52 protein-coding genes (2 of these 52 only partly in view) are annotated in these 57,079 nt (G+C 68.4%); 29 read left to right on the top strand and 23 right to left on the bottom strand.

The features are described from left to right. From HUA78_RS29085 to HUA78_RS29110, 6 genes are all read right to left on the bottom strand, one after another. On the bottom strand, positions 1-256 hold the start of the coding sequence (locus HUA78_RS29085) for a uracil-DNA glycosylase (RefSeq protein WP_174467947.1). The gene continues 431 nt to the left of window position 1, outside the view; 256 of the gene's 687 nt are visible here — the first part of the coding sequence; its start codon is at positions 254-256; its stop codon lies off the left edge, out of view. Beyond that, positions 253-1,038, bottom strand: coding sequence for a hypothetical protein (locus HUA78_RS29090; protein ID WP_174477631.1), 786 nt, complete (start codon positions 1,036-1,038; stop codon positions 253-255). The genes HUA78_RS29085 and HUA78_RS29090 overlap by 4 nt, the downstream gene beginning before the upstream one ends. Before the next feature lie 5 nt (positions 1,039-1,043). Continuing rightward, positions 1,044-2,201 carry an AI-2E family transporter gene (locus HUA78_RS29095; protein WP_174455555.1) on the bottom strand — a complete coding sequence of 386 codons (1,158 nt, stop codon included), beginning with the start codon at positions 2,199-2,201 and terminating at the stop codon, positions 1,044-1,046. A gap of 293 nt (positions 2,202-2,494) precedes the next feature. Further along, positions 2,495-2,908: a PEGA domain-containing protein gene (locus HUA78_RS29100; protein WP_371745685.1), complete on the bottom strand. Its 414-nt coding sequence runs from the start codon at positions 2,906-2,908 to the stop codon at positions 2,495-2,497. A gap of 48 nt (positions 2,909-2,956) precedes the next feature. Next, positions 2,957-3,763 carry a hypothetical protein gene (locus HUA78_RS29105; protein ID WP_141640615.1) on the bottom strand — a complete coding sequence of 269 codons (807 nt, stop codon included), beginning with the start codon at positions 3,761-3,763 and terminating at the stop codon, positions 2,957-2,959. A 116-nt stretch (positions 3,764-3,879) separates the two neighbouring features. Beyond that, entirely contained in the window at positions 3,880-4,230 is a 351-nt protein-coding gene (locus tag HUA78_RS29110) for a PilZ domain-containing protein (RefSeq protein WP_141640614.1), read from the bottom strand. A gap of 164 nt (positions 4,231-4,394) precedes the next feature. Here HUA78_RS29110 and HUA78_RS29115 point away from each other — a divergent pair, with 164 nt between their 5' ends. Continuing rightward, on the top strand, positions 4,395-5,123 hold the full coding sequence (locus HUA78_RS29115) for an FKBP-type peptidyl-prolyl cis-trans isomerase (protein ID WP_174467813.1): 729 nt from the start codon (positions 4,395-4,397) through the stop codon (positions 5,121-5,123). A gap of 10 nt (positions 5,124-5,133) precedes the next feature. Here the strand turns inward: HUA78_RS29115 and HUA78_RS29120 are convergent, their stop codons facing one another. From HUA78_RS29120 to HUA78_RS29135, 4 genes are all read right to left on the bottom strand, one after another. Further along, on the bottom strand, positions 5,134-6,084 hold the full coding sequence (locus HUA78_RS29120) for a class I SAM-dependent methyltransferase (protein ID WP_174477632.1): 951 nt from the start codon (positions 6,082-6,084) through the stop codon (positions 5,134-5,136). Between the two features lie 30 nt (positions 6,085-6,114). Next, the gene (locus tag HUA78_RS29125) at positions 6,115-8,100 is read right to left on the bottom strand and encodes a hypothetical protein (RefSeq protein ID WP_254623955.1); all 1,986 of its coding nucleotides are present in this window, start codon (positions 8,098-8,100) and stop codon (positions 6,115-6,117) included. A 207-nt stretch (positions 8,101-8,307) separates the two neighbouring features. After that, positions 8,308-8,511 (bottom strand): cold-shock protein, encoded by a 204-nt coding sequence (locus HUA78_RS29130; protein WP_141640610.1) that lies wholly within the window; start codon positions 8,509-8,511, stop codon positions 8,308-8,310. 117 nt (positions 8,512-8,628) lie between these two features. Beyond that, the gene (locus HUA78_RS29135) at positions 8,629-10,461 is read right to left on the bottom strand and encodes a M2 family metallopeptidase (protein WP_141640609.1); all 1,833 of its coding nucleotides are present in this window, start codon (positions 10,459-10,461) and stop codon (positions 8,629-8,631) included. Positions 10,462-10,699: 238 nt separating this feature from the next. Here HUA78_RS29135 and HUA78_RS29140 point away from each other — a divergent pair, with 238 nt between their 5' ends. The 9 genes from HUA78_RS29140 (at position 10,700) to HUA78_RS29180 (ending at position 21,458) form a co-directional block, all read left to right on the top strand. Beyond that, positions 10,700-11,794, top strand: a complete 1,095-nt coding sequence (locus tag HUA78_RS29140) for a hypothetical protein (protein ID WP_174467816.1) — start codon at positions 10,700-10,702, stop codon at positions 11,792-11,794. A 54-nt stretch (positions 11,795-11,848) separates the two neighbouring features. Then, complete coding sequence (locus tag HUA78_RS29145; protein WP_254614449.1) at positions 11,849-12,364, top strand: DUF3105 domain-containing protein; 516 nt, start codon at positions 11,849-11,851, stop codon at positions 12,362-12,364. A 175-nt stretch (positions 12,365-12,539) separates the two neighbouring features. Beyond that, positions 12,540-14,483 (top strand): hypothetical protein, encoded by a 1,944-nt coding sequence (locus HUA78_RS29150; RefSeq protein ID WP_174477634.1) that lies wholly within the window; start codon positions 12,540-12,542, stop codon positions 14,481-14,483. Positions 14,484-14,631: 148 nt separating this feature from the next. Next, positions 14,632-16,302 (top strand): DUF1800 family protein, encoded by a 1,671-nt coding sequence (locus tag HUA78_RS29155; RefSeq protein WP_174477635.1) that lies wholly within the window; start codon positions 14,632-14,634, stop codon positions 16,300-16,302. A 3-nt stretch (positions 16,303-16,305) separates the two neighbouring features. Beyond that, positions 16,306-17,847, top strand: coding sequence for a DUF1501 domain-containing protein (locus HUA78_RS29160; protein ID WP_174477636.1), 1,542 nt, complete (start codon positions 16,306-16,308; stop codon positions 17,845-17,847). A 237-nt stretch (positions 17,848-18,084) separates the two neighbouring features. Further along, positions 18,085-18,591: a hypothetical protein gene (locus HUA78_RS29165; protein WP_141640603.1), complete on the top strand. Its 507-nt coding sequence runs from the start codon at positions 18,085-18,087 to the stop codon at positions 18,589-18,591. Positions 18,592-18,920: 329 nt separating this feature from the next. Next, positions 18,921-20,189, top strand: coding sequence for a phage tail sheath C-terminal domain-containing protein (locus HUA78_RS29170; RefSeq protein WP_246136933.1), 1,269 nt, complete (start codon positions 18,921-18,923; stop codon positions 20,187-20,189). A gap of 15 nt (positions 20,190-20,204) precedes the next feature. Further along, positions 20,205-20,594, top strand: a complete 390-nt coding sequence (locus tag HUA78_RS29175; protein ID WP_141640601.1) for a hypothetical protein — start codon at positions 20,205-20,207, stop codon at positions 20,592-20,594. 3 nt (positions 20,595-20,597) lie between these two features. Then, the gene (locus tag HUA78_RS29180; RefSeq protein ID WP_174477637.1) at positions 20,598-21,458 is read left to right on the top strand and encodes a hypothetical protein; all 861 of its coding nucleotides are present in this window, start codon (positions 20,598-20,600) and stop codon (positions 21,456-21,458) included. 439 nt (positions 21,459-21,897) lie between these two features. Here the strand turns inward: HUA78_RS29180 and HUA78_RS29185 are convergent, their stop codons facing one another. Continuing rightward, the gene (locus HUA78_RS29185; RefSeq protein ID WP_174477638.1) at positions 21,898-22,317 is read right to left on the bottom strand and encodes a hypothetical protein; all 420 of its coding nucleotides are present in this window, start codon (positions 22,315-22,317) and stop codon (positions 21,898-21,900) included. Between the two features lie 235 nt (positions 22,318-22,552). Between HUA78_RS29185 and HUA78_RS29190 the strand changes: the two genes are divergently transcribed. Genes HUA78_RS29190 through HUA78_RS29255 form a run of 14 tightly spaced genes read left to right on the top strand, consistent with a single transcriptional unit; the run spans position 22,553 to position 35,170 of the window. Continuing rightward, a complete protein-coding gene (locus HUA78_RS29190) occupies positions 22,553-23,032 on the top strand; it encodes a hypothetical protein (protein WP_174477639.1) in 480 nt (159 codons plus the stop codon). Positions 23,033-23,036: 4 nt separating this feature from the next. Beyond that, positions 23,037-24,065, top strand: coding sequence for a hypothetical protein (locus HUA78_RS29195; protein WP_174477640.1), 1,029 nt, complete (start codon positions 23,037-23,039; stop codon positions 24,063-24,065). Position 24,066: 1 nt separating this feature from the next. Next, entirely contained in the window at positions 24,067-24,951 is an 885-nt protein-coding gene (locus tag HUA78_RS29200) for a hypothetical protein (RefSeq protein WP_141640597.1), read from the top strand. Next, positions 24,948-25,502, top strand: a complete 555-nt coding sequence (locus HUA78_RS29205; protein WP_174462133.1) for a hypothetical protein — start codon at positions 24,948-24,950, stop codon at positions 25,500-25,502. The genes HUA78_RS29200 and HUA78_RS29205 overlap by 4 nt, the downstream gene beginning before the upstream one ends. Further along, positions 25,499-26,131: a phage baseplate assembly protein V gene (locus HUA78_RS29210; RefSeq protein WP_141640595.1), complete on the top strand. Its 633-nt coding sequence runs from the start codon at positions 25,499-25,501 to the stop codon at positions 26,129-26,131. Before HUA78_RS29205 ends, HUA78_RS29210 begins: the two co-directional genes overlap by 4 nt. A 2-nt stretch (positions 26,132-26,133) precedes the next feature. Then, complete coding sequence (locus HUA78_RS29215) at positions 26,134-26,784, top strand: hypothetical protein (RefSeq protein ID WP_141640594.1); 651 nt, start codon at positions 26,134-26,136, stop codon at positions 26,782-26,784. Further along, positions 26,784-27,194, top strand: coding sequence for a GPW/gp25 family protein (locus tag HUA78_RS29220; protein ID WP_141640593.1), 411 nt, complete (start codon positions 26,784-26,786; stop codon positions 27,192-27,194). Before HUA78_RS29215 ends, HUA78_RS29220 begins: the two co-directional genes overlap by 1 nt. A gap of 48 nt (positions 27,195-27,242) precedes the next feature. Beyond that, positions 27,243-27,728 carry a hypothetical protein gene (locus tag HUA78_RS29225; protein ID WP_141640592.1) on the top strand — a complete coding sequence of 162 codons (486 nt, stop codon included), beginning with the start codon at positions 27,243-27,245 and terminating at the stop codon, positions 27,726-27,728. After that, positions 27,725-29,290: a baseplate J/gp47 family protein gene (locus HUA78_RS29230; protein ID WP_141640591.1), complete on the top strand. Its 1,566-nt coding sequence runs from the start codon at positions 27,725-27,727 to the stop codon at positions 29,288-29,290. Before HUA78_RS29225 ends, HUA78_RS29230 begins: the two co-directional genes overlap by 4 nt. Next, positions 29,287-30,690, top strand: a complete 1,404-nt coding sequence (locus HUA78_RS29235; protein WP_174462132.1) for a hypothetical protein — start codon at positions 29,287-29,289, stop codon at positions 30,688-30,690. Before HUA78_RS29230 ends, HUA78_RS29235 begins: the two co-directional genes overlap by 4 nt. Beyond that, positions 30,687-32,441 (top strand): tail fiber domain-containing protein, encoded by a 1,755-nt coding sequence (locus HUA78_RS29240; RefSeq protein WP_174477641.1) that lies wholly within the window; start codon positions 30,687-30,689, stop codon positions 32,439-32,441. The genes HUA78_RS29235 and HUA78_RS29240 overlap by 4 nt, the downstream gene beginning before the upstream one ends. Continuing rightward, positions 32,438-32,650 carry a hypothetical protein gene (locus HUA78_RS29245; protein ID WP_141640590.1) on the top strand — a complete coding sequence of 71 codons (213 nt, stop codon included), beginning with the start codon at positions 32,438-32,440 and terminating at the stop codon, positions 32,648-32,650. The genes HUA78_RS29240 and HUA78_RS29245 overlap by 4 nt, the downstream gene beginning before the upstream one ends. Positions 32,651-32,677: 27 nt before the next feature. Next, complete coding sequence (locus HUA78_RS29250) at positions 32,678-34,387, top strand: hypothetical protein (RefSeq protein ID WP_174477642.1); 1,710 nt, start codon at positions 32,678-32,680, stop codon at positions 34,385-34,387. Positions 34,388-34,402: 15 nt separating this feature from the next. Continuing rightward, positions 34,403-35,170, top strand: a complete 768-nt coding sequence (locus tag HUA78_RS29255) for a hypothetical protein (protein ID WP_174477643.1) — start codon at positions 34,403-34,405, stop codon at positions 35,168-35,170. Between the two features lie 87 nt (positions 35,171-35,257). Here HUA78_RS29255 and HUA78_RS29260 read toward each other — a convergent pair whose 3' ends face one another. From HUA78_RS29260 to HUA78_RS29270, 3 genes are all read right to left on the bottom strand, one after another. Then, positions 35,258-35,497 (bottom strand): hypothetical protein, encoded by a 240-nt coding sequence (locus tag HUA78_RS29260; protein ID WP_174455369.1) that lies wholly within the window; start codon positions 35,495-35,497, stop codon positions 35,258-35,260. Between the two features lie 336 nt (positions 35,498-35,833). Next, complete coding sequence (locus HUA78_RS29265; RefSeq protein WP_174477644.1) at positions 35,834-36,286, bottom strand: GNAT family N-acetyltransferase; 453 nt, start codon at positions 36,284-36,286, stop codon at positions 35,834-35,836. 188 nt (positions 36,287-36,474) lie between these two features. Continuing rightward, on the bottom strand, positions 36,475-36,882 hold the full coding sequence (locus HUA78_RS29270; protein ID WP_174477645.1) for a DUF1801 domain-containing protein: 408 nt from the start codon (positions 36,880-36,882) through the stop codon (positions 36,475-36,477). Positions 36,883-37,001: 119 nt separating this feature from the next. Between HUA78_RS29270 and HUA78_RS29275 the strand changes: the two genes are divergently transcribed. Then, positions 37,002-37,232: a hypothetical protein gene (locus HUA78_RS29275; protein ID WP_174477646.1), complete on the top strand. Its 231-nt coding sequence runs from the start codon at positions 37,002-37,004 to the stop codon at positions 37,230-37,232. A gap of 131 nt (positions 37,233-37,363) precedes the next feature. On the opposite strand, the gene HUA78_RS29280 is transcribed toward HUA78_RS29275, so the two are convergent. Next, positions 37,364-37,696, bottom strand: a complete 333-nt coding sequence (locus HUA78_RS29280) for a hypothetical protein (RefSeq protein ID WP_141640583.1) — start codon at positions 37,694-37,696, stop codon at positions 37,364-37,366. Between the two features lie 454 nt (positions 37,697-38,150). On the opposite strand from HUA78_RS29280, the gene HUA78_RS29285 reads away from it, so the two are divergent. Continuing rightward, entirely contained in the window at positions 38,151-39,341 is a 1,191-nt protein-coding gene (locus HUA78_RS29285) for a hypothetical protein (RefSeq protein ID WP_174466983.1), read from the top strand. Between the two features lie 62 nt (positions 39,342-39,403). On the opposite strand, the gene HUA78_RS29290 is transcribed toward HUA78_RS29285, so the two are convergent. Further along, on the bottom strand, positions 39,404-40,759 hold the full coding sequence (locus tag HUA78_RS29290; protein WP_371745686.1) for an MFS transporter: 1,356 nt from the start codon (positions 40,757-40,759) through the stop codon (positions 39,404-39,406). A 192-nt stretch (positions 40,760-40,951) separates the two neighbouring features. Continuing rightward, a complete protein-coding gene (locus HUA78_RS29295; RefSeq protein ID WP_174477647.1) occupies positions 40,952-41,992 on the bottom strand; it encodes a pirin family protein in 1,041 nt (346 codons plus the stop codon). Positions 41,993-42,244: 252 nt separating this feature from the next. Between HUA78_RS29295 and HUA78_RS29300 the strand changes: the two genes are divergently transcribed. Then, positions 42,245-43,345, top strand: a complete 1,101-nt coding sequence (locus HUA78_RS29300; protein ID WP_174477648.1) for a heparan-alpha-glucosaminide N-acetyltransferase domain-containing protein — start codon at positions 42,245-42,247, stop codon at positions 43,343-43,345. On the opposite strand, the gene HUA78_RS29305 is transcribed toward HUA78_RS29300, so the two are convergent. Further along, the gene (locus tag HUA78_RS29305) at positions 43,339-43,827 is read right to left on the bottom strand and encodes a VOC family protein (RefSeq protein WP_174477649.1); all 489 of its coding nucleotides are present in this window, start codon (positions 43,825-43,827) and stop codon (positions 43,339-43,341) included. The genes HUA78_RS29300 and HUA78_RS29305 overlap by 7 nt on opposite strands. A gap of 98 nt (positions 43,828-43,925) precedes the next feature. On the opposite strand from HUA78_RS29305, the gene HUA78_RS29310 reads away from it, so the two are divergent. Beyond that, on the top strand, positions 43,926-45,779 hold the full coding sequence (locus HUA78_RS29310) for a von Willebrand factor type A domain-containing protein (RefSeq protein WP_174477650.1): 1,854 nt from the start codon (positions 43,926-43,928) through the stop codon (positions 45,777-45,779). Positions 45,780-45,872: 93 nt separating this feature from the next. On the opposite strand, the gene HUA78_RS29315 is transcribed toward HUA78_RS29310, so the two are convergent. Next, positions 45,873-46,478, bottom strand: coding sequence for a hypothetical protein (locus HUA78_RS29315; protein WP_217440069.1), 606 nt, complete (start codon positions 46,476-46,478; stop codon positions 45,873-45,875). 127 nt (positions 46,479-46,605) lie between these two features. Here HUA78_RS29315 and HUA78_RS29320 point away from each other — a divergent pair, with 127 nt between their 5' ends. Beyond that, positions 46,606-47,304: an expansin EXLX1 family cellulose-binding protein gene (locus tag HUA78_RS29320; RefSeq protein ID WP_174477651.1), complete on the top strand. Its 699-nt coding sequence runs from the start codon at positions 46,606-46,608 to the stop codon at positions 47,302-47,304. A 70-nt stretch (positions 47,305-47,374) separates the two neighbouring features. On the opposite strand, the gene HUA78_RS29325 is transcribed toward HUA78_RS29320, so the two are convergent. From HUA78_RS29325 to HUA78_RS29340, 4 genes are all read right to left on the bottom strand, one after another. Continuing rightward, positions 47,375-52,882 carry a DNA repair ATPase gene (locus tag HUA78_RS29325; protein ID WP_174477652.1) on the bottom strand — a complete coding sequence of 1,836 codons (5,508 nt, stop codon included), beginning with the start codon at positions 52,880-52,882 and terminating at the stop codon, positions 47,375-47,377. A gap of 147 nt (positions 52,883-53,029) precedes the next feature. After that, the gene (locus HUA78_RS29330) at positions 53,030-55,189 is read right to left on the bottom strand and encodes a flotillin family protein (RefSeq protein WP_174462116.1); all 2,160 of its coding nucleotides are present in this window, start codon (positions 55,187-55,189) and stop codon (positions 53,030-53,032) included. Between the two features lie 126 nt (positions 55,190-55,315). After that, positions 55,316-56,140, bottom strand: a complete 825-nt coding sequence (locus HUA78_RS29335; protein ID WP_141647543.1) for a hypothetical protein — start codon at positions 56,138-56,140, stop codon at positions 55,316-55,318. 229 nt (positions 56,141-56,369) lie between these two features. Next, positions 56,370-57,079 carry the 3' portion of a methyltransferase gene (locus HUA78_RS29340; protein ID WP_254623956.1) on the bottom strand. 346 nt of this gene lie beyond the right edge of the window, so the window shows 710 of its 1,056 coding nt (coding positions 347-1,056); its start codon lies off the right edge, out of view; it ends in the stop codon at positions 56,370-56,372.

The raw sequence follows: 57,079 nt of genomic DNA on the forward strand, positions 1-57,079 counted from the left end.
CCGCGAAAAGGAAGTCCCCGGACCTGTCTCCGGTGAACATGCGCCCCGTCCGGTTGGCCCCATGCGCCGCCGGCGCCAGGCCGACGATGACGAGCCTCGCCCGCGGATCTCCGAAGCCCGGCACCGGCCGCCCCCAGTAGGTCCACTCGCGGTACGCGCGGCGCTTCACCCGGGCGACTTCCTCGCGCCACTCCACCAGCCGGGGACAGCTCCGGCACGACGAAATCTCCTGATGCAGTTGCTCCAGCTTCGTCACCGCGCGCTCCCGCTCACCGCGGCCTCCAGCCGCTCGACCCAGGCCCGGGCATAACCCAGGGACTCCGGGTCCGCGCCCACTTCAAGCTCCAGCTCCGTGGCCGGCTCCTGGACGAACAGCGCGACGAGGGTCACCTCATCCAAGGGCTCCCTCACGCGGATCCGCCGGACAGCGCTTCCCAGCGCCCTCCCCTTCGCGTCGGTCCACAACAAGACCCTCGACGCCGAAGACCTCCAGGGCCACGCGCCGAGAGCCACGTCGCGCCCACCCAGCGCGATGGGCCCCAGCAGCTTCGCACCCGGGAGCTGCACGAACTCGCCCCAGCCCGCCAGGCTCGCATCCTCGGGCCCGGGAAACCACGCCACCCGCGAGGGCCTCACGTCCGCCACGCGACTGGCGACGTCCACATCGAGCACCCCACGGACCTCCACCGCCACGGCCCTGGGCCCCAGCCGGTGGTGCCAGCCCGACGCGTCGAGCGTCGACGAATCCACCCAGAGCCCCACCCGTGGTGCCCGCCCGAGCTGCCGCGCATGCGCCTCCAGGAGCGGTGGACGGACCTGGACATAGACCTCGGGGAAGCTCTTGAGCGCCTCCAGCGTCGAGTCTCGCAACATGTTCGAGCGGGTGCTCAGCCACAGCACCGTCCCGCTACCAGCGAGGGAGCGCAGGGCATCCGCGTCCACCGACTCATCCACCCGGAGGTGGAGCCGATAGTGGGGCAGCGTCAGGCTGGCGGGGCCTGGAGCCTGCGCCAGCACCGCCGCCAGCAACACCGCCACGCCGATCACTTCGAGCGAGCCTCGCCCGTGTACAGCGAGGTCCGCTGGTAGCGCTGCACCACCACGCTCAAGACAACCTTGAGGATGGCCGCCACCGGCACCGCCAGGAGGATGCCCACGAAGCCGAACAGCTCACCGAACGCCAGGATGGCGATGATGACCGCTACCGGCGCGAGCCCCACCTTCTCTCCGACAATGCGCGGGGTGATGACGAAGCCCTCCAGCATCTGGCCGAAGATGAACGTGCCCGCCACCACGCCCAGCTGCCAGGGCCCCTGCCACGACAGCATCAACCCCACCAGCGAGAGCACGATTCCGAGCCCCGTCCCCAGGTACGGCACCATGTTGCCGAACCCGGCGATCACCCCGATGACGATGGCCATGTCGATGCGCGCCACCGACAGGCCCGCGGCGTAGATGACCGACAGCATCGCGCCCACCGTCAACTGCCCGCGCACGAAGGCGGACAGCACCTCGTCGACCTCCGCGAAGCGACGTCCCACCAGCCCCACCGCGCGTCGCGGCAGCAGGTCCTTCAGCCGCCCCATCAGTCGCGGGTAGTCCTGCAGGAAGAAGAAGGCCAGCACCGGCACCACCGCCAGCCCCAGCAGCGTCACGACGAACCGCGCCGTGTTGCCCGCGAAGGCCGCCAGGAGGCGCGCGGCGGCGGGGCCCGCGCTCTGCACCAGGTCCGACGCCTGCTGTCCCAACTCCGTGGTGCGCTGCCGCACCAGGTCCGGCACCGAGCGCCCCAGCAACCCCTCCAGCCGAGGCACCACCTGCGTGCTCGCGCGACGGAAGAAGTCCGGCAGCTTCAGCGCCTCGTCACGAAACACCGGGACGAGATAGAGCACCGCGCCCACCATCAGCAGGGTCCCCGCCACGAAGACCACCGTCGTCCCCAGCGTCCGATCCAACCCCCTGCGCTCCAGGGCCGTCACCATCGGATTGAAGATGTAGGCTCCGGACAGCGCCAGCAGCACCGGCACCGCCACGCCGCCGAACACCGCCAGCAGCGCGAACACCAATCCCAGCGAGCCCACCATCACCGCCGACCACCACAGGTCGATGCGGCGAGCCTCGACCTCCGTCAGCTCGACCTCCGGCACCGCTGCCACCGGCGGCGACGGCGCTTCCTTCACGGAGTGAAGCACGGGAGGCACCGGCGCCTGGCTCACCGACCCGGGGCTGCTCTTCTTGTTGTTGCGGCGTCCGATGACCCACTCCTCTTCCACGAATCGTTCGTGGATTACGGCTTCTTCAAGCCGTCATTGCGCATCCCGAAAGCGTCCAGCTTAGGCCCCGTCAGGGTTCGGACGGAAAGGCCCGGACCCACGGCGCATCATCGCCCAGGCTTCCAGGGAAACCACGAGGGCATCCGTGGCGCGGTCCCGCCTGGTTGGATGAACGGCAGGCAGCCCCCTCGAGCATCCCCGCCACGAACCCGCGACACCCGTCACGGAGTGCTTCCCCCGGGCGCGCTCTCCGAGGAGCGCAACTGGATGGTCAGCCTCGCCCGGGCGCCACTGGGCTCGTAGTACGTCGTATAGGGCCAGTATCCCTGCTTCTTCACTTCGATTTGATGCAGGCCCCTCCCCAGCGTCAGCCCCCGGGGATTGCCGGCGTAGTCGCTGCACGCGCCCTGGAGCACGCCGTCCAGATACACCTCGGCGTCATCGGGATCACACCGCAGCACCACGTCTCCACTCGTGCCCTGGGCACCAGCCATCAGCTCGCGCGCCCGCGCCATCGAGTCGGGCTCCTGCCGCCCCGCGCACCCCAGCAGTGACAGCAGGAACAATCCCGCGCCGTACCTCGGCCACCGTCCCACCCGCGCACCACTCACCCCATCACCCTGTCGACCTTCCACCGAAGTCCCCTGCCGCGCGGAACCGGGCCTCGGGAGCCTGCATCCGCGCTACTGCGTGACGATGACGACACGGCCCTCGGCCAGGAAGCCCGTGTTGACCTCTCCCAGCGTCTTCACGTCATCCGAGGCGAGCACCAGGTCGGAGCCCTTCAACCCGGTGGCCTTCACCACCATGGGCTTCTCTCCCACCAGCGCGGCCTTCTTCGCCGCATCCAGGCTGTTGAACCACGCGGCGACACCGGTGGACTCACGGACCTCGCTCGCGAGCGCACCCGCCCCATAGAGCGCCTTGCCCGCCGCATCCAGCAGCCGGGGCGCGAGCACGGGCTTGAGCCCCAACCCTCGCGCATCCACCACGAGGCCCGTGTACTTCTTCGCGCCCGCGCTGTTGAAGACGATGGTCGCTCCCGGTGCGGGCACCACCAGCGCGGACGTAATCGCCGCCAGCGGCACCTCCACATCCAGCTCCACGCCACTGTCCGAGAAGAAACGCTTGGCGACGACCTTGTGGCCGCGGACCGCCGTCTCCACCCGCTCGCGCACCTCGCTCCGCGCCATCTCGTCGCCGACGCTCCGCCCCGCGCTCAACTGCAGCGTGCGCACCTGCTCGAGGAGATTCTTGGACGCATCCTGCTTCGCGGAGCGCTCGGCCCCCAGGCGCGCCTGCCCCGGATTTGCCGCCTTCAAATCGGGAGCACCCGCCCCGGTCGCCCGAAGCACCTGCCCCTCCCAATTCACGCCCACACTCCCCACCGGACGGACAACCTCAACGGTGGGGACGGGCTTCGCCGCCTTGCCCTGGCCGAACGCCGACAGAGGCACGGCCAGCAACACCGCCCATCGCAAATGCCGCATGGAGCTCCTCCCGTCCTCACCCGATACCTTGGGTAGTCCCAGGGCAGAATGGCTGCCCATTCAAGGAGCCCGCCTCCTTGGAAGTCAAGACAACCTCCGAGGAGCAACGCGTCGCGTCAGTTCTCGCTGCCCGGGCGGCCGTGACGGTCGACGTAGGCGTCGATCATCTTCCGGTGCCGCTCGGTGAGGAGGGTGAACTTCACGCCGGAGCGCTCGCCGCGTTTGGCGGTGGACAGCTCCACCCACTCGCGTACGACTTCGCCTTCCGCGTAGATGATTTCTTCCGAGCCCGGGAGCTGGAACTGGAGGCCCACGCGCTTGGCTTCGTGCTGGGGTTCAATCAACCGTGCCAGACTCACCCCTTCCGGGCTGATGTCCGCGGCCCGCGACATGTACGGCACGCCGCCCATGTACTTGTTCAGGTAGATGTCGAGGGGCGCCCGCTTCGCCTTCCGCTTGTCGCTCATCGCTCCGTCGCCTCCGCTGCGTGCAACAGGTTGCTCCGGGGTTGAAGCAACCTGGATGCAGGGTAGAGGCAGGTGCTGAACTCGCAAGAAAACGACCCACCACTCCGTGCTGGGCGCGAGCGCGTGGGCCCTATATTCCAGCCCACATGATGAAAGGTGGAAGCATGCGAACGACGATGTGCATGGCGACACTCGCCCTGGTGCTTGGCACCACGGGAGCACACGCCCAGGGTGGCGGCGCGGCGAAGAAGTCCGAGCCCACGGCGAAGGCTCCCTCGGCCCCGACTCCTCCTCCCGGGGAACTCTCCGAGGACGGAAAGACCATCTACGCGCTCGGCGTCAGCGTGGGGAAGGACCTCTCCCTCTTCGCCCTCACGCCAGAAGAAGTCCTCATCCTCCAGCGTGGCGTCGCCGACGGAATGGCCGGCACTTCCACCGTCGAGCCGAAGGAGTACGCGCCCAAGATTCAGGCGTTCGCGAAGTCGCGTCAGTCCCAGGCCGGCAACGCGGCGCTGGAGCGCGCGGCGAAGGAGCCCGGCGCGGTGAAGCTGCCCACGGGCGTCATCTATCGCGAGACGCAGGCGGGCAACGGCAAGAGCCCCCGCGTCACCGACACCGTGAAGGTCCACTACGAAGGGCGGCTGGTGGATGGCTCCGTGTTCGACACGTCGGCCAAGCGCGGCATCCCCGTCGAGTTCCCCCTCAACGGCGTCATCGCCTGCTGGACCCAGGGCGTCGCGCGGATGAAGGTGGGCGGCAAGGCGAAGCTCACGTGCCCCGGCGCCACCGCGTACGGCGAGCGCCCTCCTCCGGGCTCGCGCATTCCGCCCAACGCCGTCCTCGTCTTCGACGTGGAGCTGGTGGACATCCCCGGCGACACGTCCCGGCGGTAAGCCGCGCGGCTCACTTCACCCGACGAATCCAGAAGCTCCCGGGCCAGTCCACGGGAGCGCCTCGATACGACGGGAAGGCCTGACGCAGTCGGTCCGCATGCGTCAGGTGCATGAAGCTGCTGCCCCAGAGCACCTCGAAGCTGTCATTGAAGGACAGGAACGCCTGGAGCAGGTACTGCTCCGTCCAGAAGCGCCGGTGCTCCAGCACCCAGGCCCTGGGGTACTCCGCCGGCAGGAAGATGTCGTGGATGTGCACCACCACGCCCTTCTTCAACCGGGGCAGCAGCTCCAGGAACTCCACCTGGACGTCACTGCCCACCTTCAACACGTGGCTCGAGTCGATGAAGAGGACGTCGTTCTCCTCCAGCCTCGCCACCTCCGACAATGGAATGTCCTGCGCCTTCATCGGCTCCAGGCGCGTCAGCCCGGGGAAGCCCGCGCGCAGCACGTCGCTCGGATAGGGCTCGAACGCCACCAGCTCACAAGCGGGCGCGCCGTGTGACTCATTCACCCGGCACGCCTGCGCCGCCAGCCGCGTGGACCAGCCCGAGCCAATCTCGAAGAGCCGGCGCGGTTTGAGTTCCCGCACCAGGCAGTACAGCAGCTCCGCGTCCACCGTCCCGAACGCGCTGTTGTCCAGGTGGAACTCGTGCGGGACGCCCGTGGGCTCGCGCGGGAAGGCCGTGTATTCGTCGCGATACTGCGTGGAGAAGCGCTCCAGGAGTTCGAGCTGCCTGGACTCGCGCAGGTCCACGCCCACCAGCTCCGAGCGCGCGCTCCAGAGCGACTCCGGCAGCGAGCTTGTGTCGGGGATGGGCTGATAGAAGTGGTTCGGCGTGACGTGGTAGCCGCTCCGCTCGAAGACCTGGAACAGCCGAGGGTCGTCGAGCAGCCCGAGCCGCCGACCTCCGTTCACCAGTCCTTGGGCCAGCAGCTCCTTGAGTCGACGCTTGATGGGCATGTGCGGCGCGCAGCCTACCACCGCGTGGGACTACGGCTTCCCCTTCAACGCGGCCTCTGTCGCCCGCAGCAGCGGCTCCGCGCTCACCGGCGCGCCCGTCGCATGCGTCATCCACACGTCCGGCGTCACCGAGCCATACGTCGCCATCCGCTCGAACTCCGCGCCCAGCGGCCCCTTGCGCGACAGGTGCTCCTCAATCTGGAACGCGATGAGATGCCCCAGCGGATAGTCCGGCAGATACAGCGGGTAGCTGATCATGTGGCTGTAGATGGCGAGCAGCGTCGTCCCCTCGCCCCCCAGCACCGGCGCGAAGTAGCGAGCCCACACGTCGCGGGAGATCGACACCACCGCCTCACGCAGCTCCGCGGCGGTGGCCTCCGGGTGCGCGTACAGCCAGTGCCACACGCCCATGTCCACCATCGCGATGCCCGAGCGCTCCCACGTCTGCCAGAAGTCGCCGAGCACCCGCTCCCGCTCGCTGGCCGCATCCGGCTTGCCCAGCCCGAGCAGCTCCAAATCCCGCGCCTGGAACACGAAGGCCAGCGCCTCCGTGAAGGCGTTGTTGGGGACACCCGTGAGCAACGTGTGGTCCACGCCGTAGAGACTGAAGGCCTGCTCCACGTTGTGCCCCAGCTCGTGCACCGCGATGTTGTAGCCCTTGTAGCTCATGCCCTCCTTCTCCACGCGCGTGCGCAGCCGAGGGAAGTCCCCCCTGCGCATCGCCTGCTGGGCATGTCCCGCCCCCCGCGAGGCATCCACGCGGATGTGCGCCGCGAGCCAGTCCGCCTTCTGCGCGCTGAACCCCATGCCGCGAAGGATGCGGGGCATGTCTTGCGCAAACGCCTCCGCGCTCGGGTAGCGCTTGCGAGTCAACGCATCCAGCTCCGACTCCGGCCGCTGGGCTCCCGGCTTGAACCCCGAATACCAGACGTCCTGCGGCTCCAGCTTCCGGCCCAGCCGTGTCTCAATCTCCTTCGCCACACGCGGCACCAGCGGGGACTCCAGCACCTGCGTCAGCAGCGCCTTCACCCGCTCCTCGGGCAGCTCCCGACCCAGCTCGAAGGCGCGAGCGATGCGCGTGGGCGCCACCGGCACGAACGGGTCCGCCCTGCGCGCGGCCTGGAAGATGGCGAGCAGCCGCGCGTAGCGCACGTCCTGCTCCCGCGTCGCGTCCGCCTTGGCTTCCTTCGATGGCGCATCCGCCTCCACCGTGTCCGCCGGCGCCACCGTGACAACGTTGGTGTATGGGTTCCAGTCCAGCCTCGGGTTGTCGATGACGGCCGCCGGAATCGTCTGGGTGATGATGCGCTCCATCACCTGGACGATCATGCGCTGCTTCTCGCGCCCTCGCGGGTCCGCGTAGTCCGCCTTCAGCTCGTCGCGCAGGTTCCAATGGCTGATGAGCCGCAGCCCCTTCGGGAAGAGCCGCTCGCCGCGCTCGTCCAGCAGGTGGTGCATCCACACGTTGTATTCGGCGATGTAGAGGTTCGCCGCCGCCACCTCACGCGAGGACTCCTGGGCGATATCCGCGGGAACCCGCATGCTGAAGCGCCCGGCGAGTCTCGCCTCCGCCCACTGCCTGCGCGTCCACGTGGGCCCCTTCTCCGTACGCTCCGACAGCGTCGTCAGCGGGAAGTTGAGCAGCACCACGAAGGCGACCTTCGCGCGGAACAGGTCCTCGGTGACGTGCGAGGACGGGTCATAGGCCGCCACCAGCGGCTCCACCGGCAACAACGGCCCCAGGTCCAGGTCCGTGTACCACTGCGTCTCGCGCCCCAGCTCGAGCATGTGCCCATCCAACTGCTCGAACAGCCGCTCCAACCGGGCGAACGTCGCGTCCAACACCCGCGCGTCCGACACGAACTGCTCACTCACGAAGACAGACAGGTCTCCGTCCTCGGCCCGCCATTGCAGGGCGACCTGATCGACGCCCCGTTCGATGCGCTCGCGCGACGCCTCCCCATGTTTCGCCACGAGTCCGGCCTTCACCGCCGCCAGGTCGAACGCGGGCTTCATGGCTCGGGACTCCTCCGGCGCAATGACAGGGGGCCGTGCGGGGGTGGCACATCCCAATGCCAACAACAGAGGCCAGGAACGGACGGCGGAAAAGAAGCGTGGCTTTGGAGAGGACATGGGCAGGCACCAGAAAGCACGAAGGGCCCGACCTTGGCAGGCCGGACCCTCATGATGCATCCAGGAAGTCGTTGCGAACGACGTCGGGAATCAGCCAGCGCGGACGTTCTGCGCCTGCAGACCCTTGGGGCCGCGGGCCACTTCGAACTCCACCTTCTGCCCCTCCTGGAGGGTGCGGAAGCCATCCATGTTGATGGCGGTGTGGTGGCAGAACACGTCCTCACCACCGCCGTCCTGGGTGATGAAGCCGAAGCCCTTCGCATCGTTGAACCACTTCACGGTACCAGTAGCCATTCGATTTCTTCTTCTTTCGTCACGGACGCGAAAATCCGCCGTCCGGTCCTACCGAGCGAACCCTAAAGGACCCGGGGAATCTATGCGGCCTTTCCCCGGGAAGTCCACTTCAGCAGGCTACCAGCCGCACTTCTGGCCCTTGTTCTGGGCCTTCAACCACTGACGCAGCGGGCTGAAGTAATCCAGCAGTGGTGTCGCATCCATCTTCCGCGTTCCAGTGACGACCTGGAGCGCCTCCGGCCAGGGCTTGCTCGCGCCCAATTCCAGCATCGCCTGGAGCCGCTTTCCGGCCTCCTTGTTGCCGTAGATGGAGCACTCGTGCAGAGGGCCCTTGAAACCTGAAGCCTCACACAGCGCCTTGTGGAACTGGAACTGGAGGATGCGGGCCAGGAAGTAGCGCGTGTAGGGGACGTTCGCCGGCACGTGATACTTGGCGCCCGGGTCGAAGTCCTGCTCGGAACGCGCCACCGGCGCGGCAACACCCTGATACTTCTGGCGCAGCGTCCACCAGGACTTGTTGTAGTCCGCCGGCTTCACCCGGCCGGAGAAGACCTCCCAGCGCCACTGGTCCACCAGCAGGCCGAAGGGCAGGAACGCCACCTTCTCCAGCGCGTCCTTCATCTGGAGGTTGATGAGGTTCTTGTCGTTCTTCGCCACTTCCTTCAGCAGACCGACCTGCTGGAGATAGGCGGGGGTGATGGACAGCGTCAGCGCGTCGCCAATGGCCTCGTGGAAGCCGTCGTTCGCGCCGGCCTGATAGAGCACGGGCAGGTTGTAATAGTACGTGTAGTAGTAGTTGTGACCCAGCTCGTGGTGGATGGTGACGAGGTCCTCCTCGGTGGGCTTGATGCACATCTTGATGCGCAGGTCGTTCTCGTACGTCACGTCCCAGGCGCTGGCGTGGCAGACGACGTCCCGGTCCTTCGGCTTGGTGAACTGGGAGCGCTCGAAGAAGGACTCAGGGAGCGACTTGAGGCCCAGCGAGGTGAAGAACTTCTCACCCAGCCGCACCATCTTCAGCGGGTCGTAGTCCTGCTTCTTCAGCTCGGAGTCCACGTCCAGGCTGGCCTGACCGGGGAACGGCTCCACCAGGGGGTAGATGTTGTTCCACTCCTGGGCCCACATGTTGCCCAACAGGTGCGCCGGAATGGGCTTGCCCGAAGGCACCTTCTCCGCGCCGTACTGCTTCGCCAGCCGGCCCCGCACATAGCAATGCAGGTCGTCATACAGGGGCTTCACCTGGCCCCACAGGCGCTGGGCCTCCTTCTCGAACTCGGCGGGCTGCATGTCGTAGCCGGAGCGCCACAGCGTGCCCAGGTCGTTGAAGCCGATGTCCTTGGCGCCGTCGTTGGAGATGCTCACCAGCTGCTGGTAGAGCGGGCGCATGGGCTTGGAGATGGAGTGCCAGCCCTGCCACGCATCCAGCAGCGCGTTGTAGTCACGGCTCTCCGCCATGACGTCCGACAGCTCCTCCAAATCCCTGCACTTGCCCTTGCCGTCGGCGCCGCAGTACTTGCCCTTGCCGTAGAGTCCTTCCAGCTTCGCGGCCGTCGTCGCCAGCTCCGCGCGCTTCTTCGCGTCCGAGGGCGCCGGCAACGCCTGGGACACGCGCAGCAGGTGCAGCATGCGCGCGGTGTCCGCGTCGAGCTTCAGGCCGTCGAAGCGGCGCGAGTCCTTGATGGCGCCGTTGACGTAGCCGAGCACCTCTTCGTTGACGTAGGCGGCGTTCCGCTCGGTGTCATCGGTGATGTACGTGGACTTGATCCACTCGGCGGTGGCCTGTTTCGTCCATAGCCGCTTGAGGTCCGCGTTCACCTTCTCGGCGAACTGCTTCGCCTCCTCGGGCGTGGCCTTCGCGGCGGGCGCCTGGGCAAAGCCCGGGACGGCGGTCAGCACCATGGCCGCGAGGGCCGAGCGCAGCAACGACTGCGGAAGTCGGGTCCGTTTCATGGGGCGGACCGTAGAGGAACCGCCGGCCAATGACATCCCGAAAGTAGGCCCTCCGGCACCTGCGCGCCCGTCCCACCACGTCGGCGTCCGGCCTCGTCGCCGGCTGACGCAACGCGAAAGCGGTATCGAGCGCCCCGGACGAAAGGGACGACACGCGCCCCAGGGCCCGCCCGTGGAGCAGGCGAGTCCCCTGCCCTCTCCCTCCCGAGTCCCCGGGCCGCGTTACAGCTTTGAAGCCATGCTCCTTGGACACACGAAGGACCCGACCTGGCCCGCGCCCGAGGACGCACTCACCGAGGCCCGTCGCTTCATGGGACAACAGCGCGGGAAGCGGGTGCTCGTCGTGCCCCACCCGGAGGTGGATGGGCTCGCGTCCGGCGTGCTCATCGTCCGTGCCCTGGAAGCGCTGGGTGCATCCGGCGCCCTCCGCGTGCCGGGAAAGGGAGAGCATGCCCATTCGCCAGGGTTCCTCGAGCGGGTCCGCGCCTACTCGCCCGAAGCCCTCATCGTGCTCGCCATGGGCAGCCGGGCGACACCTCGCCTCCCCACGCTCGTCGTGGACCGTCACCAAGAAGCCGAGCCGCTTCCCGCCGAGGTTCGGCTCCTCTCCGCGCACGGCCATGAACCCACCGCGAGCACCAGCCTGCTCACCTATGTGCTCGTGTCGCCGCTCATCGTGCCCGGGCCGCTGGAGTGGCTCGCGGTGCTCGGCACGGCGGGCGCGCTCGGCACCGACGCGCCCATGCCGTTCCTCAAGGACGCGCTGCGACGCGCGAACCGCAAGGCCGTGGTGGAAACGGTGTCCCTGGTGAACGCCGCGCGACGCTCCGCGCGCTTCGCCGCACCGAGGGCACTGGAGGTCCTCCTGCGCGCACGCAACGCGAAGGACGTCGCGGACGGCCACGTGCCCGGCGTGGACGAACTGCGCGACTGCCGCCTGGAAGTGCGTCGGGAAGTCGAACGCTGCGCGAAGACACCTCCACGCATCGCGACGAACGTGGCGCTCCTGCTGTTCAGCTCCGAGGCCCTGGTACACCCCCTGGTGGCCGTGAGGTGGGCGCAGCGCCTTCCCGAGCATCTGGTCATCGCCGCCAACACGGGCTACCTGCCCGGGCGCGTGGACTTCGCGCTGCGCAGCCAGGCGACCCGAGATCCGATGACCCTCCTCCAGGGACTGACGCCTTCCGCGCTGGGAGACGCGCTCACAGCGGGCCACGCCCACGCCACGGGTGGGAGCTTGTCCCAGCCCGACTTCCTCCGCTTCGCGGAGGCCGTGGGCCTACCAGGACTGCGCGCTCAAGACGTGGAGCGGCGAGGCGCGTTCCCGGGCTGATGGGATATGACAAGGGCCGTGCCACTCAAACACGCCCTCGTCGTGCTCCCTTCGCTGCTCGCGCTCGTGTCGCTGTCCGCGTGCGACTCCTCGGATGACGGGGAACTTCGCGGCTGCGAGCAGTACAGCTTCCCACTCTCCGCGCAGACGTCGTCAGGCCACCTGGCCGTCTGCGACAGCCCGGCCTGCGGCAACGGAGAGAATCCACCGAACTCCGGCCCGCACTGCGGCAACGTGGCGCGCTGCGGGGTCTACGCGGAGCCCGTGTCTCGCTGCCTCTACGTCCACAACCTGGAGCACGGGCACGCGGTGTTTCTCTATAACTGCCCCGACGGCTGTCCCGACGAGGTCGCGAAGCTCGAGGCCGCCGCGGCCAGCGTGCCCACGGGCGCAAACGGTGTGCGCCGAGCCCTGGTGGCGCAAGACCCGCAGATGCCCCAGCGCGTGGCCGCGCTGCTGTGGCGACGCACGTACCTGGCGGACGCCGTGGACCCGGAGGCCCTTCGCTGCCTCCTGGCGCACCAGGACTCGGATGCCCCCGAGCCTGGCCTTGCCTGCCCGGGCCCGTGAAACCTCGCGCATGACTCCTCGCTCGGAGCCCATGAGCGGTTCCGGCGGATGACAGTCGTCCCTCGCGGCGCGGGCCACGAATGCGGGGGCTCGCCCGTCGGTACGGAGGGCAGGCGTCCCGACGCTGGGTGCGGGCAACCGGTTTGTCGACTGCCAGCCATTTGTAGTCAGGGGCATGAAACCAACGCTCCGACGAAACCTCGCCGTGCTGGCGTTGGCGTGGCTGACAGCCGCCGTGTCGCCCGCCCTCGCTCAATCACAACCACCGGGTGTGAAGGGCCCCGTTCCCACGGGGATGCCCAATCGCCTCGCCGTGGGACTCTTCGAGGAAGCAGGTCAGAACTGGATGCGAGACAGCGGCGTCCCCTGGGACGTGCGCTACCGCTACTTCACCAAGGGCTGGGTGGACAACTGGGGTTGGGGGCAGCCCGATGGAAGCTGGGGGAAGGCCTTCCTCGATGAGTCCAAGACCCAGGGCTTCCTCCCTGCGCCCGTCTTCTACCAACTGTTCGCCGAGCCGGGCGGAGGTGAGGGCGAGTCGCTCGCCAAGGTGCAGAACGCGGCCACGATGCGCGGCTACTTCGGCGACCTGAAGATTCTGCTCCAGCGCGCGAAGGAGCTCGGCAAGCCGGTGCTGCTCCACATCGAACCGGACGCCGTGGGGCTCCTCCAGTTCCAGACGAACTCCAATCCCAACGCCTATGCCGCGATCGCCGCCACGGGAATGCCCGAGCTCGCGAGCCTCCCCAACACCGTGGCCGGCTGGGGCCTCGCCTTCCTCCAGCTCCGCAAGTCCGTGGGCGCCAACAACGTCATCCTCGGCATCCACATCTCCGCGTGGGCCAGCGGCAAGGACATCTCCTGCTGCTCCGTCACCGACCCGCTCCAGCCCGAGGTGGACAAGGTCGTCAACTTCCTCAAACCCCTGGGCCTTGGAACCAACGTGACGGGCGCCACCTACGACGTGCTCGTCGGAGACCCGCTGGACCGCGACGCGGACTTCTACAAGCTGACGCGGGCCCAGGACGTCTGGTGGGATGCCAGTGACAACGCCTCCATCTCCTCGCGCTCCTTCAATCGCTACGCGCAGTGGTTGACGCTCATGAACCAGACCACCGGCAAGCGATGGGTGCTCTGGCAGATTCCGCTCGGCAACTCCCAGCATCGCAACATCAACAACGACGGAAGCACCCGCGCGGGCTATCGCGACAACCGCACCGAATACTTCTTCGGCACGAGCGGCGACGCGCACCGCCGCAAGTTCGCCAACACGGGCGTCATCGCGCTCCTCTTCGGCGCGGGCGCGGGCGGACAGAGTTCGTATCCGAATGACCTGGGCGCGGATGGACAGCCCTACCTCAAGACTCACGCGGCCCCGTTCCTCCTCGCGGGTGGACTGACCCTCCCCGCCACGGGCACCTCGCTCCCCGGCTCAGGAGGGGGCACTGATGGCGGCTCGGGTGGAGGGACCGACGCGGGCACCGATGCCGGGACACGCGACGGCGGCTCGGATGGCGGCACGCGCGACGGCGGCGTGGGTGGCACTGACGCCGGGACGAGCGATGGCGGCACGCGCGACGGCGGCGTGGGTGGCACTGACGCCGGGACGAGCGATGGCGGAACACGTGACGGCGGCTCGGGTGGCACCGACGCCGGGACGAGCGACGGCGGCAGCGCGGCTCGCGGCTACGGCTTTGAGTCCAGCACCGAGGGCTGGTCGTCGTCGGGCGCTCCACTCAAGGCCGCGACGTCCTCCACGGCGCGAGCCCAGGCGGGGACACGCTCACTCGCGGTGCCCTTCAGCGGGACCTCGGGAACGGGCGTCGTGTCCGTCCTCACCGCCCCCGTCCCTCGCGGCGCAACCGTGACGTTCCGCGTCTGGATTCCCAGCGGCAGTGGCATCACCGCCATCCAGCCCTTCGCACTGGAAGGAGAGCCAGGCGGCTGGCGCTACACAGGGCGCTGGACGGCGATGGGCAGCCTCCAGACGGGAACCTGGAACACCGTGACGGTGGCCCTGCCCACCAACAGCACGACGCCGCTCTACCAGCTCGGTGTCGAGTTCACGACGAACAGCGGATGGACGGGCACCGTCCACCTGGACGCCATCACCTGGTAGCCCCCAGGGGCCCAAGAGTCGGGCCCCTTGGCCCCTCCAGGCCCTTCGGAATTCGCACCGGGGAGCGCAACTATTTCCGGACTTCAGTGTTTTTGTTCCCGGGGGAGTCCTCTCCCCCTTCGCGAACCAACTGAAGGAGTACCTCCGGATGATTCGACGCCTCACTCTCACCCTCGCCGTGTGCGTGGCCGCATGCGCACCCGACGAGGGCCCGCCCACCTCCCATACCCCACCGCTCGACGCGCCAGGACAACAGGAGCAGCACGCCGAGCCCCTCGAGACGCCCACCGAGCCCAACACCCTGCGCTTCCTGGAGCAGGCGACCTTCGGACCCCGGCAGGCCTTTGGCGCCCCGACGCCGCCCATCGACACCGTCGAACACGTCATGACGGTGGGCATCCGTCAGGCCATCACCGACCAATTCGCCGCGCCGCGCTCCACCTTCGACGGCCTTGCGACGAAGGACCTGGGCTCGCAGTTCTTCTTCCATGCCGTCCATGGACAGGACCAGCTCCGGCTGCGCATCGCCTTCGCCCTGAGCCAGATTCTCGTCGTCTCCCAGAACGGCATCCCCAACGTCATGTCCACGCCGGAGCCCGAGCCGCGCGTGGCGATGGCCAGCTACCTCAACCTCCTGTCCCAGCGCGCGTTCGGCAACTTCCGCCAGCTCCTGGAGGACGTGACGCTGCACCCCGCCATGGGCACGTACCTGGACATGGCCAACAACCGGGCCTTCAAGCCCAACGGCCAGCCCATCGAGCCCAACGAGAACTACGCGCGGGAGATGCTCCAGCTCTTCACACTCGGCCTCCACAAGCTGAATGAGAACGGCACCCCGGTGCTCGACAACCTGGGCCGCACGACGCCGTCCTACACCGAGGCGCAGGTCCAGGCGTTCGCCCACGCCCTCTCCGGTTGGACCTATGCCGGCCCCACCTGCCCGACCATCGGCCGGACGAATCCGCCGACCTACGCGGCGCCGATGATGGACTGCGCGGTGAACCACAACAGCACGTCCAAGGAGCTGCTCCGGGGCGTGTGGACCACCGCCAACGGCACGCCTCGTCAGCACCTGAAAGAGGCGCTCGACAACGTCTTCGACGACCCGAACCTGCCGCCGTTCATCTGCAAGCAGCTCATCCAGCACCTGGTCACCAGCAACCCCAGCCCCGAGTACGTGCAGGACGTGGTCAACATCTTCAAGAACAACGGCAGCGACGTCCGGGGAGACCTGCGCGCGGTGATCCGCAGAATCCTCCAGCACGACGAGGCCCGGGGCCCCGTGCCTCCCGCCGCGCAGGTCGCGACCTTCGGCCACCTGCGCTCGCCCGCGCTCCACGTCACCACGCTCGTCCGCGGCCTGAAGGGGACGCTCGACACGACGGGCACGTTGGACCCCGGCGCGAAGCTGAGCTCCTGGAGCCAATCCATGGGGCAATACGTGCCCCAACCTCCGTCTGTCTTCAGCTACTACCCGCCCAACGCGCCCGCCCCGGGAGGAGGAGGTCTGCTCGGTCCCGAGTTCGCCATCCTGGACACGGCCACCGTCACCGCGCGCGCCAATGTGACGCATGACCTGCTCTTCGCGGCGGCCACGGCCAACGCGGGCGTCCTCATCGACCTGGACATCCTCCCCGTCAACTCCAGCGACACCGTGCAGTGGCTCAACCGCTACTTCCTGCACGGCACCATGTCTCCGGAGCTGCGGGACATCGTCCTCAATGCCATCTCCCACCCGGATGCCGGCGACACCCTGCGCAGGAAGAAGCTCGCCGTCTACCTCACGTCCCTCGCTCCCGAATTCCAGATCCAGAGGTAGCCCATGAGCTTCTCACGACGACAATTCCTCCGTGGCACCTCGCTGGGCCTGGGATATCTGGCGGTCTCCTCCCCGATGCCCGGTTGGCTCGGGAACGCCGCCGCCGCGACGCTGTCCGGTTACGCCGGCTACCGCGCGACGGTGTGTGTCTTTCTGCTGGGTGGCAATGACACCAACAACGTCCTCGTCCCCCGGGACGCCGGCATCCACGCGCAATATCTCGACGCGCGCTCCACGCTCGGCATCCCCTTGAACGACCTGCGGCCCATCAACCCCGTGGGCCTGGCGCCGGGCGCCTATGGGCTCCATCCCTCGCTGGAGAAGCTCCAGGCGCTGTTCGAGCAGGAGCGCGCGGCCTTCGTCTGCAACGTGGGGCCGCTCACCCTCCCCATGCGCAAGGTCAACTACGAGCTGGGCGATGTGCCCCGCCCCGACAACCTCTTCTCTCACAGCGACCAGCAGGACGCCTGGGCCAGCGGCATCTCCAACCCCTCCACCGTGGACCTGCCCCCAGCGCTCGAGGGCAAGGCCACCGGCTGGGGCGGACGCACCGCCGACCGCCTCCACACGCACAACCCCGGTGACTATCCGGAGGTGACCTCCTTCGGCGGCAAGGCCCTGTACTCCGGAGGCGCCGAGCGACAGCCGATGATGGTGTCCTCTTCGGGCGTGCTCGAGATGAAGGGGACGTCCGACGCGGACTTCAACACCCTGCGTTCGGAGGCACTCGCGGACATCGTGGCCCTGGACCGGGGCGTCACGCTGGAGGCCTCTTACGGCGGTGTCTTCACCACCGCGCAGACCTTCGCCTCCGCGCGAGCCACCGCGCGCGCCGCCGCGTGGGATGCGCTGACCGACGACGCGCGGGTCGACATCGACGGCTACTTCACCCCGCCGCAAGGCACGACGGGCTGGACGCTGCACACGCAGCTCTACCAGGTGATACGCGACCTGGTCGCCGGCGCCGTGCCGTCCACGAGCGGAGGGCTGGGCGTGCGCAGACAGATGTTCTCCGTGGGGCTCGGCGGCTTCGACACCCACGTGGGCCAGGACGCCACGCAGACCGCGCTGCTCCTCCAGGTCGACTTCGCGCTGGACGCCTTCCAGAAGGCGATGACCCGCCTGAAGACCGAGGGCGTCTTCGGAGTGAATCCTCCCCAGGCCACGCTCTTCACCATGAGCGACTTTGGCCGGACCCTGGCTGAGAACTCAGACAAGGGCTCCGACCACGGCTGGGGCAGCCACGCCATCGTCCTGGGAGACCGGGTGCAGGGCCGCCGCCTCCACGGCACCTTCCCCAACCTGGACCTGTCCGCCGGCGCCGTGAACAACCTGGACTCCGTCGACGCCAAGGGCCGCTGGTTGCCTTCACTCTCCGTGGACCAATACGGCTTTACCCTGGCGTCGTGGCTGGGGCTGGGCGGCGTCGCTGATCGCGACCATGCCTTCCCCAATCTCACCGACTACGTCGCCGCCGCAACCTCCGGGGGCTTCCCCGCCGCCGCGCGCGCCTACCGGATTCCGTTCCTCCTGCCGGACCCCTGAGCGACGATTCTCAGAGGGGCGCGGGGTCACCTTCCCCTTCATCCACTCCGCGCCCCTCGACCCCCTGCGTCACCTTGAGCCAGGGTCAGCAATGACAACCCGGAAATGGTAGGGCCGAACCGTTGTTTCGTGCCCTACCTGATAAACCCTTGAAACCGGAGTGTTCGCTAACATACTGTGCGCATGCGTTCATGTTTCGCATGAGCGCACTCATTTTCACTTGAGGGGGACATATCCATGGCAGCAGACGCAGCGGCGAACGTTTCCGACGCTTTGGCTACAGTGGACAACATCGCCATCCAGGTCGAACAGGCGCTGTACAAACTGTATCTGGCCGTGAGCGGTACGGGATTCAAGAGCATCACCGACAAGATTTCCGTCATCTGGACGCCGGTACGCAATGTACTGAGCTCGGTGCTCAAACAAGTCGAAGGTCTCATCAAGCCGCTGATGGATCCGCAGGTCGTCACGTCCATCAAGGACGTGCTGGAAGCGGGCCGAGACCTGGTGAACTCCACGCTGGACCTGCTGCCTGACTCCGCGCGGAACCTGGCGCTGACGGGACAGCGCTTCCTGAACATCATCGTCGACTTCGTGGGCGCGGGTGTCGAGCACATCGTCGCCATCGTCGACCTGCTGCTCAACGTGGGCAAGGCCATCATCGGCGAACTCTCCACGCTGGCGGCCACCACCATCGCCGCGCTGCGCAAGACGGGTGTGCAGATTCCCGCCACCAATCCCTGATTCAACCCCTGTCGTCTGTCGCATCTCCTGGTGTGTCGCGGGCGTGATGGCTCGCCGCCAGGAATTCCAGCGTGTCGTCACGGCCCTGCGCACGCTTTTCTCAAATCAGTGTCTATGAATAGGACCGTCCCCCATCAGGGGTGGGCGCAAGCCCAGGCACGCGGTCCAGGGAACCTGCACCCGGAGCAGGGATTTCCACCCCCTCGCTGGCGAGGGTCGGGGAGCGTATGGCCACAGGTCTCATCATTCCTGGTGTCCAGGTCACGGTCGTCAAGGAAGTGTTGCCCCAACAGCTTGCACCGTCTGGGGTTCTTGGAATCACAGGCTTCTTGGAGTCAGCCAACGGCAAGGTCGTCCGAGCCAGCAGCTGGTCTCGCTTCCTGGAGGTGGCCGGGCGCGCGAGCGCCTACAGCCTCCCGGAGGCGCGCCAGGCGCTGGACAATGGCGTCTCCGAGCTGGTGATTTCCCCCCTGCCCGCCACCGCGGGCACCGCCGCGACGATCGCCGTCGCGGCCGACAACAGCAAATATCCGCCGGGGCACGTCGGCGATAAGTTTGGCGCCACCTTCATCGCGAGAGTCCCAGGCCTGTGGGCCAACGGAATCACGCTGAAGGTCACCTACCGTGACAACATCGACCTGTCGGTGTCGTTCGACCTGGAGGTCACCCACCCCTCCAGCGGCTCGGTGGAGGTGCTGCGCAACGTCAACTCCGCGTCGCTGACCTCGTCGCTGGACACGTCGTCGTTCATCCGCATCGACACGACGAAGGGCGTGGGCTGGCCCACCGCGGGCACGTACACGCTGGCCACGGGCAAGGACGCCACGCCGGACGACTACGCCACGGCGCTGGGCCGACTGAAGGACCAGCCGGACGTGGACCTGGTGCTGGCCGCGGTGCAGGACTTCTCCGACCGGACCAAGCTGACGCGCATCTACGGCGACGTCATCAGCCACTGCAACACGCTGAGCAGCGAGAGCAAGGGCCGCCTCGGCTTCGGACAGGTTCCTCCCGCCGGGACGATGGCGGAGAACACGCAGCTCGCCGCCAACCTGGTCAGCGACCGGTTCGTGCTCGTCGCGCCTCACGGCACGGTGGGCGCGGTCGCCGGCATGGTGGGGAGCCTGGCGCCGCACCAGTCCCCCACGTTCAAGCGCGTCTCCGGACTGAACGAACTGCTGGTGGGCGTGGAGGACCAGAAGGCGCTGTTGCGTGCCTTCGTCGTCCCCGTCGTCACCGAGCGCGGTCGGGGCACCATCGTCGTGCGTGGCCTGACGACGGACGGAGATCAGATCAACGTCCGCCGCGTCGCGGACCGCGCGGTGCGCACGCTGAAGATGGTGGGCGACCTGTTCATCGGGTTGCTCAACAACGCCGACGGGCGCAGCGCCCTGAAGCAGAAGCTGGTGGAGGCGCTGGTGCAGATGCAGAAGGACGGCGCCATCGTCCCCTCCACCGACGGGAAGGATCCCGCCTTCAAGGTGGAGGTCTATTCCTCGCAGGCGGACTTCGCGCTCGGAATCGTCAGGGTCAACATGGCCGTCAGACCCGTCCGCGCCATCGACTACATCTACGCGACCATCACGGTCCAGGTCTGATGAAGGAACGCACCGATGCCAACGGTATTCTCAGCCAACCGTAGCAGCATCCTCGTCGACGGAGAGGCCGTGGACGGCCTCCAATCCATCGCATTCCGAGTGGTCACCGAGCGCGAGGACATTCGCGCCATCGGGTCCAACGAGCGCGTCGACGTCATCTTCGGCCTGCGCACCGTCATCGGTGAGCTGGTCATCCGCTCCGCGGCCGTGAAGCTGGACACCCTGCTCTCCGAGCGCGGCAAGTTCCAGCTCGTGGCGAACCTCAAGCGCACCGAGGGCACGGACGACACGCGCACCCTGTCCTTCGACGACTGCTTCGTCGAGGGCAAGTCCTTCCAGATGGACGCGCACGGCAGCGCCGCCACGACGTACGCCTTCACGGCGACCCGCATCCGCGAGGAATAGTCCGTGAGGGAGTCGCCCGCCAGCTCACGCACGGAGTCCGGTGCGGCGCCGATCTCCCTGGAGATCGACGGCCGGACCTTCCACCTCCACCCAGGAGTCAACTCCGGGGCCCTGGAGGTGGAGTGCTCCACCGGCGAACGTCTCGCGCTCCATCCGTGGAGCTTCGAGGCGCACCTGCGGGCGCTCGACCTTCATGCGCGGCTCGATGGCGCGGGACTGGCCTTCGACGCCGACGGTTTCGCCGCCGACGTGCTGCGGAACTCAGGGGTGCCGGAGTCGCTCCACGCGGAGCTGGCGCCCCTCGCGTTGTGGTGGGCCTCGGGCGGGGCACAGGAGCCTTCGCCCGGGACGCTTCCACCGGGCTGGGTGCAGGCGGGAGCGGTGCGTGTCCGACTGCGGCCCTGGACGTTCTCCGAGCGCTCCCGGGCGCTTGAGGAGAGCCTGACGTCGCAGCCCGATGGCTCGAGGGAACTCAGCCTGGAGCGCTACCTGCGCTCGATGCTCTCCAGCTCCGTCGTGGAGCACTTTCCCACGGCGCCCCTGGAGAAACTGGATGGGGCTAGCACCGCCGCGCTGCTGGACGCCGTGGTCGCGCTCAACGCGGGGGACGAGCGCGATGAAGACCGCACGATGCGTGCCTCGGGCAAACAAGCCCGGGTCCTCGCGGAAGTGACGTTGAAGCTCTGTCGTGCCCTGGGGTGGACACCTTCCCAGGTCTGGGCAACCCCCGCCGCCGAGGTGGACCGGCTGCTCGCGATGTTGCAGCTCACGGAGCCTGGTGCTCCCGCCCCGGCCCCGACTTCGCGGCCGAGGAGACTCTCCGACTTTCCCGACGCGGTGGTCATTCAGGTGGAGGACGACTGATGCGCACGACGTTCACCACCACCGAGCTCACCGCGCGACTGGCCCGCCCGGCGTTTCGAGCACTCGAAGGTGTCGCCCGACAGCTCGGCGTCAAGCTTGCTCCTCATGCTTCAGAGCAAGGCGAGCCTTCACCTGACGAGGCGTCAGCGCCGACCTCGGGCAGCGATGCGACCACCGTGCGTCCCAGAGTGGAGGCACCGGCGACGGCTCGGCCCACCGGTCTCCTCTCGCCTTCACGCTCCAGCGGCGAGGTGGATGCAGCTCCGGGTCCTCATGGACAGCGCCCCTCCGGGCCTCTCGTCGCTCGACCTGAGCCCATCAGCGTCCCTTCGGCCCCTATCGCTCCCCGGTCCGTCGCGCCCTCGCGGCCCGCGGTGACGCCGGTCTCCGCTTCCGAGGTCTCGAGGTCCGTGAGTCGTGCGCCCACGTCCGATGAGGGTCATTCCTCCTCTCCGGCGCACGACCTGCCTTCGTCCGGGAAGCGCGCCGGTGTTCCCCTCGCGAGCGACGCGCGAGTCTCCGAGATGGCTCCCGGCGACGACACGCACTCGGTGAACTCCGGTGCGAGCCACCCGGTGAGGTTCGACGCAGCCACACTCCACGCGGGCGCATCGACTTCGTTGCCCTCGGAGTTCTCGGCGGGTCCGTCGAAGCGCTCGGGCATGGGGGACAGGAGCACGGACGAAGCGCCTGTCGCGGCGCGGACTCCGAGCGATGGCGTCGAATCAACAGCCAGCTCGTCCCCCCTGAGTGCCCCTCCGGAGTCGCTCGCCACGAGCAGCGATTCGTCCGAGGGACTCCGCGTCTCCATCAAGGCCACCGAGCCCCGGTCGCCCAAGCGACAGGTCGTGCGACTCATGCGACCGATGCCGCTCCCCGCCGAGACCTCGGCGAGCGAGAGCGTCCCCACGCTCCAGCGCGCCAGTCCCCTGCCCGCACGCGGCGAAGATGCTTCCTCGAACGTGCCGCCCGCGGCTCACAAAGTGACAGCGGACGCACCTCGCTACGAGGCGAGCACTCCGGTCGGGGTCACCCCGCGTCCCCCCTCCGCACCCGTCGAGGCTCACACGAGCCTCCCGTCCGCGCCGCCCGTCATGCGCGTGCTGTCATCGACTCCCGCCGCGTTCCGGGCGCCAGGGTCAGTCGCGCAGTCCACGCCCGTGGTGCGTCCCGCCGCGCCCGCCGTCTCACGACCCAGGTCCCGCCTCACCTTCCTTCCGCCCACGGAAGCCGAGCCCGTGGATCCTCCGTCGTCGCCCGAGCCGGAGCGCGCGGTGCCACCGGCCGCGCTGGCCACATCCCAGGTCGTGCGCCAGGTGAGCCAGGGTCTGACGCCCGTCCTGGAGCGAGCCCAGCAAGTCACCCACGAGGCCCTTACCGTCGAGCGCTCCTCGCGTCCCGCCTCGACTCCCGCCGTGGACTCCGGTGCGAACGCGGCGGTTCGCAACACGTTCAACGTGAACGTGCAGTTGGGCACGGAGACGGCGACGGCCGGCATGGACCGGCGCACGCTGGAAGACGCGCTGGTGGACATCCTTCGCGAGACGGCACGCCGTCACGGACTGGAGGTCTGAGCCCATGGCAGGCATCGGATACTCCGTGACGATTGGCTCCCTCCGGGCTTCCAACAAGGCCCGCCAGGGACAGGCCTTCATCCGCTCCATCACCAGCGAGCTGACCATGGACGGCGCGGGCGGCCGGTGCACCGTGGAGCTCGTGCCCTCCGACGCGGCGCTCCCTCCTCCCGGAGAAACCACCACCATCGCCCTGGATGGCGGCGATGGCGCGGTCACCGTCTTCACCGGCCTGGTGCTGGAAGCCCGCGCCGCGCCGGACACGTCCATCGTCATCGGCGGAGATGCCCTGGCGAAGCTCGCGCGGCTCGACGTGTCGGGCGCCTACGAGCAGATGTCAGCGGGCTCCATCGTCCGTGAGCTGGTGAAGAAGGCGGGCGGCACGCCGGGCACCGTCGACGACGGCCCGACATTCCCCAGCTACGTGCTGCACCGCGGGCCTCGCGCCCTGCGGCACATCCTCCAGCTCGGAGAGCAGTGCGGCTTCGATGTCTTCACCGACGGCGAGGGGAAGGTGTACTTCACGGCGCCGAAGCAGGGCGGCGCGGACCACACGTTCGCCTACGACGCCCAGGTGCTGCGCACGCAACTGGGCAAGCCGCTCCCCGCCATCGACGGCTTCGAGGTCTGGGGCGAAGGCGCGGCCAGCTCACAGGGCGAGAAGAAGGCGCACTGGCTGGTGGACGACCTGGCTTCCGTCCATGGCAAGGCCGCGCTGGGCACCAGCGGCAAGGTGCAGGCGGGTTCCACGGGAAAGAGCTCGCGCGAAGTGAAGGACGGCTCGGTCCGCGCGGGCGCCGACGCGTCCGATCAGGCCAAGGCCCGCGTGGGCGCGCTGGCCGCCCGTCCGCTGCACGGCTTCATCGAGGTGCTGGGAGCGCCCGCCGTGAAGCCTGGAGACTTGATCAAGGTGGACGACATCCCGGAGGGCCATCCCGTGGAGGCCCTGCTGTCCGGGAAGGTGCTTCGCGTCCGCTCGGTGCGTCACACCCTGAATGCCCGCACGGGCTTCACCACCCGGATGGAACTCTGACATGCCCGTCCGCATCGGAAAAATCGAGCTCATCGGGCTCACGCAGATCTACACCGAGGACGCGCGCAACCTCGTGCAGCAGCGCGTGCCCGGTCAGTCCGGCTCCGTCTTCCAGGACCTGGGCCGTGAGCCCGTCACCGTCGTCATGGAAGGACTCCTCCTCGGCGAGGACCCGCAAGCGGCGCTGGAGGAACTGCGACAAGCACAGATGAAGGCGACGCCGATGTCGTTCGCCTCGGACGCCATCGCCGGAGCGGACCTCACCGACGTCCTCATCGCGGACTTCCAGGTCCGCCAGCTCGCGGGACACCAGAACCGCTTCAGCTTCTTCCTGCGCGTCAAGGAGTACGTCGAGCCCCCCGCCACCCAGGACGCGGGCGTCGGCGCGGTGAACGACGCGGTGGCCGACGACGCTCAGTCCTGGGCCCAGGGCTCCACGGACGCCGCGGGCGTGCTCCAGAACCCCGAGTCGCTGATGGACGCCGTCGACGCGAACCCGGACCTGCTCGGCCACCTGTCTCCGGACGAGCTGGGCTCGGTGGTCAACGGCACGAAGGGCTCGCTGACGGGGAAGAACTTCGGAAGCCTGCTGGGCGCGCTCGGCAAGGTGAACCCCGGCGCCATCATCGGATTCGTGCAGTCGCTCAGCCAGGCCGGAAGCCTGGGCGAGTTCATCGAGAAGCTCGCCACCGAGGGCATCAACATCCTGGAGCAGATGACCGGGCTGGACCTGGGCGCCGCGCTCGACATCGTCAAGGGCATCGCGGGCGCCGGGGACTTCCTCGCGAAGCTCCAGGCCGTGGGCAAGGAAGCCGGCGCACTGGGCGCGGCCATCGGCGGGTTCGATCCGCTCGGACCCTTCAAGGACCTGGAGAACCTTCCGTGAGCACGACCGCCGATATCGTCGACAGCATCACCCGACTCGTCATCGCCGTGGACAACCTGCTCAAGACGGACACGGTGAACGCCATCGTCAGCCTGGTGCGCAGGTTCGGCATCGGCGCCCCCGTGAAGGTGGGCATCGACGCGCTGGGCAATGCACTGAACCTCATCATCGGGTGGATCGCCAAGCTGGAGCAGGTCGCGGCCATCCCCGAGCTGCTGGAGAAACTGGACCCCGCGCTGGAGGGCCTGAAGGCCATTGGCGACAAGTCCGAGCAGGAGATGCGCGACATGGGCATGGAGGCGCTCGCCCCGCTCGCCGGCGCGGCCCACGCGGCGCACCTGGTCCTGGAGAAGATTCGCGCCGGCGCCGTCGTCATCCTCCAGGGCTATCTGCCCAAGCAGTCCCTGACGTCCCTTCGCGAGTCCGTCATCGGCGTCAAGGCGACGCTCAAGGCGCTCGGTGAGGCGCTGCTCGCCGCGCCGCCGCCCACGACACCCGCTCCCTCGCTGGGTGCTGGCAGCATGCCGCTGCTCGCGGGAGGCACGACGTGAGCGACCTGGTCACCATCATCCGCTCCATCATCCGGGACGAGCTGGCGTCGTTGCGCCTGGGCGACCTGGGAGTGGTGACGAGCGCCTTCCCGCACGCGGACGGCGACGCGAACAACCACGAGTGCCACGTGAAGCTGCGCGAGAGCGGCCTGGAGCTGCGCCGCGTCCCCATCGCCACGCCGCACATCGGCATGGTGAGCGCGCCGCACGCCGGAGACCTCGTCGTCATCACCTACCTCAACGGCGACCCCAATCGCCCCGTCATCACCGGACGCCTGTACTCGGACAAGCTCAACCCGCCCATTCACGAAGCGGACGAGTGGCGCGTCGTCTCGCCACCGGGTGGCAAGACGTCCATCGCCATCGACCAGGAGCAGTCGGTGGTCATCACCGCCGGCGAGACGGTGGTGACGGTGAAGCAGGACGACGTCATCACCATCAAGGGCAAGACGGACCTGTCGCTGGAGGTGGAAGGCAACGTGCAGCTCAAGTGCACGGACTGCACGGTGGACGCGTCCGGGAAGATCGACCTGGGCAAGGGAGGCAGTGGCGTCATCACCGAGATGAGCCACAAGTGCTACTTCACCGGCGCTCCGCTCAAGGGCTCCAAGGACGTGAAGGCCAAGTAGCCATGCCTGCACCGAGCGGAAGCGAAATAGGCGCCCTGGCGAAGAGCGCGATGCAGTCCGCGAGCCTCCGGGGAGAGAACGCTCCGGACCTGGCCACCGCGCTCGGTGACGCCTGCGGCCAGGCCTTCACGCTCTTCGCCTCCATGGCCATGGTGACGCCGGGAATCCCCGCCGCCGCGCCGCCGCCACCGGGCGCGGGCAGCACCGCGGGGCCCGGGATGATGCTGCCACCGCCGGCAGGGGGCCCCGGCGCGTCGCAGATAGAGCCCATCGCCAAGGGCCTGCTCGCGTCGAACAAGATCAACGGCGAGCAGCGGGACGCGCTGGCGAAGGCGATTGCCCAGACAGTGGAGCAGGCCCTCATCCTCTTCACCGTCCAGGTGATGGTGGCGCCGGGAATCGCCATCGCGGGCTTCGTGACGTCGTCGCCCGGCAGTCTCATGGGCGCCGCTCCCGCGAAGCCGATGCTCCAGCCGATTGCATTGGGCTTCCTCATGGCCGGTGGCATCCGGGGCGAGAACGCGCCGGACCTCGCGGGCGCCATGGCCGAGACGCTGTCCAACGCGCTCACACAGATGATGACGCGCCTCAAGGTCTCCCCGGGCATTCCCAGCTCGCCCGGGGCGACGGCGGGCCCGGGGAGGTTGCTCTGATGGCGGACGAGCTCAAGACGGACCTGCGCCTGAAGTTCAACGAATCGGGCGGCGTGGACCTGGACTGGTCCACGGACGACGGCGCCACCACGGTGAGCGGCAAGGACAACCTCATCCAGGCCCTGACGATGCGGCTCATCGTCTACCGGGGACACCTGGAGCAGTTGGGCCACCAGCGCTACGGCAGCCGCGTGGCGGACCTCATCGGCGAGCCGTTGGATCGCGCCAATCTGGACCTGCTGCGCCGCTACGTGCGGCAGGCCATCAAGGAAGACCCGCGCGTGGACGAGGTGACGCAGTTGAGCGTCACGGCCCGGGCGGATGTGCCGGGCGCGGTGGATGTGCGAGCCCGCATCAAGGCCATCAGCGGTGAAGCGGTGGAGCTGGGATTGGCGCTCGACCTGGGTTGAGCGCGGCGGCGTGGGCAACGGGTACGGACACGACTTCGGGAGAGCGTGATGAACGGCAAGGAAAAGCAGGGCATGAACGGAGTGCTGACCCTCGAGCTGCTCAACCTGGATGGCTCCCTGATGGAGCGGCGCCGGGTCCCCAACCTCATCACCACCGCGGGCAAGCGGTTGGTGGCGGAGCTGCTGATGGGCCGGGTCAACGGGCTGCCCGTCAAATGGTCCATCGTCGTGGGCACTGGCACCGAGGCGCCAGTGCCCGGGGACACCGTGCTGAAGGGCCCGGCGGCCGAGGCCGAGGACCCCGCGCCCAAGGTGGAGGTCATCGACCCGGGTGACGGCTCCAGCCTGGTGCGCGCCCTCGTGACGGCCACCCTGCCCGCCATCACCGACGCCACGGTGCAGCCGCTCACCGAGGCCGGCATTCAAGTCACCCTGGGGGAGACCACGAAGATCCTCTTCAACCGGGTCCGCTTCGAGGAGGTCAATCGCGGCTCCAACATGGTCATGAAGATGATGTGGGAGATCTCCTTTTGAGCCTCATCCCTCCCGAGACAACCACCTTCAGCGCCATCGTCGAACGGCTGCTGAAGAACATGGGGCCGGGAACGGACCCCAACGCCGGTGGCATGGCGCGAACCCTGGCCGAAGCCTACGCACGGGAGATGGCGACCTTCTACGCCATGATGGAGCTGGCCCATCGCTCCGGCTACCTCGACACGGCGGAAGGCGCCGCGCTGGACAACGTCGTCGCCGTGCTGGGCCTGAAGCGCGCACGCGCAGGTCGCCTCACCGGCGAGGTGGAGCTCAGCCGCGCCGCCCCCGCGCCGGAGGACATCGGCATTCCCGCGGGACGGCAGTTGACGGGCCTGGCGGCGGACGGCAAGCCGCTCCCCCTCTTCGAGACGCTCGAGGACGCCACCCTGCGCAAGGGCGACACGCGCGTCCTCATTCCCGTGCAGGAGATCCAGGACGACGCCGGGGCCGCGGCCGAGGCGCCTCCCGTCATCAACCCCTTCCGGCTGACGCTGATGCCCAGGCCCATCCTGGGGATCGAGGCCGTCACCAATCCGGCCCCCCTGCGGCGCGGCTCGGATGATGAGACGGACGAGAACCTCCGCGCGCGCGCTCGCACCGCGCTGCGGGATGGCGAGAAGGGCACGCTGGAGTCCATCGCCGCCGCCGTGCGCCAGCAGGGCGTGCAGCAAGTCACGGTGAGGGAGCCCGCCGACGCGCCTCCGGGCGTCGTCGATGTCCTCGTCGGCGACACCGACTTCGAGTCGGACGTCGAGGGCGTGGTCCGCGTCGAGTCCGCCATCCGGGAGACGAAGGCCGCCGGCATCCACGTCCGGCTCCGCTACGCGAAGACCGTCTTCTTCCAGGTGGACTTCCAGGTGGAGCCCACCAACCCGGAGATGGACGAGGTGACGTTCGACCGGCTCCGCCGGGAGCTCCAGCAGACGCTCGCGCTCCACATGAACGAGCTGCCCGTGGGCGCGCCCGTGAGTCGCCGCAAGCTGGAGGCCCTGCTCTTCGGCAACCCCGCGGTGCGCAGGGTGAACGAGCTGTCCGTGGAGACGTATGTCTGGGGCACCGACCCCGGACCTCCCATCAAGAAGGTCCTCGTGAAGGAGACGGCGGGCCGACTGTATGGCGCCAACCGCGACTGGAAGCTGGAGCCCCTGGAGGCCGCGCGCATCGACCTGGAGCTCAAGCCGCCGCGCATCACCCGCCTGCGCGCGCCGACGTGGCGGCTGGACCTGGTCGTCTCGCTGTCCAGTGGCGAGGCGCGCACGGCCGAGCAGGTGCGCGAGGCACTGCGAGGCGCCCTGGACGTGTACGCGGCGCGGCTCTCCGAGGACGCACAGATGGGTCGCGAGGCGAAGCTCACCTTCGACTCCCTGCAGCAGAGCCTGAAGACGCAGGCGCGCATCGAAGCGCTGCTGGGCTGCGACGTCACCCTGGAGACCGGAATCACCGCGACGCTCGTCCTGGCGACGAATCCCGCCCATGTCGTGCCCGCCCAGGTCACCCAGCTCCTGGTGCGAGCCGACGTCCGGCTGCAGTTCGGCGGGGCAGAGCTGGTGGGTGTCGGATGAGCGCGGACCAACGCAGACGTCGCATGGTGGGCTACCTGCCGCCCGTTCTGCAGTCCGGAACGAAGCTCAACCTCTTCTTCTCCACGCTCGCCCAGGAGCTGGAGCAGATGGAGGGAGGCCTGACGCGGCTGATGCGTTCCCGCTGGCACGCGCTCGCGCGGGGCTTTCCCGTCGAGGAGTCGCTGGCGAACAAGGCGGACTCGGAGCTGGGGCAGCTCGCCGCGCTCTACAACCTGCTGCCTCGCCGGGGAGAGTCCGCCGACTACCTCCGCCAGCGCGTCGCCACCGTGGTGGAGCTGCACCGCACCGGCATGGCCTCCGCGCGCGCGCTGCTCCGGCTCGTGTCCCTGGTCTACATGGCACGGCAGCCGCCGGTGATTACCTGGGAGGGGAAGCTCGCGGTCGGCCTCTTCTCCGTGCCGCGCACGGATGGCACCTACCGGACCATTCGCGTCGAACTGGAGGACAATCCCCCGACGCCTTCGAGCGCGAGCTTCCGCAACGTGAGCGGGGGCCAGCGACTGATCGCCACGAACGGAGGGCTCCACGTCGCATCGCCGGCCATCTCCCTCAAGGCGACGGAGAAGGAGATCGCCGTGCCCGTCTTCCGCCACGAGCAGTCCGGGCTGGACCTCATCTTCCTGGGCCGGGTTCCCCTGAACTCCACGCTGACCTTGCGCGACGAGCGAGCCGCCTTCATCGACGGCATTCCCGTGGACCCCGTGAAGAACCCCGTCATCCGGACGCACCCCACCCGCTTCTCCGCCCTGACGGACCCGGGCGTCCTCACGCGCTTCGATGCGCCCGAGTCCCGCTTCTCCGTGTTCGAGGAGGACCAGCACGTCCCCGACCTGGCGCTGGGCGAGAACCACTGGCGCTACGACACGCTGGATCAACAACAGGTCCACTCCTACCTCACGAGCTGGTCCCAGACACGACGGGACGCCGCCGTGGCGTGGGCCCTGCCCGTGCGAGCCACGCCGCGCGCGGACGTGCGCCTCGACTGGACGGAGATAACGCCCGCGACCTGCACGCTGACCATCCCCGTCGACTACATCCCGCCGCACCTTCAGGTGCCCAACGAGGACCAGGTGGTGCCCGGGCTGCCTGGGTTGGTGAAGGAGTTGATGCGCGCGCTGGAGTACGGCCGCTGCGCCGGCGTGCGCACGCGCATCGAGTTCACGCTGCCCCTGCCTCCGGAGGCGCTCGTCGCCAGCGAGGGACCGCTCCGGATGGAGGTCGACACGTCCCTGACCGAGAAGCTGGAGCCGAAGGACGCGCTGACCTCGTTCGGTTCCACCATCGAGTTGCACGAACAGTTCCCAGATCCCCAGGAGAAGCTCGCCTGGGACGGCGTCTTCTCCGCGACCCGCTTCGATACCTCGAGGTTCCAGTCATGAGTGATCCCTTCTACACCGCGAAGTCCGGTGACCCCATCCTGGCGGACACCTGGAACAACATGCAGATCAAGACGCGGGATGAGATCCGCGCCCACACCCACCATGGCTCCGACGACGGCCGGCAACTGGATGGCGAAAGCATCTCCGCCACCGCCGTGCTGAAGGTGAGCCGGGTGGACGCCACCGTGTCGATGTCGGTGGGCGGCGTGGACCTGGCCACCCGGCTGAGCACCCTGGACACCCAGAAGCTGTCCATCGGCGGTGGCAACCTCACGGGCCCGCTGTCTGTCGCGACGGCCAACGTGGGCATCGGAGCGGCGGCGGGGACCAAGCGACTGCTCGTCGTGGCGCCGGGCAGTGGCAACCAGAACGCCCCCCTGGAGCTGCGGAGCGGTGGCGATACGGGCTGGGGCATTGGAGCCGTCATCCGGACCACCGGCGGCACGGAGGGCGCGGGGCTGGTGCTGAGAAGCCGCGCCAAGAGCTGGCAGCTCCGCGGTGAGCAGGGCGCCACCGCCACCGGCCTGCAGATCACCGAGGACGGAGGCGACGCGGACACGGGCTCGGGCCTGGGCACGCCGCGCATCCACATCAAGTCCGGCGGCAGCGTGGGCCTCAACACGACGGACCCGCAGGGCGCGCTGGACATCCGCCTCTCGGGGGCCGCCGCCGGGTTCGACAGGTTCGTGGTGAACACGACGACGGACTGGGGCAGCGGCACGGCGCAGGTGACCATCGGCGCCGGCGGTGGCGCGGGCCTGATGATCAACAACCCCCACGTCATCTGGCACAAGACGGAGAACCGCGCGTCCATCCGCTACGGCCTGAGCGGCGGCGTCGCCACGGGCCTGTTCTGGGACGTGGGCGCCCGGGTTGGCAACGCATTCTCCTTCACGGTGAATGGCACCCAGACGATGTGGATGGGCGCGGACGGCAGCGTCGGCATCGGCACGGTGACGCCGGGCGCGCGGCTGGACATCCAGGGCGGCGGCCTGCGCGTCAGCGGCGCCATCATGCCCTCCATCGGCAACGCGTCCGGCAATGGCATCCAGTTCCCCGAGGACTCGTGGGGTGGCACCGGAGACGCGGCCTTCATCCGCTACTACCGCGTGCCCAACCCGCTGCCCGGTGAAGAGGAGAACGGCCGTCTGGTCATCGCCTGCACGAACGAGCCGGGCGACTCCATCATCTTCCACCAGGCCGGCGCCGAGCGGCTGACGCTCGTCAATGGGTTCATTGGCATGGGGACGCCCCGCCCGTCCACGCCCTTGCACGTCGTCCAGCAGGCGGCCAACGCGGGCCTGCGCATCCAGGAGAACACGTCTGGCCGCTTCATGGACCTCTGCTACGAGGGCCAGGGCACCTTCCACCTGTTCCACAGCAACGGCAACGGCCAGTGGATGCAGCAGGACGGCATCTGGCGCGGCCCCTCGGACGCGTCGCTGAAGGACAACATCACCTCGCTCCAGGACATCCTCCCGCGAGTGCTGGCGCTCAGGCCCGTGAGCTTCAACTGGAAGAACACCGGTGACCTCAATCTGGGCCTGGTGGCGCAGGAAGTGGAGACCGTCTTCCCGGAGCTCGTCAGCGAGCTGAAGCTCGAATCCGCGGGCGGCAAGGTCATCAAGGGATTGGCACACCAGGCCTTCAGCGTGCTCGCCATCGCGGCCCTCAAGGAACTCAAGCAGCAATACGACGAACGATTGGCGGCGCTCGAGCAGCGTCTCCAGAACCAGGAGCTGAAGTCATGATGGATGCCATCGAGAAGCGCCTCGCGGACCTCCGGGCCGAGCACGAAGCAGGTCAGAAGATGATGGCGGAGCTGGAGGCGAAGCGCTCGCATCTGGTGCAGACGATGCTTCGCATCGAGGGCGCCATGCAGGTGCTCCAGGAGCTGCTGCCCGCGAAGGCCGAGGGCGGCACCGCCACCGTGACGGACATCAAGGAAGCCGCTCGCTGATTCCCCGCACGACGTCAGGACTCCGCCATGAGTGATACGCGCGTCGGCGCCACGCTGACCTATACCGGGACGGCCACGCCTCCCACGGCCGCACAGATTCCGGTGGACACCGCCGGTCTCGTCGTCGCCCTGGAAGTGCCGGCGGGCGTGGCGTTGGTGCGCGCGGCACTCACCGTCCGCGCGCCGTCGGATGACGTAACGGTGAACCTGTCGCCCACCGCCACGCTGGCCACCAGCGGGGGGCAGACCGTCCTGGACCCCGCGCAGCCCATCACCTGGCTCAGCCTGGACTGGGGGGCGCGTCGTCCCCTGTCCTCCGTGGACGTGCGGCTGCCGACCTCTCCCACGCAGACGGAGAAGAAGGGACGCCTGAGCGTCGCGGAGGGCGGCGCCTGGTATCCCCCGACGCCGTCGGACACGGTGTCGGTGAACGCCGTGGCGCCAGCGCCACTGCCGGGCATCCTCGCCAGCCGCTTGCTGGTGGAGTTCGTGGAGGCGAGCAGCGCGCCGCCTCCGGTGGGGACTCCGAAGACGCTGGCGGCGACCCAGGTGGCGAGCATCGCCCTGCGCGCGCCCGCGCGGCCTCCCGACCTCACCGCGACCGTGGGCGTAGGCGCGGGCGCGCTGTTCTTCCACCATGCGCTGCCCCTGCTGCCCCGGCAGGAGCTGGTGCTGGAGGATGCGTTGAGCGACGCGCTCCAGCGCGCGTGGCCGGTGGACCTCAAGTCCGGCGCGGTGGCGGTGGCGCTGCGCTCGTCGGGGCTGGGCATGTTCGACCGCGTCCAGCTCGTCATGGACACGCTGGAGGTCATCCAGCGCTGGAGCGACGGCGCGGAGAGCCAGACGCTGGCGGTGAACACGGACAGCAGCGTGTCCGCGCGAGTCACCGTGCCCAGGGACCGCGCGCTCTCCGAGGTGCGGTTCCACATCCAGCATCAACTGCACGATGAGGACCTTCCCCTCGCGCCGCGCCCGCCCTCGATGCCCGCGCTGTCTCACCACTGCGGCTCCGGGTACTCCGCCGCGCAGGCTTTCCGTGCGACGCGCGCCACGGGCCCGCTCGCGGCCCTGGACCTCCACTTGCGGCCGCTGACCCGGCGCGTGGTGGGAACCCTCGCCTTTCATGCCGACGTGCATGACCGGCCCGATGATGCGCCCCTGGCTGGCGGTTCCATTCCCCTGCTGCTGGAGCAGGAGGGTTCGGCTCCGTGGGCCTCGCGCTGGGTCGCCTTCACTCCTGGCAAGCCGCTCGCGCTCGGAACGGGCCCGTGGTGGGCCGTCCTCACGGTGGACGAAGGAGATGTCCTCTGGAGCCTCACGGACCATGCGGAGACCGCTCCCACGCCGGGCGCGTTGACGCCTGGCACCGCGCTGCATCGCACCGAGGCCATGGGCCCGTGGCTGCCTCGGGAGAATGGCCTTCCGGGAGCGGAAGAGGACGCGGAGGCGCTCTGGGCATGCTCGCGTCCACGCCTGCGTCCACTCACCGCCGTGCCTCCGCTCCCGCCCCGTCTTCAGCTCCGCTGGGGCACGAAGGTGCTCGACGTGACGGCTCGCGAGGACGGTTCCGTCGCGCTGGATGCCAAGGCCCTGGCCACCCTCACGCCGCCCGGGGGCACCGGAAGCCCGCCGCCGCTGGAAGTCCTCGTCCAGTCGCGCGTGGCCGGTGACATCACCCTCTCCGGGCTCCAGGTGGTCATCCCCCAGCGGGAGACCTACGCACTCTTCCCGAGGTAGCGAGACCCCCACCCCATGCTCCTCGCCATCGAGTCCTACTTCCACGATGCCCTGCGCCCCGCCGTCCCCGAGACGGTGGAGGTCGCGACCGGCCCCTCACGAGGACCCGCCGCCGACGCGGAGGCGCTCGTCGAGGTCTATGCCTCCCGACTGAAGCTGGCGCTTCCGGAAGGCGATGACCTGGCGGCGCAACGACAGCCGTCCTATTTCGCCCAGGTGCACCGCTGGGCGGGCAACGGGACGACGAAGGACTTCACGCTCCCCGCGATGGCGCGCGGACAGGTGAGCGAAGTGGAGTCACCGCCCGGGCACCCGCTGCGCAGGGGCGATGACTACACGCTCGAGGACACCACGCTGCGCCTCTACCGCGCGCCCGCCGTGGCCAACGAGGCCGTGGTCGCCTTCCTGCGAGGAGACCGCGCCGACGGCTTCCTGGAGCGGCGCCGGTGTGAGCTGTCGCTGTCCATCCGCGCCTGGGTGAAGGCCCCGGGCAACGCCGCGCCGCTGCTCTCACGTGCCCTGGCCGCTGCATTGGCCGCCTCCGCGGACATGGGGAACCTTGAGGACGAGGACACGTATCCCGACGAGTCGGGCGTGAGGCTGCGCCTGCTACAGCCCGCGGCGAGCCTCCTGGACATCCAGCGCGCCATGGAGCCCGTGGGTGAGACGTTCTTCAGCCGTGCTCAGGCGAACTTCATCGTCCGGGGAGAGCTGGAGCAGCTCATCTCACTGGGGACGCCGGAGCTGGAAGGCACCATCCTCGAGGTGCGGCGGGTGACGTAGCCGTCGGAGGCTGGCGCGTGGAGCCACCGCCGTACGACGGCCCGGCCCAGGGAATGCCTGGGCGGGCCGCTCTTGCTCAAGGACCTGCTACTCCGCTTCAACCGCGTCTACCGCGGGGCAGAAGCGAGCCATACAGGCATCCCAATCCGCGACGCATTCATCAGCCGGCCTGTTTTCAAGAAACAGGCAGCGGTTGTAGAGGCGGTCGCACACGCCCCCGCACGCAAGAGCCTCAACCGAGGGGTCCTGTTCCGCGTCAACGCCACCACAGCCCGACAGCAAGCCCACGGTCAGCAGCGCCTTGGTGATAAAGGACTTGATCCGCATGTACGCCTCCTCAAGCGCCTTTCTGGATTGAAAGACATTGCAAGAGTAGCACCTCCTCCCAGGGCAACCCGGTGCGAATCGGCTCCACGCCATCAACAACACCTTGCGTCATCGGGTGCTTGTGATTCAGAACCGACCCACCTTCTCGGCATGCTTTCGAAACCACGGGAGCCATCGCTGATTTCGAGGAGGGCGAGCACAGGCCGGCTGCCGACGGACGGGATTCGTCGAGAAGATGCGGCGCCACGTCCACACCTCGCGCCCAGCTGCCCCACCCGTGGTTCTTGTCGTCACGGCACGCGGTGATGCCTCGAAGGGAAAGCCAGACGACCTTCGCTACGTCGAACCCAGCCTCATGAGGACTTCGGCGACTTCATCCGGGTGTTCCTGATGCTCATCGATGAGGGTCTGGAAGCCACACTTTTCGAGGACGCGGATCGACGCGGCGTTGTGGAGAGCGACCCACGCATGAAGCGGCCGGGCGGGCACGAGCGCGAGAAACTCAGAGAGGGCCCGGGTGGCGATGCCTTTGCCCCAGTGCTCGCGCCCCACCCAATAGCCGATGAGGCGCTTTCCATCCTGTTCCCAACTGCCGATGTTCCCAACGACCACGCCACCCACAACGATGGTGCGGTTGACGTTTTCAGGGCGGAGAACATTCGTGCGCCAGTGAGACATGAACGCGTCGCGCTCCCGCGATGGAAACGCGGCCATGCGCAGCGCTTCCGGGTCGCACTGGTGCTCGAAGAAGATGGGAAGGTCCTCATCCGTGACGATGCGGAGAATCATTCTGAAACAGCTCCGTCCAGTCTGCGCCGCGAGGGACGTCGCGAGGCGAATGGTGGAGAGATTCTAGCTTTTTCGGGCATGACGAAGCGCGGGAATCTGGACCGGCGAGACACCCCAGGACCGCAAGGCACGCAGGAGCCCCATGCCGTTCGCCGAGGTCCCGCACGGACTGCGTCTTCACCCTGGGTTCATTCCACCTGTCGAATCCACTGACGCACGAGCGCCTCGAGCGCCTTGCGCTGGCTCCGCACGGACTTGAGCGTGACGAGACAGCGGTCTTTCGCGAGCCACCGGCAGAGTCCCTCCGGATCGTCGAGCTCGACTCCACTCTTCGCGCTCTGCTTCACCTTCGCGCCGGTGTGGAAGACGAGCTGCACGCGGTCCTCGGAGCGAAGGTGCACGGCCGCGAAGAACTCGGTGGTGCGGAAGCTCGCGGTGTTCCACTTCACCGCCTCGGAGATGGAGGGGTCGACACCGAGGATGAGCTTTCGGACCTGGTCGATGTCCTTGCGCAGCGGGTGCGCTCGCTCGTCGAGGAGCGCGGTGACCTCATTCGAGCCGTCTTGCGGGGGCGTCACAGCGCGCTTCGCGGCCATGGTCCTGTGTCTCCTCTCCGGCGATTGCGTCCCGGTGTCTACCATGACACGCCCCAACTCCGCAGGAACCGACAGTCCCTGAAGGGACAGGACTCACGAACGGTTCTGGCTTTGAAACCGTGGCTGGCAATGCGGACCACTTCGAGCGAGCACTCGCGGCGAAGCTCGTCAACACTCGCACCGTGATGGCGCTGACGACAGCCGTGCGCGCGGGAGAGGCCGCGATGCTGCGCTCGGATGAGACCGCGTATAAAGCAGCGCATGAGCAGACCCTGAAGGCATTGCGTGCGCTCTCGCCGGAGGAACTGCGCGCGGTCGAAAGCATCACCACGTCGATGCAAGTCCGTTGAGCCCCCCCGTAAGGGGCGCCGCTCCGCGCTTGTCGTCGACGTTGCATTCGACGCTTCCCTGCGATTGAAAGACGCATGGGCCGCCCCAGAACTCCGGGGCGGACCCAAGCCCTACGCACCCAACGTCCGCCTCAGGGGCAGTAGGTGCAGTAGAAGAAGCCGGAGTGCGAGGCGTACGGCCCATCCCCCGAGCCTGAACACTCCGTGGTGCAGTCATCGTTCGTATAGCAGGAGGCCACCAGCCCCTCCTCGCTGTAGGGGAGCGAGCTGTACCAGGCGCTGTACCGAGGGCGGTAGAGCTGCACACAGGCCTGGGCGGACACCTCCCCAGCGGTGCCTTCCGTGGGCGCGCCTTCCAGGACAGTCGACGGAACGGGCTGCTCCGAGAGCGGCGGGGACTCCCCGCCACACGCCATCAGGAAGCCCGCGGCCAGCACGGCGAAACCACTCAGGGTGCTCTTCATGGTGACACTCCTTCCAAAGGGAGGCCTGCAGGAGAGCACATTCCCTCGCGGACCTCGGTGCGAGGAAGCGCCCTCCTCCTCGGCCCGAGGCGTCACACCCGTCCGGGGCACCCAGGACCCTGTGGATCCCACGTAGTCATTGGGCGCCGCTCATCGGAGTGGACCGCGCGGCCAGTCCCCTTCCGCCACTTGCGCCAATCACACGCGCAGTCCGCACGAAACATCCCTTTTCAGAACTCCGAGTAAACCAAGGGAAACAGATGCGACCTTCCAGCGCGCGCTCCGTTCCATCCCTGCGCGGGCGGACTTACTTGCCATTTGAAGGTCATCTCGCTCCATCTCGACCTCCGTCGAAATGAAGTTGCATCAGTATCAACACTACAAGTATTTCCACAGCCCCCGGGACTTCCCGGCTGGCGGCACGCGTGCGTGCATGACAAGGATTGGTGGAAACATGGCGTCCCGTCTCGGTGATACGTCTGCGAAGGGTTTGCGTTGGGGTGCGGTGCTCCTGGCGGGGCTGGTGGGCTGTGGCCCCACCACGACGAAGGAGCCCGCGACGAACCAGGAGGAAGTGCGCTCCATCGAGGAGCAGTCCAAGGCACTGACGCCTCCCCCGGGCTGTACCGAAATCACGCTGGGAGAGCTGAGCAACGGCGTGGAGCTGACGCCGGTGAGGTACTCGCAGCAGCCGACGTACCGGGGCACGTTCACCAACCCGGCCGCCCCCACCGCCACGAACCTGGCGTACCTCCGGCTGGACGTGAATACCGCGCCCGGGCTGTATGACTTGTCCGTGGGCGGAGGCAACACCTTCACGTGTGATCGCTGCGTGATGGGCTACCAGGACTCCGGTGCGCCGACGGAGAAGTACCTCGTCGCCGACTCCGGGACGATGCTCGTCGCGCTGAAGGTCTCGCCGGACCAGACGATTGGAGCGCTGGCGAACGTGGTGCTCCGCGAGTCCGTGGACGCCGCGCCGCTCAACGCCCCGTACTGGGGCAGCGCCGTGGTGCCGGGCGGCGAGTGCAAGTGGATCCGCTTCGCGACGTGGAACACCGTGCGCCCGGGTGGCTGCGATCCGCGCGAGGGCTCGCTGACGGCGAACCTGCCGGACACCACCTGCGTGCCCACCAACTACGCCGCCAGCGACGGCACGCTGGAGCGGGCGCTGGGCACCAAGACGCACGGCCAGGCGTGCACCACCACCCCGGCGGTGAGCGAGTACGAGCTGGACTCCACGGACTGCGAGCAGGGCTTCACCTGCACGGACCTGCTCTCCGCGAACGCCCAGTGCCTCAAGACGTGCGACTTCATGGCGGCGAACCCGGGCTGCCCCACGGGCACCGTGTGCGGCGTTTACGGCCTGTGCATCGAGCAGTCCGTGCTCCAGCCGCTCGGCTTCGACTTCGACCCCGCGCAGATTGGCGAGCAGTGCAGCGTGGGCTACGCGGAGTTCTGCGGCACCGAGGGCGCGCGCGGCGCGTGTCTGGACCTGGCCCGTACGGGCAAGGGCACCTGCTACGCCTATGAGCGCGCGCGCAGCAACTGCGGCCCGGGCGAGGAGCTGGGCTACATGAACTACGGCCGCTCCGGCGGCGGCTTCGACCGCACCTACGGCTTCTGCTACCACGACGGTCGCTAAGGGAAGTGAGCGGGGGCGTTCGCTGTCCAGGTCCCCTCCAGCCCGGGCCGCGGCGCCTCCGCTCAGCTCACCGCGCGCCCACCGATGCGCGAGCCCGCGTCTTCTGGCAACCGCCTGAACAGCGGACCCGCCAGCGAAGACACCACGCCCACGGCGAGGAACGGCAACAAGAAGCGGTCCGGGGTCAGCGGCAAATCCCCGCTGCCTCGCGCCAGGTGAAGCATGAGCGCGCCCAGGCTGATGCCCACGCTCAGCGCCATCTGCTGCGTCACCACCGCCACCGTGGAAGCCTGACTCATCTTCTCCGGAGGGATGTCCGCGTACGCCACGGCGTTGATGGCGGTGAACTGCAGCGAGCGCACGAAGCCGCTGACCATCAACGTGGCGACGATGAGCGGAATGGGCGTGGAGTTGCGGAAGAACGCCGGGAGCGCCGTCAGCACCGCCGCGGCCAGATTGGAACCGACAAGCGTCGTCCTGAAGCCCAGCCGCCTGATGACCCACGGCGCCACGGGCTTGCAGGACATGGCCCCCAGCCCCGTGCCAATGGTCACCATGCCCGCCTCGAACGGCCCCCACCCCAGGCCCACCTGGAGCATGAGCGGCAAGAGGAACGGCGTCGCCCCCAGGCCCATCCGGACCAACCCACCGCCCGCCGTGCTGGCCCGGAACGTCGACAGCTTCAGGAGCCGCAGGTCCAACACCGGCTTCTTCATCCGCAGCGCGTGCGCCACGTAGAGCGCGATGGCCCCCACGGCCACGAGCGCCATGCCCATCTGGATGTGCACGGGCACCAGGCCGACGCCCAGCGTCTCCGCCGCGCCAATCGTCAGGATGATGGCCACCGCCGCGATGGCATAGCCCTTCCAGTCGAACGGGCCCGGGTGCGGCTGGGGCAGCTCCGGCACGTAGCGCGACACCGCGAGCATGCCGAGCAGCCCCACGGGGACGTTGATGAAGAAGATCCACGGCCAGTCCGCCACGCCGAGGATGAGGCCCGCCAGCGGCGGACCGATGAGCGGCCCCACCAGCGCCGGCATCGTGAACCAACTCAGCGCCGACACCAGCTTGTCCCGGGGCGCCGAGCCCACCACGATGAGCCGGCCCACCGGCGTCATCAGCGCGCCCCCCAACCCCTGGAGCGTGCGGAAGACGACGAGCTGGGGCAGCGTCCGCGAGAAGCCGCACAGCACCGACGCGATGAGGAACACGCCCATCGCCAGCATGAAGACGCGACGAGGACCGAAGCGGTCGGCCACCCAGCCACTCGCGGGCGCGAGCACCGCCAGCGCCAGGATGTAGGACGTCAGCGCGAGCTTGAGGTGGATGGGGTCCGTGTCGAAGGCCACGGACAGCGTCGGCAGCGCGGTGGACAGCGCCGTCGAGTCGACGAACTCCATGAACAGCGCGCTCGCCACCGCGATGGACGCGAGCCGGGAGCCTCTGTTGGCGGACGCGGGCGGCGATCCAGGTGGAGAGGAGCCAGGAGAGTCGGACACCTCTCTTCTATGCACGGGAGCCCACGTGCATGTCACGCTCGACGACACTCCATCCGGGGGCTCCCTTGCCCGCGAAGGAGCCAGGGAGCCGAGCATCGGTGCCCTGTCTCGTCAGGTCGGTCGCTCCAGGCGCCCATCCGCGTGGCGCGCGAAGCGCCCTTCCTCCCGCGCATGCACCGGGTCGTCGCTCTTCCAGGGCCAGCCGCCGAAGCCCGTGCGCTGGTAGTCGCTGAACGCCTGCTGGATCTCCTGCCGGGAGTTCATGACGAAGGGGCCGTGCTGCACCACGGGCTCGTTGATGGGCCGCCCCTGGAGCATCAGCAACTCCGCCTCGTCGGCGCCGTTCTCCAGCACCGCGTCCACGTCGGGGCGCAACTGGAGGACATGTGATGCGGGGATGGCGCGGCCTCCCACCTTCAGCGCGGAGCCCTTGAAGAAGTACAGGAAGCGATTGCTCCCGCGCGCGGCGGCGGGCAGCGTCCAGCGCGCCCCCGGCGCCAGCTTGAGCGTCCAGATGGCCACGTCCGAGTCCGCCCGCGCGGCCCAGGACTTCGGCGGCGGCGGCGGGGCCTTCACGTCGCCCAGCGTTCCGGCGACGACGGTGACCTCGGTGGTGCGCCCCGCTTCATCCCTCGCGACGTGCCGGGGGATGACGTGGTCCCACAGCATGGAGAAGTGCGGCGTCACCAGTTTGTCCGCGCTCGGCAGGTTGAGCCAGATCTGGAACAGCTCCACCGGATTGGGCTGGTCCTTCTTCAAGAGCGGGAACATCTCCGAGTGCAGCACGCCGCTGCCCGCGGTGAGCCACTGCACGTCCCCGCCGCCGAAGCGCGCCGCCGCGCCCAGCGAGTCCGAGTGGTCCAACAGCCCACTGCGGACGACCGTCACGGTCTCGAAGCCCCGGTGCGGATGCTGCGGGAAGCCGGGCACCACGGTGCCGTGGTACATGTTCCAGCCGTCCCGACCGTCGAAGTCCTGGCCGAGCTGCCGGCCCGCCAGCGACGCGGTGGGCCCCATCCGCTCGTTGCCCGCCGGGTAGGCGTCCACGTGGTGCACGCAGAACAGGAACGGGTCTGGCGTGGGCCAGGGCATCCCCCTGAGCGGGCTCAGGCCGATGACGGCGGGTTGCTCACTTCCCTGCTGCTGACTCATCCCCTGCTCCTCTGATGACTTTCCCGTGCTCCGAGAGCAGCTCGCGGCCGACGTGGCCCCCGCCACCGCGAGCACCTTCAGCGCCGCTCTCCGACTGACCTCATCACCCAAGGGCCACCTCACGCATGACGCCGTCTCCAGGCTGTAATCCTGGCATGGACGGGGCGCATCCTTTCATGCCCGGGGCCCGCCCGCCCGCCGAGCCGTCCTCCCCATACACGCCGACCCGGACTTGCCGTAGGGTGCGCCGCCTTGAGCCCCTCCTCGCCCCTTCCCGTGTCCCACGAGCGCGTGCGTGCCATCGACTGGCTGCGCGGCATCGCCGTCCTGTTCATGGTGCAGACGCACTCGCTGGCCCTGCTCACCCCGGAGCTGCGCAAGAGCGCCTGGGTGGGCCGCCTGCTCAAGGTCGATGGCCTGGTCGCCCCCGCGTTCATCTTCTCCGCGGGCTTCGCGCTCGCGCTCGTCATGGTGCGCAGCGCCGCCAGTGGCCAGTTGCGCGAGCGCGTGCCCAAGAACTTCCGCCGCACCTGCGAGGTCCTCCTGGTGGCCTCCCTGGTCAACTGGGCGTGGTTCCCGCTGCTGAGCGAGCCCAAGTGGCTCTTGCGCATGGACATCCTCCAGTGCGTGGGCGTGTGTCTGCTCCTCATGCTGCCGGTGGCCGCCGCGCTGGCGCCCCAGCCTCGCGTGCTCGCCGGCGTGAGCCTGACCCTGGCCTTCATCGTCTTCGCCGTGTCGCCCCTGGGTGAACACGTGCCCGAGCCCTGGGCCACGCTGACAAAGAAGTCCTCCTTCGCGCCCTTCCCCCTGCTGCCGTGGATGGGCTTCGCGTGGCTGGGCGCGTTCGCGGGAACACTCGCGGGCGCCTGGGGCCGACGTCCGCTGGCCCTGGCGCTGCTCCTGCTCGTCGCGGTGGGTGCCATCGGCGCGGCGTCGGGAGACTTCCTCTTCCAGCTCTACCCGCACCACCGCTTCTTCGTCGCCAACCCGTCGAACTCCGCGGCGCGCTTCGCGTGGGTGTGCGCCGTGCTGCTCGGGCTGATGGGGCTGGAGTCCCGGGTGCCCGCGGGCCATGCGCCCTCACGGCTGCGGCGGTTCATCGAGGTCTTCGGGACCTCGTCGCTCTCCGCCTACTTTTTCCACGAGATGCTGCTGTTCTACCGGCTTGGCGGCGTCTTCTCCTTCCAGCGCTTCTGGGGAGACCGCAGCGGCTGGGGCCAGTACTGGCTGCTCACCGCGGTGCTCATCGTCGCCACATGGCTCTTGTGCCTGGCGTGGGACCGGCTGGAGCACCGGGTGAGAATGGCGCTCCAGTCCCTGAGCAAGAGGCTGCGCCCCGCCGTTCCTCAGTGAGCGTCGGTGGACAGGCGCTCGAACGCGGCGATGACCTCCGGCGGCGCCTGGACCAGCTCGATGAGGACCCCCTCGCCACCGTAGGGGAACTGCTCGTTGCCCTTGGGGTGAACGAAGCAGATGTCGAAGCCCGCGGCGCCCTTGCGGATGCCTCCGGGGGCGAAGCGCAGGCCCTGCTGCTCCAGCCACTTCACCGCGACGGGCAGGTCATCCACCCACAGGCCCACGTGGTTGAGCGGCGTCTCGTGGACCCGGGGCTTGCCCTCCGGGTTGATGGGCTGCATCAGGTCCACCTCCACCTTGAAGGGCCCCGCACCGGCGGTGACGATGTCCTCGTCCACGTTCTCCCGCTCGCTGCGGTAGGTGCCGTGAGGCGTCAAGCCCAGCAGGTCCACCCAGAGTTTGCGGAGCGGGCCCTTGTCGGCGCCGCCGATGGCGATCTGCTGGATGCCCAGGATTCGGAAGGGTCTCAAGGTCTGCATGGGCCCGGAACCTACCGGGAAAAATCGCGGGAATAGACCCATTTGTCAGGTCGTGCGTTTCGATGCGGCGCCTGTTGATTCCGTCCCCCGGAGAACACATGTCCCAGACCTTCCTGAAGCGCCGTTTGAGCCAGTGGGGAAGTGCCCTGCTCGTCGCCTGTGTCCTGCCCGCCTGCATGTCCATGGACGAGCGCCAGACCCTGACGGCCCCCGAAACGCGCTCCACCCCACGAACCCACGCCACCGCGAAGCCGGCCCCGCCTCCGAGCGCCGCGCCCCAGGACTTCGCCGCCGCCGAGGGCGACGACGCCAGGGCCACGGCCGATTCCCCGGCGCCTCGCGAGGACCGGGCCAGGAAGGCGCCGCGAGGCATCGACGCGGAGCTGCGTGAAGAGCCTGCTCCCGAGCCCCTCATGGTCGCGCCCGCCACGGGTGCGATGGGCGGCGCGGTGGCCAATGGCGTCATCGGCCGTGCCCAGGGCGCGGAGATGGCGAAGCCGTCCCGGATGGCTCCCAAGAAGCTCGAGGCCAGCGCCCGCCTCACGGAGAAGGACGTGGACGGCTCGGACGCCCACGCGGGTCCGCAGGGCAACACCTTCGAGGCCTGGAAGCCCAACACCTTCACCGAGACGAGCAAGGACCCGCTGTCCACCTTCGCCGCGGACGTCGACACCGCGTCGTATACGGTGGCCCGCCGCTACCTCCAGAACGGCAACCTGCCGCCCTCCTCCGCCGTGCGCGTCGAGGAGTTCGTCAACTACTTCAAGTACCGCTACGCCCCGCCGGAGACGGGGGCCTTCACCGTGCATCTGGAGGCCGCGCCGTCGCCCTTCGACTCGAAGCGCCACTTCGTGCGCGTGGGCGTGCAGGGCAAGGTCGTCTCGCGCTCGCAGCGCAAGCCGGCGCACCTGGTGTTCCTGGTCGACACCAGCGGCTCCATGGCGTCCCAGGACAAGCTGCCGCTCGCCAAGGAAGCCATCAAGATCGCCGTGAAGAACCTCAACGAGAACGACACGGTGGCCATCGTCACCTACGCGGGCTCCACGCGGGACGTGCTGGCGCCCACGCCGGCCACGGACGTCAAGAGCATCCACGCCGCGCTGGACGCGCTCCAGTCCGGGGGCGGCACCGCCATGGGCTCCGGCATGGAGATGGCCTACAAGCACGCGGTGAAGAAGGCCTCCGGCAAGGTGGTCTCCCGCGTCATTGTCCTCACCGACGGCGACGCCAACATCGGCCCCACGCTGAGCCCGCAGGCGATGCTGGAGAGCATCCACAAGTACGTGGCCGAGGGAGTCACCCTCACCGCCGTGGGCTTCGGCATGGGCAACTACCGCGACGACATGATGGAGAAGCTCGCGGACAAGGGCAACGGCAACTGCTTCTACGTGGACAGCTACAAGGAAGCGAAGAAGGTCTTCGAGACGCAGCTCACCGGCACGCTGGAGGTCATCGCCAAGGACGTGAAGCTCCAGGTGGAGTTCAACCCGCTCGCGGTGCGTCGCTACCGCCTGTTGGGCTACGAGAACCGGGACGTGGCGGACAACGACTTCCGCAACGACAAGGTGGACGCGGGTGAGATTGGCGCGGGCCACAACGTCACCGCGCTGTACGAGGTGGAGCTGGTGAAGGACGCCAAGGAGTCGCTCGCCACCGTGCGCGTGCGTGCCAAGGCGCCCAACGGCACCGAGGCCGCCGAGCAGTCCTTCCCCTTCACGCGCTCCCTGCTGCGCGCGTCGCTGGAGGCCGCCTCGCCCGACTTCCGCTTCGCCGTGGCCGTCGCCTCCACCGCGGACATCCTCCGAGGCAACCCGGCCGCCGAGGGCTGGAGCCTGGCCACCGCGCAGAAGCTCGCCGAGGGCGCCGCCGCTGGAGACGCTGACCGCAACGAGTTCGTGAAGCTGGTGTCGCAGGCTCGCGCCCTGTCCGGCGCGTCCGCCCGCGGCGAGTAAGCAGACCCAAGCAGGTTGCAGGGGGAATGGGGTGGAAGGCCCGGGGGGCGCCTTCCACCCCATTATTTTTTCCGGCGAGCCTCCCGGACGCGCTCAGTACGCGACGACGGTGGGCGGCGTGGTGCTGGTGAAGAAGTCCGGGAACGTGGCGATGTAGTGACTACCGCTGCCCGTTTCTCCCCCGATGCGACCCGTCTTGCCTCCGCTCACGGTGAGCGTCGTCCCGTCGGCTTCGAGGAATGGGACTCCCGAGGTGATGTTGCCGGTGCCCAGGTACACGGCCAGCCCTGTCTTCCGGACAACAGTCATCGTCGCCGGGTCGACATGGCTGATGCCAAGCGTGCTGGGAGAGCTGCCACTGACACTCTGCTTCTTCACGTAGGTGGCGACCACTCCCTGGTCGTTGGCCACCAGTGACAGGGCGGGGAGGTAGTTGACAGACGTGTCGAGATTGATTTCGGAGGGTGGCAGGTAGCAGAACTCAATCACCTGCCGCCTCAAGACGATTCGATAGTTCGGCGGGAACCCTCCCGTCGACACCGCCGTGAGGATGAGGAGACAGCCGTCGTACGTCACGGAAGTCGCGGCGGCTTCACTCGAGGCGAAGACGTCTTCCGTCGCTCCCGGGGAGGGCTCTCCACCACACGCGGAAAGGACCACCGCCACACAAAGACAGACAGCGCGCCTGAAGAATTTCATGACGTGACGACCCCCTTGTTCGTTTGAAAGCGGCGACACGCTAACAGCCCTGCAAGTCATTGCAGCGACATTTCCGTGAGTGTGGGGTGGGCACGGCGCGGACACGTTGCGGTATCCTTCGGGCCGTATGCGCCCATCCCACCTGCCCTCCCGCCTCCTGCTCGTTCCCATGGCCACCCTCTTCCTCGCGTGTGGAGGATGCGGTGATGACCCCAGCGGAGGAGGCGTCCCCCTGGGCGAGGAGCAGAAGGGCATCGCCACGTACTACGACGCCACCGGCGCGGGGAACTGCAGCTACGACGCCAGCCCGGACGACTTGATGGTCGCGGCGATGAACACCCCGCAGTACGCCAACAGCGCCGCATGTGGCCAGTGCGTGGACATCCAGGGGCCCAGCGGCAACGTGCGGGTGCGAATCGTGGACAGGTGCCCGGAGTGCGAGGCCGGTCACCTGGACCTCAGCCGGCAGGCCTTCGCGAAGATCGCCGAGATGCGGCTGGGCCGCGTGGACATCACCTGGAAGGTGGTCTCCTGCGACGTGGCCGGCGGCCTGGAGTACCACTTCAAGAACGGCAGCAACCCGTGGTGGACCGCCATCCAGGTGCGCAACCACCGGGTGCCCATCTCCAAGCTGGAGTGGCGTCGTGGCGACGGCGCGTGGAAGGACGTCCCGCGCGAGGACTACAACTACTTCGTCAACGGCGACGGCATGGGCGAAGGCTCCTTCACCGTGCGCGTGACGTCGACCACCGGCGATCAGGTGGAGGACACCCTGCCCCGCGTGCTGGACAACGACACCTTCGAGGGCTCCGCCCAGTTCCGCTGACGCGGGGCCGCTTTCGCACCGGCCGAGGCTCGACACACCATCGAGCCCCGGCCGCGAAAGCTCCGAGCGACTACCGACGCAGCATGGAGCGCAGCAGCTCCAGCGCCTCGGTGACGTTCTGCCAGACCTGGAGCGACTTGACGTTCTCACCCTCGCCCTGCACGGCGCGACGGGAAGCCCGCTCCAGAGGCAGCAGCACGCCCTCCACCAGCTCTATCTGCCGGCTCAGCTCCGCCGGAGACGGCCCTGCCACGGCGGCCCGCTGGAGCGCCTCCGCCGGCATCTGCGCGGACACGTTCACCGGTCGGTCCGCGAGCGCGGCGAGTGCCCGCGAGAGCTGCTCCATGTACGGCCCGAAGTCCTGGGCCGGGGCCTGCTGCACCACGGGCGCCTGGGCGGACGTCGCCACCCGCTCGGTCAGCGCCTTGAGGAGCTGCGCCATGTGCTTGAGGTATGGCGCCAGATCGGTCGCCGGCGCGGGCGCGGCCACCGGCAGAGGACTGTCCTTCGCCTCGCGCCCCACCTTCGCCACTTCCAGCACCGCGTCGCGCAGGGCCTCCAGGTAGGGCAGCGCCTCGGCCGTCGGGTCCTCGTTCCGGTCCGCGGAGGCCTGCTGCACCTGGGTGGCCGCGTTCGCCACCGCGTCGCGCACCGCGCCGAGCTGTTCTTCGATTCCACTGAGCTGACCGGTGACGCGCGCCACGGGGTCGTCCTCCTTGCCCCCCATTCGCTTGACGCGCGCGAAGCCCTGCTTGATGTCCTCCCACCGCTTCGCCTTCTCCGGCGTCAGGCGGCCACGCATCTCCGCCAGCTTGAGCAGGTTCTGCTCCGCCGCCGTGGTGAGCGTCTGGGATTCGCCCTGGTAGTGGTCGTCGACGAGCCGCTCCAACTCCGCGTCCGTCATGGCCGCGACCAGCTTCTCCGACAGCTTGTTCATGTTGCGGTAGGAGCCCTGGAGCTTGAAGGCGGGCTCCGCGCGGAAGCGCTCGTCCTGCGCCGCCGAGGCGATGTACTGCATGTTCACCTTCAGCAGCACCGACTGCACCCGGAACATCCGCTGGAAGATGGCGATGATCTCCTGCAGCTCCGCCGCCGCGTAGCCGTGCTTCAGCTCGCCCGCGGGCACCTCCTCGCCCTGCGCCATGCGAAGCAGTCGGTGCGTGTCCGCCGCGTCGCGAGTGGCCAGCGGCGCCGTCACCGGGTTGGAGGTCAGCGCGTTCTCCAGATAGCTCAGCGCGAACAGGTGCTCCTTGCCGTCGAGAATCTCACCCAGGTTGTAGGTGTCCGCGCGGTTGGCGAGCATGTCCGGAATGCGGAAGCGCTCACCCGTCTCCGTGTAGGGATTGCCGGCCATGACCACGCAGAACTTCTTGCCGCGCAAGTCGTAGGTGCGCGTCCGGCCATTCCACACGCCCTCCACGCGGCGCTGGCCGTCGCAGAGCGAGATGAACTTCTGGAGCAGCTCGGGGTCCGTGTGCTGGATGTCGTCGAGGTAGAGCATCACGTTGTTGCCCATCTCGAAGGACAGGTTGATGCGCTCCACCTCCTGCCGCGACGTGGCGTTGGGCGCCTCCGCCGGGTCCAACGACTTCACCGAGTGGCCCAGCGCGGGGCCGTTCACCTTGACGAAGGTGAGGCCCAGCCGGCTCGCCACGTACTCCATCAACGTCGTCTTGCCGTAGCCCGGCGGCGACATGAGCAGCAGCATGCCCATGCGGTCCGTGCGCTTGCCCTCGCCCGCCGCGCCCAACTGCTTGGCGAGGTTGGCGCCGATGAGCGGCAGGTACACCTCGTCGATGAGGCGGTTGCGCACGAAGGACGACAGCACCTTCGGCGTCAGCTCCTCCAGACGCAGCTTGCGGCGCTCACGCTCCAGCAAATCCCGCAGCAGTCCACGGTACGTCTGGTATTGCGGCACGCGGAGCTGACGAAACTCGCCCAGCCGCGCCAGGAACTCGTCCAGGCGCAGCGCCAGCTTCCGGTCGTGGACGCGCGGGTGACTGCCCAGAAGACCCGTCACCTCGGCCGCCGTCAGCGCGCCCGCGGGCTCGCGGTCCAGCTTGCGCTCGGTGAGCAGCAGCACCGCCGTCTCCAATGCGAAGTAGCCCGCGTCACCGGGGCCCCCGTCGCGCTGGGCCAGATACGCCTCCACCCACGCCTTGGCGATGAGCAGCCGCGAGGACAGGTCCTTCTCCAGTCCGCGCAGATCCTCCTCGAAGGCGGTCCGGGTGCCCTGACGCTCCAACTGCGCCAGGAACGCGTCGCGCAGCACCACCGCCTCGCCGCTCGTGGTGAAGCGGGGCCGGTCCACCGCCAGCTCCTCCACGAGGTAACGCCCCGCCTGACGAGCCTCCGCCGGCGAGTGCGCAAGCCCCTGCGCCTTGAGGAACGCCTCCACGGCCTCCCCCAACGCGAGCCCCAGCTCGGACAGGCTTCCGACCGAGGAGAACGTCTGACGCAGCCGAGCGAGGCTCCGCGCACGACGGTGCAACAGCGTCCGCGCGCCCTCGTCGGAGTCGAAGGCCCAATACAGCGAGGCCCACGCGCGAGGCACCGGCGCGAAGCGCAAGAGGCCCGCGCCCTGGTGCAGCGTCAGCAGCTTCTCCAGCACCGCCGCCGCGTCCACGTCATGCACGCCGCGCTCGTAGCCTTCATCGAAGCGGTCCGCGGCGTAGGTGCGCACCCGCTCCAGCAGCGTGCCGGCGATCACCGCCTCATGCAGCGCGGACAGCGTCAGCCCGCCCTTGCCGTCCTCCGCGTCGGAGAGGATGCAGGAGGCCAGGTACTCCACGCGGTAGACGTCCCGCGTCTCGGAGACCAGGTGCTGCTCCCAGAGGCCCTGGTGCTTGAGCAGCTCCGGGTCTTCCAACTTCTGCGCGTAGTCGGAGCCGGTGAGCTGGAGGTAGAGCGCGCCATCTCTCGGAACCAGCGTCAGGTCCAACGGCTGCGTGTTGACGTTGAAGCGGTAGGTGCCCAGCTTGATGAGCGAATCGCCGTCCGCGAACAGGTCCTGCTTGTCGCGCAGCGCCCGCAGCGCGTCCTGCTTGGCGGACTTGAGCCGCGACAACACCTCGTCCGAGCGCACGCTGTCCTGGAGTCCCAGGAGCTGCTCGGAGAGCTGCCGCAGCTTGAGGATCATCGCGTCGGTGGCGAAGTACCCGTTGAGTTCGTCGTCCGACTTGAACGACTTGGACCGGCGCTGCACGCCCTGGAGGATTCGCTCCGCGGCGCCGAAGAGGCTCTGGGCCCGGCGCTGCCGCTCATCCACCAGCGTCTGCTTGCGAGCGCCGAACGCCTCCAGCAGCTCCTCGCGCTTCTGGGTGATCTGCCCCAGGAACTCGTCGAACTCACCGAAGCGCCCTTCCAGCTCCTCCAACTGCACCGTGAGACGCGACAGCCCCTCGTCGCACTTCTCCGGCAGGTCCGCCTGGGCCAGCGCGTTCTCGATGGCCTGCCCCAGCAGCTTGAACTGGGCGCCGAACTCCGCGCGCTTCTCCCGGCTGGACAGCTCCTTGCGCTTGGCCGCGAGGCTCGCGCGCACGCGGTTGAGCCGGCCGAACAGCTCGGAGATGCCCTCCAGGATGCGGGCGCGGGCCAGCGGGTCTCCCACCTGGAGTCCGCCGACGACTTCACCCAGCACCGTGAGGCCCTGGGCCGTCTTCTCGATGTCCTCGCCCAGCGGCGCCAGCTCCACCGTCGTCTTCACCGGCTCCAGCTTCGCGAGCAGTGCGTCCAGGCGCGCGGCCAGGGGCTGAAGCGCCTCGCCCTTCTGGAGGAAGTCCACGCAGCCGGAGCTGGTGTTGTCGGACGCCTCCACCACCGCCTTCTCCAGGGCATCCACGCGCCCCAGGTCCATGTAGCGGATGTCCTTCAGCGTGATGAGGTGCCCGCGCTGCTGACGCAACTCCGCCAGCACGTGCATGAACTCCTCGGCCGAGGTGAGCAGCTCCGGCTGCACGCGTCCCAGCAACTTCGTCTGCGCCTTCTCCGCCTCGGCCAGCGACTCGGACGCGCGCTTCTGGAGGGCGAGCACCTTCTCGAACTCATCGATGATGAGCTCGGACGTGCGGCGCAACAGCTCCACGGGCTCCTGCAGGCCCGTCTCCGCGTGGCCCAGCCAGTAGTACGCATCCAGCGCGCGCGTGGCGGCGGCGACCAGGTCCTCGTACGTGCGGCGGTTGGGCTTGTCCGTCTTCGCGATGCGCTGGAGCGTCAGCGAGTCGGAGATGCCTCGCACCAGCTCCGCGTTGCCCACCTTGCCCAGATAGCCGGGCGCCGTGGGTGCCGCCGCCGCGTGCTCGTCCGATACGAAGGGCGTCTGCCACACCTGCATCGGGTGAACCCGCGTGGGCTCCTGAGACGTCTCGCGGAACACCACCAGCCCGCCGTCCGCGAAGAGGCTGTAGCCATTGCACACCAGCGGGTTCTGCACCTCCTTGCGCACCAGGTTGTACGGGAAGAGCAGGTACCGGCCCTCCTCGCGCTGGTGGAAGATGTAGAGGACGTCTTCGCCGTTGGGTGAGCGGATGACGTGCTTGAACTCCATCCCCGAGCCGGTGGCGTCACCGTCGAAGACCTTGTAGTCGCCCGTCTGGAGGTAATAGCCCCCGGGGAAGATGATGCCCTGGTCCTCGGGCAGCCGGATGCAGGCCTGGCCGATGGCGTCGATTCGCACCACGTGCTGCGTGCGCGAGTTGAACACCAGGTAGCGCCAGGCCTTCTCGCGGAAGGGCAGCACCCGGATGAGGATGAGCGTTCCCACCCGGGCCCAGGCGAACCGCGCGTCGTCCAGCGACTGGTTCGCGTCCTCCACCGGCTCGCTGTAGATGCCCAGGCCCGACGAGGTGTTGTTCTCCACCTTGACGGTGAGGTCGCCCTTCACCGTCTCCACGAACACCTGATCCAACACGTTGACGTGCGGGTGCTGGCCCAGCACGTAGTTCTCGCGCGTGGCCACCGTCCACTCGAAGTCGTGGGACGGGGGGAAGACGTGGTCCTTCTCGCCCTGGTTGTCCAGGTAGGTGGCGCGGCCCTCGGTGTCCAGGTTGAAGCGGAACACCTTGAGGTCTCGCGCCGTCTGGCCCGTCTGGAAGATGGCCAGGAGCCGCGCGTCCTTGCGCCTCAGCTGCAGGAGCTTCGCGTCCTTGTAGTACCGGTACAGCTCGCTGAAGTCCTTGACGAAGCGCGGGTCGGCCAGGAACCCGCCGGCTTCCGTGTGCGGCACGGCGGACAAATCAAACCCGTCGGCCGTCTTCTCGAACCGGTGCAGCGAGAAGACATCCGCGACGGACGTCTCCTTCTTCAACCCGATGAAGACGTTGTAGCCAAAGAGCAGGTACTTGCCGACGCTGACGATGTCGCGCGCCACGCAGTTGTTCTCGGTGCGCACCCGCTCGTTGCCGGTGACCGCCAGCTCCGAGCCGCCGAAGAACGCCTTGCGCCGCGCATTGAGGTCGTTCGCCTTCGCGCCCAGCACGTCCGCCTGTGCCAGCAGGCGCGTCCGGATGACCTCGTAGCTGCCCCCCTCTAGCGCCGCCTCGCCCGTGGGCGCCGCGCCCTTGCCACCGTCAGTTGCCATGAGTGCTCACCGGAAAGTTTCGCGGGGACCCCGCCCCCGTCCCGCCCGGATGGGAAGGACGCCACCCCGGAAGGCTTGGGGGCGAGGTCGTCGTGACGCCATGCCCGCCCTCGCGCTCGGCGAGGGCGGACCCTTCTGCTGCCCGAATCAGCCCTGCTTGTCGGAGGCGGACGGCTTGCCCTCGGCGCCCAAGAGCGCCTTCAGGTTCGCCGCCGGGTCCGTCGGGCCGGGCGTCATGCGGTGCAGCAGCGCCGCCACCGCCAGGTTCTGCGCGTCGTTGCTCAGACCCGGCTTGGAGAGGATCTCCTTGAGGTCCGCCGGCAGGTCCTTCTGGCCGTTGAGGTAGCCCCCCAGCGCCGTCTTCAGGGCCTCGCCGTGGTCCAACGCGCCGTCCACCGCCGTGCCGAACGACACCGCCTTGACGAAGCGCTCGAAGAACTGGCCGTCGCCACCGACGATGTTGAACTTCGCGTTGGCGAACGCCTTGGCCAGCACCTCGGCCTGGGCATGGGCGATGTCCTTGCGCACGCGGATCGTCTCCAGCTCGATGTCGCGCTCCTTGTTGAGCTTGAGGCGGAACTCCTCGTGCTCGCGGCCCACGCCGTCCATCAACTTCATGGACGCCGCCTTCTCCGCGAGGCCCCGGGCCTCGGCGAACAGCTTCTCCTGGATGGACGAGGCCTCGGCGAGCTGCATCTCCTTCGTGGCGAACGCCTCCGCCTCGCCGCGCTTGTGGATGGCCACCGCCTCGGCCTCCTGCACGCGAGCCCGGGCAATTCCCTTCTCCTGCTCACCCGCGGCCTCCGCCAGCAGCCGCTCACGGACGACCTGCGCCTGCGCGTGGCCCTGCTTCTCGATCGCGCCGGCCTCCGCCTCCTTCACGCGCACCTGCGCCATGCCCAGCTTCTCCGTGGCCGCGGCGTCGGCTTCCTTCACGCGGATGCCCGCCAGGCCCTCGGCGGCGGACTCGGCCTGGATACCGTCGGCCAGGCGCATCTTCGCCTTCGCCGTCTTGTCGGCGGCCTCGAGGTCCGCCTCGGCGAGGGTGAGCTTCTCCTTCGCCATGAACACCGCCATCTCGCTGTTGGCCTTGGCGGCGTTCACGTCCTTGACGGTCTTCTCCTGCGCCTGGGCCTCGGCGTTGATGATGATCGCCTGCTTCTTGCGAAGGGCGTCTGACTCCACGCGCAGGTCCTTGATGCGCTCCTCCTCCTGCGCCACCGTCTTCTCCACGGCGATGCGAGCGCGCACCACGTCGGCGATGTTCTTCTTCTGCTCCTCGAGCGCCTTCTCCTTGTCGATGCGCTCCAGCTCCGTCTCACGCTCCCGGCTGATGGCCGCCAGCGAGCGGGCGCGCTCCACGTTCTCCGCCTCGACTCCCACTTCGCGCTCGCGGTGCTTCTGGGCCACCTCCACGTCGCGCGACTTGTTCTGCTCCTGGACGAGGATCTCCTGCTCCGCCTTGATGCGGGCGAGCTGCGCCTTGGAGTACTGCTCCTGCTTCACGCGCTCGGTCTCCGCGGACTCCTCGGCCTGCACCGTCTCAATGGCGCGCCGCTGCTTCGCGGAGGCCTCTTCACGCTGACGCTCCAGCTCGAAGATGCTCTGGTCGGCTTCCACGTTGCGCTTCGTCACCGCCTGGCGCTCCGTCTGGCGCAGCTCGTTGGTGACGATGTTCTGCTCGGTGGTCAGCTTGGTGATCTTCCGGATGCCCTCGGCGTCGAGGATGTTGTCCTTGTCGAGCATCTCGACCGGGGTCTGCTCCAGATAGTCGATGGCGCAGTCCTCCAGCATGTAGCCGTTGAGGTCCCGGCCAATCACCTCCACCACGTTGTCCTTGATCTCCGCGCGCTTGGTGTAGAGGTCCACGAAGTTGAAGTTCTTGCCCACCGTCTTGAGGGCTTCGGAGAACTTGGCCTCGAAGAGCTTCTCGAGCGTCTCCTGGTCGCTGGCGCGCACGCAGCCGATGGACTGGGCGACCTTGAGCACGTCCTCACGCGTCTTGTTCACGCGCACGAAGAAGGTGACCTTGATGTCCGCCCGGATGTTGTCCTGGCAGATGAGGCCTTCCTTGCCGCGACGGTCGATCTCCACCGTCTTCAGCGCGATGTCCATCACCTCGGCCCGGTTGATGATGGGGAAGACCACCGCGCCAGTGAAGGTCACGAGCGGCTCGGTCTTCAGCGTGTTGACGATGAGCACCTTGCCCTGATCCACCTGCCGGTACAGGCGAACGATGGTGAGGACGATGCCCGTGAGGAGGATGACGCCTCCGCCGACGGCGGCTACCAAGGTGATGGGATCCATGGCCTTTTTCCTGTGAAGTATTGACAGCGGGCCTTGTATCAGGCGCCAGAGATCCCCCGCGAAAGCCCTCTGGCGTCGAATCCACACACGGTCCGCCCCCCTGAGCGGACCGCGCCTCGACTCAAGTCATGTACGCGCTCGCGCGCGGGCCAGCGCCGCGGCCCGAGCGGGGTCGCGAAGCTGATCCATCTCTTCCGGCAACAGCCAGTCCACGGGCTCCACCTCGTAGACATCCCGCTGGGCGTCGTACGACAGCACCAGCGCGGGATCTCCCCGCTTGAGCCCGTTCTTCTTCGAGCAGACCACGTTCAAGATGAAGCCCGCCTCGCCGTCCTCGAACGTCGCGTGGCCGTTGCGGTCCGTGACACCGCCGCTGGAGATGGTGCAGACCCGGCCCATCAGCGAGTCACGCCCGGGCGCCTTGCGCGCCACGAAGACGGGCTTGAGCGGCCGCACGGCGATGCCCGAAATCACCAGCCCCGCGACGAAGCACAAGAGCCCCACCGCACTGCTGATCAACCACGAGGGAAGCACGCCTCCGAGCGCCGCGTGCGCGGGCGGGGTCGCCACGAGCGACAGGAACCACGAGAAGAACGAGACGAGGCTCACGGACACCGTGAGCGGGATGCCCGCGAAACCCAGCGTGGAGAGGATGCCGCCGTCCACGTGCGCGTCGTGGTCGTGGGCGCCCATCGCCTTGCCGCCGCCCTGGAGGGCCTCGCCCGCCGCCTTCGCTCCACCTTCCAGCGTCCCGGCCAGGGCCTTGCCCCCGCCCTCGAACGCCGCACCCAGCGCCTTTCCACCCGATTCGAAGTCGACGTGGCCGCCATCGAGCAGGTCGATACCCACTGCCCCGATGATGACGAACAGCCAATATGTGAGCACCACGCCCATGGCGGTGGTGAAGATCGCGGTCGGGAACGCGAGGATGGCGTCGAAGAAGGGCGTCATCGTCGCCCCGGACTCTAATCGAGCCTGATTCCCTCCGAAAACCGCCCCCGTCGATTTCCTGGACGGACGCTCGCCGAGCCTCCGAGCGAAGCCCGCATCGTCAAGCAGCCCCCGGCTTCACGACTCCTGGAGGGCCGGGCCGCGACGGGCGTCCGGGGTCCACCCCCACCCGGACATCGGAGCACGGGCCCGGCGCGAGCTGCGACGCCGGGCCGAGGGAACGCCCGACTCAGGCGGGGACGACCTCCACCACGCTGGGCGGCATGTACGTCGGCAGCACGCGTTGGATGCGCAGCCCGGCCTTCTCCAACAGCGCGGTGTACTCCGTCCCCGTGCGCTCCTGGCCGCCCACCAGCACGAGCATGGCCATGTCGTAGAGGTTTCCGAAGTGCGACACGTTGTCGCCCGGCAGCACCGTCTCCACGATGAGCAGCTTCGCGCCTGGATGCATCGCCTCGCGCACGTTGGTGAGGATCTTCAGGCTGCGCTCGTCGTCCCAGTCGTGGAGGATCTGCGACAGGATGTAGATGTCGTAACCCGACGGAATCTTCTCGAAGAAGTTGCCCTCCAGCACCTCGCTGCGCGACGCCATGCCCAGGTTCGACAGGCGCGCGGTGGCCTCCGCCTTGACGTGCGGCAGCTCGAAGAGCGCGCCCCGGAGGTTCGGATGGGACTGGAGGATGTGAGCCAGCAGCGTGCCCGTTCCACCGCCCACGTCCACCACGGACTTCGCGGTGGAGAAGTCATACGCGCCCACCACCGCCGGAGCGTTGAGACTCTGATACGCGGCCATGCTGCCGTTGAAGATGGCCGCGTCCTCGGGGTGCTTGGACATGTAGCCAAAGAAGCTGTCCCCCATGAACTTCTCCACGGAGGGTTGCCCCGTCTTCAGCGACGACACCAGGTCTCCCCACGCCTGCCAGGACAGCAGGTGGCCAT

The organism is Myxococcus sp. CA033, from assembly GCF_013336625.1.
GTDB classification, from domain to species: Bacteria; Myxococcota; Myxococcia; order Myxococcales; family Myxococcaceae; genus Myxococcus; species Myxococcus llanfairpwllgwyngyllgogerychwyrndrobwllllantysiliogogogochensis.

Coding starts and splice junctions, on each gene's coding strand:
- HUA78_RS29105 (WP_141640615.1), bottom strand. CDS start 3,763: ATGCGGCATTTGCGATGGGCGGTGTTGCTGGCCGTGCCTCTGTCGGCG.
- HUA78_RS29110 (WP_141640614.1), bottom strand. CDS start 4,230: ATGAGCGACAAGCGGAAGGCGAAGCGGGCGCCCCTCGACATCTACCTG.
- HUA78_RS29115 (WP_174467813.1), top strand. CDS start 4,395: ATGCGAACGACGATGTGCATGGCGACACTCGCCCTGGTGCTTGGCACC.
- HUA78_RS29120 (WP_174477632.1), bottom strand. CDS start 6,084: ATGCCCATCAAGCGTCGACTCAAGGAGCTGCTGGCCCAAGGACTGGTG.
- HUA78_RS29125 (WP_254623955.1), bottom strand. CDS start 8,100: ATGAAGCCCGCGTTCGACCTGGCGGCGGTGAAGGCCGGACTCGTGGCG.
- HUA78_RS29130 (WP_141640610.1), bottom strand. CDS start 8,511: ATGGCTACTGGTACCGTGAAGTGGTTCAACGATGCGAAGGGCTTCGGC.
- HUA78_RS29135 (WP_141640609.1), bottom strand. CDS start 10,461: ATGAAACGGACCCGACTTCCGCAGTCGTTGCTGCGCTCGGCCCTCGCG.
- HUA78_RS29140 (WP_174467816.1), top strand. CDS start 10,700: ATGCTCCTTGGACACACGAAGGACCCGACCTGGCCCGCGCCCGAGGAC.
- HUA78_RS29150 (WP_174477634.1), top strand. CDS start 12,540: ATGAAACCAACGCTCCGACGAAACCTCGCCGTGCTGGCGTTGGCGTGG.
- HUA78_RS29155 (WP_174477635.1), top strand. CDS start 14,632: ATGATTCGACGCCTCACTCTCACCCTCGCCGTGTGCGTGGCCGCATGC.
- HUA78_RS29160 (WP_174477636.1), top strand. CDS start 16,306: ATGAGCTTCTCACGACGACAATTCCTCCGTGGCACCTCGCTGGGCCTG.
- HUA78_RS29165 (WP_141640603.1), top strand. CDS start 18,085: ATGGCAGCAGACGCAGCGGCGAACGTTTCCGACGCTTTGGCTACAGTG.
- HUA78_RS29175 (WP_141640601.1), top strand. CDS start 20,205: ATGCCAACGGTATTCTCAGCCAACCGTAGCAGCATCCTCGTCGACGGA.
- HUA78_RS29185 (WP_174477638.1), bottom strand. CDS start 22,317: ATGAGTCGCACGACCTGTCGCTTGGGCGACCGGGGCTCGGTGGCCTTG.
- HUA78_RS29190 (WP_174477639.1), top strand. CDS start 22,553: ATGCGCGTGCTGTCATCGACTCCCGCCGCGTTCCGGGCGCCAGGGTCA.
- HUA78_RS29195 (WP_174477640.1), top strand. CDS start 23,037: ATGGCAGGCATCGGATACTCCGTGACGATTGGCTCCCTCCGGGCTTCC.
- HUA78_RS29200 (WP_141640597.1), top strand. CDS start 24,067: ATGCCCGTCCGCATCGGAAAAATCGAGCTCATCGGGCTCACGCAGATC.
- HUA78_RS29215 (WP_141640594.1), top strand. CDS start 26,134: ATGCCTGCACCGAGCGGAAGCGAAATAGGCGCCCTGGCGAAGAGCGCG.
- HUA78_RS29220 (WP_141640593.1), top strand. CDS start 26,784: ATGGCGGACGAGCTCAAGACGGACCTGCGCCTGAAGTTCAACGAATCG.
- HUA78_RS29225 (WP_141640592.1), top strand. CDS start 27,243: ATGAACGGCAAGGAAAAGCAGGGCATGAACGGAGTGCTGACCCTCGAG.
- HUA78_RS29235 (WP_174462132.1), top strand. CDS start 29,287: ATGAGCGCGGACCAACGCAGACGTCGCATGGTGGGCTACCTGCCGCCC.
- HUA78_RS29240 (WP_174477641.1), top strand. CDS start 30,687: ATGAGTGATCCCTTCTACACCGCGAAGTCCGGTGACCCCATCCTGGCG.
- HUA78_RS29245 (WP_141640590.1), top strand. CDS start 32,438: ATGATGGATGCCATCGAGAAGCGCCTCGCGGACCTCCGGGCCGAGCAC.
- HUA78_RS29250 (WP_174477642.1), top strand. CDS start 32,678: ATGAGTGATACGCGCGTCGGCGCCACGCTGACCTATACCGGGACGGCC.
- HUA78_RS29255 (WP_174477643.1), top strand. CDS start 34,403: ATGCTCCTCGCCATCGAGTCCTACTTCCACGATGCCCTGCGCCCCGCC.
- HUA78_RS29260 (WP_174455369.1), bottom strand. CDS start 35,497: ATGCGGATCAAGTCCTTTATCACCAAGGCGCTGCTGACCGTGGGCTTG.
- HUA78_RS29265 (WP_174477644.1), bottom strand. CDS start 36,286: ATGATTCTCCGCATCGTCACGGATGAGGACCTTCCCATCTTCTTCGAG.
- HUA78_RS29270 (WP_174477645.1), bottom strand. CDS start 36,882: ATGGCCGCGAAGCGCGCTGTGACGCCCCCGCAAGACGGCTCGAATGAG.
- HUA78_RS29280 (WP_141640583.1), bottom strand. CDS start 37,696: ATGAAGAGCACCCTGAGTGGTTTCGCCGTGCTGGCCGCGGGCTTCCTG.
- HUA78_RS29285 (WP_174466983.1), top strand. CDS start 38,151: ATGGCGTCCCGTCTCGGTGATACGTCTGCGAAGGGTTTGCGTTGGGGT.
- HUA78_RS29295 (WP_174477647.1), bottom strand. CDS start 41,992: ATGAGTCAGCAGCAGGGAAGTGAGCAACCCGCCGTCATCGGCCTGAGC.
- HUA78_RS29305 (WP_174477649.1), bottom strand. CDS start 43,827: ATGCAGACCTTGAGACCCTTCCGAATCCTGGGCATCCAGCAGATCGCC.
- HUA78_RS29310 (WP_174477650.1), top strand. CDS start 43,926: ATGTCCCAGACCTTCCTGAAGCGCCGTTTGAGCCAGTGGGGAAGTGCC.
- HUA78_RS29315 (WP_217440069.1), bottom strand. CDS start 46,478: ATGAAATTCTTCAGGCGCGCTGTCTGTCTTTGTGTGGCGGTGGTCCTT.
- HUA78_RS29320 (WP_174477651.1), top strand. CDS start 46,606: ATGCGCCCATCCCACCTGCCCTCCCGCCTCCTGCTCGTTCCCATGGCC.
- HUA78_RS29325 (WP_174477652.1), bottom strand. CDS start 52,882: ATGGCAACTGACGGTGGCAAGGGCGCGGCGCCCACGGGCGAGGCGGCG.
- HUA78_RS29330 (WP_174462116.1), bottom strand. CDS start 55,189: ATGGATCCCATCACCTTGGTAGCCGCCGTCGGCGGAGGCGTCATCCTC.
- HUA78_RS29335 (WP_141647543.1), bottom strand. CDS start 56,140: ATGACGCCCTTCTTCGACGCCATCCTCGCGTTCCCGACCGCGATCTTC.